52 protein-coding genes (1 of these 52 running past the window's edge) are annotated in these 57671 nt (G+C 38.2%); 28 read left to right on the top strand and 24 right to left on the bottom strand.

Features of this window, described 5'->3' with window-relative positions:
* On the bottom strand, window positions 1-479 hold the 5' portion of the coding sequence (locus tag MR054_RS16390) for a LacI family DNA-binding transcriptional regulator (RefSeq protein ID WP_242158897.1). It extends 652 nt beyond the left edge of the window; the window shows 479 of its 1131 coding nt (coding positions 1-479); it begins with the start codon at window positions 477-479; the stop codon falls past the left edge of the window.
* Between the two features lie 115 nt (window positions 480-594).
* Here MR054_RS16390 and MR054_RS16385 point away from each other — a divergent pair, with 115 nt between their 5' ends.
* Both MR054_RS16385 and uxuA read left to right on the top strand, forming a co-directional pair.
* Complete coding sequence (locus MR054_RS16385) at window positions 595-1422, top strand: SDR family oxidoreductase (RefSeq protein WP_242158896.1); 828 nt, start codon at window positions 595-597, stop codon at window positions 1420-1422.
* A 22-nt stretch (window positions 1423-1444) separates the two neighbouring features.
* Window positions 1445-2626: a mannonate dehydratase gene (gene uxuA / locus MR054_RS16380; RefSeq protein ID WP_242158895.1), complete on the top strand. Its 1182-nt coding sequence runs from the start codon at window positions 1445-1447 to the stop codon at window positions 2624-2626.
* A 60-nt stretch (window positions 2627-2686) separates the two neighbouring features.
* On the opposite strand, the gene MR054_RS16375 is transcribed toward uxuA, so the two are convergent.
* The 5 genes from MR054_RS16375 to MR054_RS16355 form a co-directional block, all read right to left on the bottom strand.
* On the bottom strand, window positions 2687-3877 hold the full coding sequence (locus MR054_RS16375) for a class I SAM-dependent methyltransferase (RefSeq protein ID WP_242084586.1): 1191 nt from the start codon (window positions 3875-3877) through the stop codon (window positions 2687-2689).
* Between the two features lie 7 nt (window positions 3878-3884).
* Window positions 3885-4973 (bottom strand): AI-2E family transporter, encoded by a 1089-nt coding sequence (locus MR054_RS16370; RefSeq protein WP_242158894.1) that lies wholly within the window; start codon window positions 4971-4973, stop codon window positions 3885-3887.
* Between the two features lie 73 nt (window positions 4974-5046).
* Window positions 5047-5475 (bottom strand): DUF4268 domain-containing protein, encoded by a 429-nt coding sequence (locus MR054_RS16365; RefSeq protein ID WP_242084583.1) that lies wholly within the window; start codon window positions 5473-5475, stop codon window positions 5047-5049.
* Window positions 5475-6149 carry a ZIP family metal transporter gene (locus MR054_RS16360; protein WP_242158893.1) on the bottom strand — a complete coding sequence of 225 codons (675 nt, stop codon included), beginning with the start codon at window positions 6147-6149 and terminating at the stop codon, window positions 5475-5477. The genes MR054_RS16365 and MR054_RS16360 overlap by 1 nt, the downstream gene beginning before the upstream one ends.
* A 10-nt stretch (window positions 6150-6159) precedes the next feature.
* Entirely contained in the window at window positions 6160-6891 is a 732-nt protein-coding gene (locus MR054_RS16355; protein ID WP_242158892.1) for a class I SAM-dependent methyltransferase, read from the bottom strand.
* A 158-nt stretch (window positions 6892-7049) separates the two neighbouring features.
* On the opposite strand from MR054_RS16355, the gene MR054_RS16350 reads away from it, so the two are divergent.
* From MR054_RS16350 to MR054_RS16335, 4 genes are all read left to right on the top strand, one after another.
* Window positions 7050-8207 carry a THUMP domain-containing class I SAM-dependent RNA methyltransferase gene (locus tag MR054_RS16350; RefSeq protein ID WP_242158891.1) on the top strand — a complete coding sequence of 386 codons (1158 nt, stop codon included), beginning with the start codon at window positions 7050-7052 and terminating at the stop codon, window positions 8205-8207.
* 215 nt (window positions 8208-8422) lie between these two features.
* Window positions 8423-10282 (top strand): DNA topoisomerase IV subunit B, encoded by a 1860-nt coding sequence (locus MR054_RS16345; protein WP_242084576.1) that lies wholly within the window; start codon window positions 8423-8425, stop codon window positions 10280-10282.
* Window positions 10283-10756: a hypothetical protein gene (locus MR054_RS16340; RefSeq protein ID WP_242084575.1), complete on the top strand. Its 474-nt coding sequence runs from the start codon at window positions 10283-10285 to the stop codon at window positions 10754-10756.
* Window positions 10757-10762: 6 nt separating this feature from the next.
* Entirely contained in the window at window positions 10763-13417 is a 2655-nt protein-coding gene (locus MR054_RS16335; RefSeq protein WP_242084574.1) for a DNA gyrase/topoisomerase IV subunit A, read from the top strand.
* Here the strand turns inward: MR054_RS16335 and MR054_RS16330 are convergent.
* From MR054_RS16330 to MR054_RS16290, 9 genes are all read right to left on the bottom strand, one after another.
* The gene (locus tag MR054_RS16330) at window positions 13414-14094 is read right to left on the bottom strand and encodes a GNAT family N-acetyltransferase (RefSeq protein ID WP_242158890.1); all 681 of its coding nucleotides are present in this window, start codon (window positions 14092-14094) and stop codon (window positions 13414-13416) included. The genes MR054_RS16335 and MR054_RS16330 overlap by 4 nt on opposite strands.
* The gene (gene miaA, locus MR054_RS16325; RefSeq protein ID WP_242158888.1) at window positions 14091-15056 is read right to left on the bottom strand and encodes a tRNA (adenosine(37)-N6)-dimethylallyltransferase MiaA; all 966 of its coding nucleotides are present in this window, start codon (window positions 15054-15056) and stop codon (window positions 14091-14093) included. Before miaA ends, MR054_RS16330 begins: the two co-directional genes overlap by 4 nt.
* Window positions 15007-15882 (bottom strand): ion transporter, encoded by an 876-nt coding sequence (locus tag MR054_RS16320; protein ID WP_242158886.1) that lies wholly within the window; start codon window positions 15880-15882, stop codon window positions 15007-15009. The genes miaA and MR054_RS16320 overlap by 50 nt, the downstream gene beginning before the upstream one ends.
* Before the next feature lie 25 nt (window positions 15883-15907).
* Entirely contained in the window at window positions 15908-16213 is a 306-nt protein-coding gene (locus MR054_RS16315) for a hypothetical protein (RefSeq protein WP_242158885.1), read from the bottom strand.
* Window positions 16214-16239: 26 nt separating this feature from the next.
* Window positions 16240-17601, bottom strand: a complete 1362-nt coding sequence (locus MR054_RS16310; protein ID WP_242158942.1) for an exonuclease domain-containing protein — start codon at window positions 17599-17601, stop codon at window positions 16240-16242.
* Between the two features lie 17 nt (window positions 17602-17618).
* Window positions 17619-18287 carry a YggS family pyridoxal phosphate-dependent enzyme gene (locus tag MR054_RS16305; protein ID WP_242158883.1) on the bottom strand — a complete coding sequence of 223 codons (669 nt, stop codon included), beginning with the start codon at window positions 18285-18287 and terminating at the stop codon, window positions 17619-17621.
* Window positions 18288-18317: 30 nt separating this feature from the next.
* The gene (locus MR054_RS16300; protein WP_242158882.1) at window positions 18318-19541 is read right to left on the bottom strand and encodes a DUF1015 domain-containing protein; all 1224 of its coding nucleotides are present in this window, start codon (window positions 19539-19541) and stop codon (window positions 18318-18320) included.
* Between the two features lie 62 nt (window positions 19542-19603).
* Window positions 19604-20494, bottom strand: a complete 891-nt coding sequence (locus MR054_RS16295; RefSeq protein WP_242158881.1) for a 3-hydroxyacyl-CoA dehydrogenase family protein — start codon at window positions 20492-20494, stop codon at window positions 19604-19606.
* Between the two features lie 96 nt (window positions 20495-20590).
* Entirely contained in the window at window positions 20591-21550 is a 960-nt protein-coding gene (locus MR054_RS16290; RefSeq protein ID WP_242158880.1) for a Gfo/Idh/MocA family protein, read from the bottom strand.
* 210 nt (window positions 21551-21760) lie between these two features.
* Between MR054_RS16290 and MR054_RS16285 the strand changes: the two genes are divergently transcribed.
* Entirely contained in the window at window positions 21761-22402 is a 642-nt protein-coding gene (locus tag MR054_RS16285; RefSeq protein ID WP_242084564.1) for a protein-L-isoaspartate(D-aspartate) O-methyltransferase, read from the top strand.
* A 4-nt stretch (window positions 22403-22406) separates the two neighbouring features.
* On the opposite strand, the gene MR054_RS16280 is transcribed toward MR054_RS16285, so the two are convergent.
* The 5 genes from MR054_RS16280 to MR054_RS16260 all read right to left on the bottom strand — a co-directional run bounded on the left by MR054_RS16280 (window position 22407) and on the right by MR054_RS16260 (window position 26080).
* A complete protein-coding gene (locus MR054_RS16280) occupies window positions 22407-22847 on the bottom strand; it encodes a YybH family protein (protein WP_242158879.1) in 441 nt (146 codons plus the stop codon).
* Between the two features lie 12 nt (window positions 22848-22859).
* A complete protein-coding gene (locus MR054_RS16275; RefSeq protein ID WP_242158941.1) occupies window positions 22860-24671 on the bottom strand; it encodes a Xaa-Pro dipeptidyl-peptidase in 1812 nt (603 codons plus the stop codon).
* A gap of 54 nt (window positions 24672-24725) precedes the next feature.
* Window positions 24726-25271 (bottom strand): hypothetical protein, encoded by a 546-nt coding sequence (locus tag MR054_RS16270; protein WP_242158878.1) that lies wholly within the window; start codon window positions 25269-25271, stop codon window positions 24726-24728.
* A 100-nt stretch (window positions 25272-25371) separates the two neighbouring features.
* On the bottom strand, window positions 25372-25830 hold the full coding sequence (smpB, locus tag MR054_RS16265; RefSeq protein WP_242084560.1) for an SsrA-binding protein SmpB: 459 nt from the start codon (window positions 25828-25830) through the stop codon (window positions 25372-25374).
* A 43-nt stretch (window positions 25831-25873) separates the two neighbouring features.
* The gene (locus MR054_RS16260) at window positions 25874-26080 is read right to left on the bottom strand and encodes a dodecin (protein WP_242158877.1); all 207 of its coding nucleotides are present in this window, start codon (window positions 26078-26080) and stop codon (window positions 25874-25876) included.
* Between the two features lie 204 nt (window positions 26081-26284).
* Here MR054_RS16260 and lpdA point away from each other — a divergent pair, with 204 nt between their 5' ends.
* From lpdA to MR054_RS16165, 19 genes are all read left to right on the top strand, one after another.
* Window positions 26285-27685, top strand: a complete 1401-nt coding sequence (lpdA, locus tag MR054_RS16255) for a dihydrolipoyl dehydrogenase (protein ID WP_242158875.1) — start codon at window positions 26285-26287, stop codon at window positions 27683-27685.
* A 278-nt stretch (window positions 27686-27963) separates the two neighbouring features.
* Window positions 27964-29931, top strand: a complete 1968-nt coding sequence (locus MR054_RS16250; protein ID WP_242158873.1) for a T9SS type A sorting domain-containing protein — start codon at window positions 27964-27966, stop codon at window positions 29929-29931.
* Between the two features lie 4 nt (window positions 29932-29935).
* Window positions 29936-31117: a T9SS type A sorting domain-containing protein gene (locus tag MR054_RS16245; protein WP_242158871.1), complete on the top strand. Its 1182-nt coding sequence runs from the start codon at window positions 29936-29938 to the stop codon at window positions 31115-31117.
* 622 nt (window positions 31118-31739) lie between these two features.
* The gene (locus MR054_RS16240; protein ID WP_242084554.1) at window positions 31740-32252 is read left to right on the top strand and encodes a porin family protein; all 513 of its coding nucleotides are present in this window, start codon (window positions 31740-31742) and stop codon (window positions 32250-32252) included.
* 13 nt (window positions 32253-32265) lie between these two features.
* On the top strand, window positions 32266-33753 hold the full coding sequence (locus tag MR054_RS16235; protein ID WP_242084553.1) for a TlpA family protein disulfide reductase: 1488 nt from the start codon (window positions 32266-32268) through the stop codon (window positions 33751-33753).
* A 190-nt stretch (window positions 33754-33943) separates the two neighbouring features.
* Window positions 33944-34582, top strand: a complete 639-nt coding sequence (locus MR054_RS16230; RefSeq protein WP_242158869.1) for a hypothetical protein — start codon at window positions 33944-33946, stop codon at window positions 34580-34582.
* Window positions 34583-35406: 824 nt separating this feature from the next.
* Window positions 35407-35883, top strand: coding sequence for a hypothetical protein (locus tag MR054_RS16225; RefSeq protein ID WP_242084550.1), 477 nt, complete (start codon window positions 35407-35409; stop codon window positions 35881-35883).
* A 197-nt stretch (window positions 35884-36080) separates the two neighbouring features.
* The gene (locus MR054_RS16220; protein WP_242084549.1) at window positions 36081-36506 is read left to right on the top strand and encodes a hypothetical protein; all 426 of its coding nucleotides are present in this window, start codon (window positions 36081-36083) and stop codon (window positions 36504-36506) included.
* Between the two features lie 211 nt (window positions 36507-36717).
* Entirely contained in the window at window positions 36718-37398 is a 681-nt protein-coding gene (locus MR054_RS16215) for a hypothetical protein (protein WP_242084548.1), read from the top strand.
* A gap of 160 nt (window positions 37399-37558) precedes the next feature.
* Entirely contained in the window at window positions 37559-38266 is a 708-nt protein-coding gene (locus MR054_RS16210; protein WP_242084547.1) for a hypothetical protein, read from the top strand.
* Window positions 38263-39024: a hypothetical protein gene (locus MR054_RS16205; RefSeq protein WP_242084546.1), complete on the top strand. Its 762-nt coding sequence runs from the start codon at window positions 38263-38265 to the stop codon at window positions 39022-39024. Before MR054_RS16210 ends, MR054_RS16205 begins: the two co-directional genes overlap by 4 nt.
* Window positions 39025-39090: 66 nt before the next feature.
* The gene (locus tag MR054_RS16200; protein WP_242084545.1) at window positions 39091-39450 is read left to right on the top strand and encodes a hypothetical protein; all 360 of its coding nucleotides are present in this window, start codon (window positions 39091-39093) and stop codon (window positions 39448-39450) included.
* The gene (locus tag MR054_RS16195; RefSeq protein WP_242084544.1) at window positions 39447-39827 is read left to right on the top strand and encodes a hypothetical protein; all 381 of its coding nucleotides are present in this window, start codon (window positions 39447-39449) and stop codon (window positions 39825-39827) included. The genes MR054_RS16200 and MR054_RS16195 overlap by 4 nt, the downstream gene beginning before the upstream one ends.
* Before the next feature lie 128 nt (window positions 39828-39955).
* Window positions 39956-40687: a hypothetical protein gene (locus MR054_RS16190; RefSeq protein ID WP_242084542.1), complete on the top strand. Its 732-nt coding sequence runs from the start codon at window positions 39956-39958 to the stop codon at window positions 40685-40687.
* An 8-nt stretch (window positions 40688-40695) separates the two neighbouring features.
* Window positions 40696-41748, top strand: a complete 1053-nt coding sequence (locus MR054_RS16185) for a sensor histidine kinase (protein WP_242084540.1) — start codon at window positions 40696-40698, stop codon at window positions 41746-41748.
* Window positions 41738-42439: a LytR/AlgR family response regulator transcription factor gene (locus tag MR054_RS16180; protein ID WP_242084538.1), complete on the top strand. Its 702-nt coding sequence runs from the start codon at window positions 41738-41740 to the stop codon at window positions 42437-42439. Before MR054_RS16185 ends, MR054_RS16180 begins: the two co-directional genes overlap by 11 nt.
* 4 nt (window positions 42440-42443) lie before the next feature.
* Entirely contained in the window at window positions 42444-43007 is a 564-nt protein-coding gene (locus MR054_RS16175; protein ID WP_242084536.1) for a hypothetical protein, read from the top strand.
* 110 nt (window positions 43008-43117) lie between these two features.
* Entirely contained in the window at window positions 43118-43615 is a 498-nt protein-coding gene (locus MR054_RS16170) for a hypothetical protein (RefSeq protein WP_242084534.1), read from the top strand.
* Between the two features lie 680 nt (window positions 43616-44295).
* Complete coding sequence (locus MR054_RS16165; protein WP_242158866.1) at window positions 44296-46656, top strand: glycoside hydrolase family 95 protein; 2361 nt, start codon at window positions 44296-44298, stop codon at window positions 46654-46656.
* Between the two features lie 329 nt (window positions 46657-46985).
* Here the strand turns inward: MR054_RS16165 and thrC are convergent, their stop codons facing one another.
* The 3 genes from thrC to thrA all read right to left on the bottom strand — a co-directional run bounded on the left by thrC (window position 46986) and on the right by thrA (window position 51859).
* A complete protein-coding gene (thrC, locus tag MR054_RS16160) occupies window positions 46986-48281 on the bottom strand; it encodes a threonine synthase (RefSeq protein WP_242158864.1) in 1296 nt (431 codons plus the stop codon).
* Between the two features lie 134 nt (window positions 48282-48415).
* Complete coding sequence (locus MR054_RS16155; protein ID WP_242085498.1) at window positions 48416-49342, bottom strand: homoserine kinase; 927 nt, start codon at window positions 49340-49342, stop codon at window positions 48416-48418.
* Between the two features lie 72 nt (window positions 49343-49414).
* Entirely contained in the window at window positions 49415-51859 is a 2445-nt protein-coding gene (gene thrA / locus MR054_RS16150) for a bifunctional aspartate kinase/homoserine dehydrogenase I (RefSeq protein WP_242158863.1), read from the bottom strand.
* A gap of 344 nt (window positions 51860-52203) precedes the next feature.
* Between thrA and MR054_RS16145 the strand changes: the two genes are divergently transcribed.
* Window positions 52204-53766, top strand: coding sequence for an NAD(P)H-hydrate dehydratase (locus MR054_RS16145; protein WP_242158862.1), 1563 nt, complete (start codon window positions 52204-52206; stop codon window positions 53764-53766).
* Between the two features lie 45 nt (window positions 53767-53811).
* On the opposite strand, the gene MR054_RS16140 is transcribed toward MR054_RS16145, so the two are convergent.
* Entirely contained in the window at window positions 53812-55185 is a 1374-nt protein-coding gene (locus tag MR054_RS16140; protein ID WP_242158861.1) for a redoxin family protein, read from the bottom strand.
* A gap of 595 nt (window positions 55186-55780) precedes the next feature.
* Between MR054_RS16140 and MR054_RS16135 the strand changes: the two genes are divergently transcribed.
* Window positions 55781-57671, top strand: a 1891-nt coding sequence (locus tag MR054_RS16135; protein WP_476774951.1) for an HYR-like domain-containing protein, incomplete at its 3' end; no start/stop codon positions are given.

Genomic DNA, 57671 nt, shown 5'->3' with positions numbered 1-57671 from the left:
AGTTCACCAACAAACCGTTTGGTTTCTTTCAGAAATAACGGCACAACAAGGACGATGGAAGGTGTTGTTCTAAGTAAGGCTTTAAAATGATTTTCATAGGAACGGGAATCATATTGGTCAAACCGATAAAAACGGACGTCAATGCCAAAGCTTCTATAGTCATGGGCTGCTTTTTGGATCCCCATGTAGGGAGATTTCCAGAATATATCGGTATCACTAAACTTCGGAATTAAAACCGCGATGTGGTATTTGTTTTTGGAGGCCAGTGCACTGGCTACAGGATTAATAGTAAAATTATGTTTTTTAAGGATAGCCTTAATTTTGGTCTCCGTTTGTTTCGAAACCCCTCCGCGATTGTGTAAGACGCGGTCCACAGTGCCCTCGGAAACCTGCGCTTCTCTTGCTATATCCTTGATTGTAACCATTTTAATAGACCATGCTGTAAGAATATGGATTCCAGTTATCCGTAAACCGACCATATTCTTGGCAAAATAATAAAATTAATTTAATAATGTGTGCGCACACGAAAATTTTATTATATTTGCGTGTGCGTACACGTTCATCAATAAATGCGTGTGGTTTAAACTTAAAAACATGGGTAAAGTAATAGTAATAACGGGAGGCGGAGGTATTTTGTGCAGTACGATGGCAAAAGCCCTGGCCAAAAAAGGTCACAAAATAGCCGTAATGGATTTGAATCTTGAATCGGCCAACTTGGTCGCAGAGGCCATTCTTAAGGACGGAGGTGAAGCCATAGGTTTAGCCGCCAATGTTTTGGATAAAAGTTCCCTGGAAGGGGCTAAAACGAAAGTGAACGATCAATGGGGGAGTTGTGATATTTTAATAAATGGTGCGGGAGGAAACCATCCCTTAGGAACAACCTCTAATCCTTTTTTATTAGAAAGCGATTTGAAGAACACTACTGAGGGCTTTAAAACTTTTTTTGATCTCGATCCCGAAGGGATAAAATTCGTTTTTAATTTAAACTTTATCGGCACCTTACTCCCTACACAAATATTTGCTCGTGATATGGTGGGTAAACCCGGTTGCAGTATTTTAAATATCTCGTCTATGAATGCGTTTACACCGTTAACAAAAATACCGGCCTATAGTGGTGCTAAGGCAGCAGTATCGAATTTCACGCAATGGCTGGCCGTACATTTTTCAAAAGTTGGTATCCGTGTCAATGCTTTGGCTCCCGGATTTTTCCTGACAGAACAAAATAGAACCTTATTGACAAATACCGATGGAAGCTTAACCCAACGCGGACAACAAATTATCGATCAAACTCCTATGGGACGTTATGGAGAACCCGAGGATTTAATAAGTTCAACCTTATTTTTATGCGATGACGCCTCTTCGTTTATAACCGGTGTGGTTATACCTATCGATGGTGGATTCGCAGCCTATAGTGGGGTATAATACCCAAAAGAATTAAATTACTATGGAACAAACATGGCGCTGGTACGGACCTAAAGACCCCGTATCGTTAGAAGACATCAAACAGGCCGGAGCTACCGGCATTGTTTCGGCATTGCATCATATTCCGAATGGCTCCGTTTGGACCATCGAGGAAATTAACAAACGAAAGCAAATCATTGAAGACGCCGGTCTGAAATGGAGCGTGGTAGAGAGTATTCCTGTACATGAGCATATTAAGACGCGGTCTGGCAACTATACGCAATACATTGAAAACTACAAGCAAAGTATACGACATTTAGCACATTGTGGTATAAAAATAATATGTTACAATTTCATGCCTGTATTGGATTGGACAAGAACCGATTTGGATTTTAAAGTGGAGGATGGTTCCAGGGCCCTTCGATTTGACATCATCGCCTTTGCTGCATTTGAATTGTATTTGTTAAAACGGCCGGGGGCAGAGCGTTCCTATACCATGGATCAAAAGGAAAGGGCTAAATCCTATTTGAAAAGTATGTCGGATGCGCAAAAGCAGAAGTTAATCAATAATATCATCGCCGGTTTACCGGGTGCTGAAGAGGGCTACTCCCTGGAACAATTTCAAGAGGTCCTGGATACGTATGCCAATATAGACGCTGATACATTAAAGAACCACCTAGTCTTATTTCTTAAGGAAATCATTCCTGTCGCGGCTGAACTTGGCGTGTTGATGTGTATTCATCCTGACGACCCACCGTATTCCATATTGGGATTACCCCGAGTAGTAAGCAGTGAGGCGGACTACGCCTATATATTTGAGCAGGTTCCGGAACCCTCTAACGGAATCACATTCTGTACAGGATCATTGGGTGTAAGACCCGATAATGACTTGATACAAATGTTCAAGCGATTTGCTAATCGGGTTCATTTTTTACACTTAAGAAGTACCAAGAGGGATGCCATGGGCAATTTTTATGAAGCCAACCATTTAGATGGCGATGTCGATATGTTTGCTATCGTTTACGAAGTCTTAAAAGAAGAACAAAGACGTAAAATTGAAGGAAGAACCGATCATGCCATTCCCATGAGACCGGATCATGGCCATCAGATGTTGGATGATCTTGGTAAGATGACCAATCCCGGGTATTCGGCCATAGGACGGTTAAGAGGTCTCGCTGAATTAAGAGGTCTGGAGTTGGGGATTTCAAGAAATTTAGTAGGGTAATCCCTTATGTTACCCATAATATAGGGCACGAACTTGCCTGTTTAGGTCCTTGAATTAAGGTTATGTTCCGTGTTCTGGTTTTTTGGTAATGATTACAATCAGGTTATTTTGGTAATCGGTGGTGAAAAATAAATAGTAGGCACCACCGTCTTGTATCTTCAATTTTTTTCGAATCTGTTCTACGGTCTCGGGAAAGTTTCTGGTGGTGACATTCGCCTTTTTAATCCCTAAACGCCTAAAGTCCTTTTTGTTATAGGGTAGGACGGTTTCGATATGAAATGTTCTTCCCGGAAATTCGAGAAGGGTATCACTCGTATACAAATGCGAATGGGGATGTAATTTGCAAATGGATAACCTCTGGGACAATGTTTTAAACCCACCGGATTTTAAGATGGCTGCATGGGGTTCATATAAATAAGTACCGGGTTGACCGTAACTTAACCGAGCCAGTTTTTCCTCATTTAAGTTAAAATCAAAACGCTCCGTTTCGGCTGCTTTCAGATTTACCGCATGCATAGCAATGTCTCCATGATAATCGCGGTCTAAAATCCACAATAATTCCTTGACTTCATTATTAACCGCGACAACATGTATGGCTTTAACATGGCTCAATTCGCTAATCCCGACCGATACATCCAAAAGGGGGGAGGTCTTAATCATAATATGTTTGGAATGCCTAAAAAGCAGGTTTAAATGTATGGGTACATTAGGTTGGCAATCCTTTAAAAAGAACACCTTTCCCTTTGTATCATGTCTTCGTGAAGGATCAATAAAAATCCAATCCCATGCCGCTTTACGCTTTCTTATATAGTCTAAACCATCAGTGGTTAATGGTTTTACATGACTACAGCCCAATTGTTTAAAGTTATGAGCAACGATCTCAGATAATTCCTCATTTATTTCACAGTGGATGACCTCCTCAAAACCTGTGGCAAAATAATAACAATCCACCCCAAAACCACCTGTAATGTCAATAAGGGATTGACCATCGATCAAACGGGATTTATACGCTGCTGTAATTTCAGAGGAGGTCTGCTCAATATGGAGCTTGTTTGGGTAATAAATCTGATCACAATTGTACCAGGTGGGTAACTTTTTTTCACACTTCCTTTTGGCTTCAATCTGCTCAATAAGAGCTTTAGTCTCTACCGATTCAAAAGAACTTCCTTTTAAGGCCAATGTAGTCATATCAGAATTTATATTTTTATTTATAAATTCTTGTATATCAATATTTAAAATAGATTTATTCAAATAAAAACTATAAGTTTTTAGTAAGCTTTTTTACAATTTTATTTTCAGATAAAAAGGCCTTTAAAATCACTTTAATGGCAGTATAAGCAGGTATGGCAATAATTAAGCCCAAAACACCAAATAGAATTCCTGCTATGAGAATGACCAAAAAAATCTCCAGAGGATGGGATTTTACACTTTTTGAGAAAATTACCGGTTGACTGAAAAAATTATCCACCAATTGGCCGATAGCAATAATGACCAGTACCCAGGAGGTTTTCGGCAAAATAACCCCGCTGAAGCTTTGTCCCAGACTACTGGTCATGGTAAGGGTAATCATTAAAAAGGCACCAATAAGCGGACCCACATAGGGAATCAAATTAAGTAATGCACATAAGAACGCAATGACTATGGCGTTTTCAACACCAATTATTAATAATCCTGTGGTATAAATGACGAAAAGAATAAAGATTTGAAATATGAGTCCCACGAAATACCGGGATAACAGGTTCTTGATTTTTTCGGAAGAATCCTTCCAACGGGATTCCTTACTGTCCGGAATTAAAGTTAATAAGGCATTTTCAAACAACCTGCTGTCTTTCAAAAAGAAAAATGAAATGAACAATACCGAAAATAGTCCAATGCTAAAACTGCCTAAACCGCTAACCACGGAATTTAAAAAATTGGGGATCACCGAGTAATCAATTTTGGAAAGTAAATTGGAATCTTTTAAAGACTGTTCAACATCTATCTCATGCAAATTAAAATAACGCACAATTTCAGCATATAGGTCCTCGATATTACCCCTCAGTTCTTCTATGTTTAAGAGTGATAAATTATGTCCCTGCTTTAAGATTAATGGAATAAACAGGCCTACCAATCCAATAAAAAGACCCAGCATTAATACCATAGTGACCACAACGGCCAGGGTATTCTTAAATTTTAAACGACTCGTTAAAAATAATACTATGGGCCTCCCTATAAGGGATACCACCGCTGCTATGGCTATATAAGCAATAACAGATTGTATTTCATAAAGAAACAATAAAATAACCGTAACCCCAACAATAATGGCTATGGCCCTTAAAATGCCCTTTGAAATTATATTAGAATCCATATGAAAACTTTAGAAAAGTAAAGCTAGGTATTTTGGTTAATAATAAAAAGGGAAATATGCATTAAGGTCGGATCTATCCTTCTATGACCTCTTTATACGCGACAAAAAAGGCTTCAAACAACCCCATCGTGTTATTAAAAAAAAGCATGACTTCCTGCCAGGAGTTTTTGTTGTGTATGGAGACTTTGTTTTCCAAAGGCACATAAATTCTGGATATTTCCTTGCCATTGTCCAAAAGGCAGATCTCATCATAAATGGCATTGGGTAAATAGTCTTCCTTGAGAATCGATTTGAGGCCGGTTAACTTATCCCAATAGGCTATACGCTTTTCCAAAGGGTCCTCCAGCTCCAGGGCCACCAATGCGTTTTTGGTATCAAAATGAAACTTAAAACTCAGCCCCTTTAGCTTGGTGTTGTATAAAATCCATTTTCTGGGAAAGGATTTTCCAAAACTGGTCCAAAACTCTTGTCTTATCCGCCTTGATTCTTCCTTACTGAACATTACATAAAGTAGGCTATTCCAACTCCGAGAATAATAGCAACGAATTTTGATAAGTTAAACTTGTGGCCCGCACTACTTTCAAAAAGAATGGTAGTGGAAATATGTAAAAAGATACCTATTACTACGGCATTAACAACAGGAATAAAGGGTGATAGAGGAGTGGTATGGTTTGAAATAAAGGTCCCTAAAGGGGTCATAATGGCAAAAATCACAAGGAATACGACAATTTGAAGCCTGCTAAATTTGGAGTGGAACAAAAACATTGAAATTAATATGGCTATCGGGATTTTATGGATTAATACCCCATAAACCATGTCATTATGTTCATGAATTGGAAAGCCTTCCAAAAAACTATGGATACAAAGGCTTAAAAACAGTAGCAGGGGAAATCCCGCTTTACCTTTGTGAATATGCACATGTCCATGTTCGGCACCTTTAGAGAACAGTTCTAAAATAATCTGTAACAATATACCACTCATAATATAAAGACCTGTACGTTTGGCCTCCAGCTTATGGTAAACTTCAGGAAGCAGTTCGAAAAGTGTGAGAGCCAATAAGAATGCACCACTAAATGATAAAAGCAATTTCAAGTTCCATGCTCGTTTATCCAAGGTGATGCTCGCAATAATGACGCCTAAAATAACTGCATAAATAGGTAAAAGATAATCATTCATAAGGGAACTACTATTTAAAGATCATAATTAAACGTTCTGAAGTGTTTGCATCAAATTTATGCAATTTATAATCACCAAAAATCTCCAATAAATTAACATCGGCTAGTTCAAAAAGCGTTTCAAAATCTGCTAAAGAGAATGCCTTAACCCGTTCTGTAAATGCAAAGTCTTCACCCTGGGCCATGAATTTAATATCTTTAAAAATATAACCATCCTTAACATAGCGTTTCAAATGAAATTCAATATCATTAACGATTTTAACTTCTTCAGGGACTAAACCATCAATTACAAAATTGCTGTTCATGAAGTCTATGACCCCAAATCCATGGGTATTTAATCCCGCCTTAATCGCTTTAATCGTATTGAGGTTATCATCATCATTTTCAAAATATCCAAAACTGGTAAACAAATTAAAAATGGCATCAAAGGATTTACGAAAAGGTTTGCTCATATCGTGTACCACAAAATGTAACCTGTGATTTTCATATTGTTTGGCGTAATTAATACTATTTTCACTTAAGTCCGCTCCTGTAACATCAAACCCTATTTTATTTAAATAGCGCGCATGTCGACCTTTACCACAGGCCAAATCCAAAATACTGCCCCCTTTTGGGATATTCAGATAGTGCGTTAGCCGATCCATAAATTTATGAGCTTCAATAGCATCACGGTCCTTGTACAAGATGTGGTAAAAGGGTGTGTCAAACCAGGAGGCATACCATGTTGATGTGTTGTTGACCATACAATTTGGAGGTTACCACACCATGAGTGTGGTCAGGATTCTCGAGTATTACGGATTCTTTATCCGGGGTATATCACTTCATCCTTAACCCATAATTTAAGTAATATTTATGTTTGCTGTAAAATTACATTATTTTTGCAACCTATTCGATTAAACCCATGGAAGAAAATTTTAAGATGGTCGCCAAAACCTTATTTGGCTTTGAGGATCTGTTAGCCGAGGAACTTTTGAAGCTGGGAGCACAGAAGGTAGAAAAGGGCGTGCGGCATGTCTCGTTTTATGGAGATAAAGGGTTCATGTATAAATCCAATTTAGGCCTGCGAACGGCCATTAAAATTCTAAAACCTATTACATCCTTTACGGTATCTAATGAAAATGATTTGTACGAGAACCTCTATAACATGTCCTGGGAGGATTATTTAAGTGCCAAAGGGACATTAGCCGTCGATGCCACCGTTCATTCCGAAAAGTTTAAGCATTCCTTATTTATAGCACAAAAGACAAAGGACGCTATTGTGGATAAGTTCCGCGATTCCACAGGTCAGAGGCCCAATGTTGACTTAAAATTCCCGGATGTTAAAATTAATGTCCACATAGACCGGCACCAATGTACAGTATCCCTGGACTCTTCAGGGGAGTCCCTGCATAAAAGAGGGTATAGATCTGCAACCAATATTGCTCCTATTAATGAAGTTCTTGCGGCTGGAATGCTTATGCTGTCGGGATGGGACGGGCAATCCGATTTTATGGATCCGATGTGTGGTAGTGGCACCCTGCTTATTGAAGCTGCTATGATAGCCTGCAATATTCCTCCAAACCTCATGCGTAAAGAATTTGCCTTTGAACGTTGGCAAGATTGGGATGTGGATCTGTTTGAAAAAATAGAGGAATCCCTGCTCAAGAAAACCCGGGATTTTCATCATAGGATTACAGGTTTCGATAAAGCACCGAGTGCCATAGCCAAGGCTAAAGAAAATATAAAGTCCGCCCGCCTGGAGGATTTCATTCATGTACAACACGAAGACTTCTTTAAAACCAAAAAAGGAGGTAGCGAAAAGCTGCATATGGTATTCAATCCACCTTATGGCGAACGCTTAAATATTGATATGGAAGCTTTCTATAAGCATATTGGCGATACCTTAAAACAAAACTATCCGGGTACAGAAGCCTGGTTTATCACCAGTAATCTGGATGCCTTAAAGCACGTAGGATTAAGGCCTTCGCGAAAAATATCATTATACAATGCCAAGTTGGAAGCGAAACTGGTTAAATACGTGATGTATGAGGGTAGTAAGAAGAAAAAGTATATGAATTAGTGCACCGGTACCATTACTTTTTATTGAGACAGCATTTCGATGCTCATTTTTTGTAAAAAAGTCTGATGACACAAGGTCCATTTTAATTTCTCTGTCGTACCTTAAGGTTCTCAACAAAATTGTATTTTTATTGTTAATTACTTTGTTTGGGCGCTGTTTCATTTTTTCTGTTGAAATGTTATATTAGCGATCTATCATTAATTCCAATAGTATTTATGACCGTACAATCCAATTATACCGAAGATAATATCCGTTCACTGGACTGGAAGGAGCATATTCGTATGCGTCCCGGTATGTATATTGGAAAGCTCGGTGATGGATCATCACCGGATGACGGTATTTACATCCTACTCAAGGAAGTTCTGGACAACTCCATAGACGAGTTTGTGATGGGGGCTGGAAAGACCATAGATATCTCCATTCAAGGCAATAAGGTGATCGTTCGGGACTATGGACGCGGTATCCCTCTTGGTAAAGTGGTGGATGTGGTGTCGAAAATGAATACCGGGGGGAAATATGATACCAAAGCATTTAAAAAAGCGGTTGGACTAAATGGTGTTGGTACTAAGGCCGTTAATGCCTTGTCCAATTACTTTAGGGTGGAGTCTACACGAGATGGAAAATCGGCTTCGGCAGAGTTCGAACAAGGTAATTTAACCCATAACGAACTGCTCGATGACACCACAAGACGTAAAGGCACCAAAGTGTCTTTTATACCGGACGATTCCATTTTTAAAAACTATAAGTTTCGCAGTGAGTATGTGGTGAAATTGCTTAAGAACTATGTTTACCTGAATCCGGGCCTAACCATAGTGTTCAATGGCGATAAGTATTTTAGTGAGAACGGGTTAAAGGATTTACTGGCCGATAACAGCAATGAGGCCGACCTGTTATATCCTATTATACACCTGCGCGGTGTCGATATTGAAGTTGCCATAACCCATAGCAAAAGTCAGTATAGTGAGGAGTACCACTCCTTCGTTAACGGGCAAAATACTACACAGGGGGGGACTCATCTCAATGCCTTTCGGGAAGCATTGGTAAAAACCATTCGCGAGTTCTACGGTAAAAATTTTGATGCTTCCGATATTAGAAAATCCATTATCAGTGCGGTGGCCATAAAAGTTATGGAGCCCGTTTTCGAAAGTCAGACAAAAACCAAGCTGGGATCTACAGATATGGGTGGGGACTTGCCCACCGTACGCACGTATATCAATGATTTTTTAAAAACCAACCTGGATAATTTTCTGCACAAGAATCCTGACACGGCCGAAAAGATACAACGTAAAATTTTACAGGCTGAACGCGAACGTAAGGAACTGTCGGGCATTCGGAAATTAGCAAGAGAACGTGCCAAGAAAGCCAGCCTTCATAATAAAAAATTGAGAGATTGCCGTATTCATTTTGGAGATACCAAAAATGAACGTAATTTGGAAACGACCTTGTTTATCACAGAGGGAGATTCGGCGTCGGGTAGTATCACCAAATCCCGTGATGTCAATACGCAAGCTGTATTTAGCTTAAAGGGTAAACCGCTAAATTGCTATGGTCTTAGCAAAAAAATAGTTTATGAGAATGAAGAGTTCAATCTGCTTCAGGCGGCTTTGAATATTGAGGAGTCCCTGGAGGATTTAAGATATAACAATGTGGTCATTGCAACCGATGCTGATGTTGATGGGATGCATATTCGATTATTATTAATCACCTTTTTCCTTCAATTTTTTCCTGAACTTATCAAGGAAGGGCATTTGTATATTTTGCAGACACCCTTATTCAGGGTAAGAAATAAAAAGGAAACCATTTATTGTTATTCGGAAGAAGAGCGCGTAAATGCCATTGAGAAATTAAAACCAAAACCAGAAATAACACGTTTTAAAGGACTTGGCGAGATTTCTCCGGATGAATTTAAACACTTTATCGGTGAAGATATTCGATTGGATCCCGTAATGTTAGATGATAATATGTCCATTGAAGAATTACTGGCCTTTTACATGGGAAAAAATACACCTACACGACAAGAGTTCATAATAGATAATTTAAAGGTGGAGTTGGATCTTATTGAGGAGGAAAAATAGATGCGAACCAATAACGGTAATATTAGAAACATAATCATATCGGTATATTTTATTCTAATCGTTGCCGCCATTATTTCATCTACGGTTTTTAATGCCTTTAAAAACTTAACCGGTAACCCGACACTTACGTTTTTATTGGTTTTGTTTGGATTTATAGGGCTCTTTTTATTGGTCCATTGGATTTCCAAATATTTTGAATACGATAGTGATGGCATGAAAGTGATTGTCATTAATAAAGGGCTGTTGTTATCTGACTATTTGAATTACAGGGAGCATAAGGTGGAGTTCGAAAAGAAAAACCTTATCTCCTATAAGTTTCATAACTATGTCGTTTATAAAACGTTGGTCCTTTACATTCGGAGTAGAAATGGCGGGAGTAAAAAGGTCCATTTTAATGTCACCTTGGTAGACCGAAGAAAATTAAGATATATTAGGCAATCCTTAAGAAAAATGATTAAGGCAAACCAAAAGTAGAAGTTGATGATAGAAGAAGAGCACGACGATTTGAAGAACGAGCAAGACGAGCCCAAAGAAACCATTACCCGTGTTACGGGCATGTATAAAGATTGGTTTCTTGATTATGCGTCTTATGTCATATTAGAACGGGCGGTACCGGCCATAGAGGATGGATTTAAACCCGTCCAAAGACGCATCATGCATTCCATGAAGGATCTGGACGATGGACGTTACAACAAGGTCGCTAACATTGTGGGACATACCATGCAATATCATCCCCACGGCGATGCCAGTATTGCCGATGCCATGGTGCAAATAGGACAAAAGGATTTACTGATTGACACCCAGGGGAATTGGGGAAATATTTTAACCGGTGACAGTGCTGCCGCCTCGCGATACATTGAAGCCCGATTGTCTAAATTTGCTTTGGATGTGGTTTACAGTCCGAAGATTACGGAATGGCAAGCCAGTTATGACGGTCGTAGAAAAGAACCCGTTAATTTACCGGTAAAATTTCCATTGCTTCTGGCACAAGGAGGGGAAGGCATTGCTGTTGGGCTATCCACAAAGATATTACCACATAATTTTATAGAACTTATTGAGGCCTCCATAAAGCATTTAAATGGCAAACGCTTTAAATTGGTACCTGACTTTCCAACAGCCGGAATTGCTGATTTTTCAAACTATAATGACGGATTGCGCGGCGGTAAGGTTCGTATTCGAGCGAGAATTTCCCAATTGGATAAAAATACCCTGGTCATTTCCGAAATTCCTTATGGAACAACCACCTCGTCCTTAATTGATTCTATTTTAAAGGCCAATGATAAAGGAAAAATCAAAATCAAACGCATCGAGGATAATACCGCAGCCGAAGTGGAGATTTTGGTACACTTGCCATCCGGATTGTCACCGGATAAAACCATCGATGCACTCTATGCCTTTACCAGTTGTGAGTCTTCAATTTCACCTTTAGGCTGTATCATTGAGGATAACAAGCCTTTATTTATTGGTGTTTCAGAAATGCTTCGACGCTCCACCGATAATACAGTTCAGCTCTTAAAACAAGAACTGGACATCAAACTGAACGAACTTGAAGAACAATGGCATTATGCTTCCTTAGAACGCATATTTATTGAAAACAGGATATATCGCGATATCGAAGAAGAGGAAACATGGGAAGGGGTCATTACGGCCATAGATAAAGGCTTAGTGCCTCATATAAAACATCTTAAGCGAGCCGTTACTGAAGAGGATATTGTACGATTAACAGAAATCAGGATCAAGCGTATTTCCAAATTTGATATTGATAAAGCCCAGCAACGTATAGAGGCTCTGGAAGATCAAATAGCTGAAGTGAAGCATCATCTGGCCCACCTCATTGATTATGCCATAGCCTATTTTACCAGATTGAAAAAAGAGTATGGAGATGGTCGGGAGCGTAAAACTGAAATACGAATTTTTGATGACGTCGATGCAACCAAAGTGGTCATTAGAAATACCAAGCTCTATGTAAATAGGGCGGAAGGATTTATTGGCACGTCCCTAAGACGTGACGAATATGTATGTGACTGCAGTGATATAGACGATATCATTGTGTTTACCAAACAAGGAACCATGATGGTCACCAAAGTGGATACCAAAACTTTTGTGGGCAAGGATATTATTCATGTAGCCGTTTTTAAGAAGAAAGACAAAAGAACCATCTACAATATGATTTATCGCGATGGCACACGAGGTCCTTCATACATCAAAAGATTTGCGGTCACTGGAGTTACGCGTGACAGGGAGTACCAAATGGCAAGCGATAGCAAAGGATCTTCTGTGTTGTATTTTTCAGCCAATCCAAATGGTGAAGCAGAAGTGGTTACGGTGTTGCTAAGACAATCCGGGAGTATTAAAAAGCTAAAATGGGATATTGATTTTGCCGATATCATCATTAAAGGACGATCCTCCAAAGGAAATCTGGTCACCAAATACGCTGTAAAGCGCATTGAACTTAAAGAAAAAGGGGTGTCCACCTTAAAACCCCGTAAAATCTGGTTCGATGATGCCGTTCAACGTCTCAATGTTGATGGCAGAGGGGAGTTGATTGGGGAATTCAGAGGGGAGGACAAACTATTGATCATCACGCAATCCGGCATAGCTAAAACGGTAACTCCGGAAGTTACGATGCACTTCGATGATGATATGATTGTACTGGAAAAATGGATACCTAAAAAACCCATATCAGCCATTTACTATAACGGGGAAAAAGAATTGTATTATGTTAAACGGTTTTTAATTGAAAATGAGGGAAAGGAAGAAGCTTTTATTTCAGAACACCCCGCCTCGCAATTGGAAATTATCTCTACAGATTGGAAACCCATGGCAGAAGTGGTATTTGCCAAGGAGCGCGGCAAGGACCGAAAAGATAACATGGAAGTAAATTTAGAAGAATTTATAGCCATAAAAGGCATTACGGCTTTAGGAAACCAGCTGACAAAAGATAAGGTCAATCAGATAAATCTACTGGATCCTTTGCCTTATGAAGCGCCGGAAGAGATTCATGCCGACGAGTTGGAAGTCGTTGATGAAGAGGTGATTAGTGACGCTAAACAAGAAACGGATACCTCCAGTAACGGTGAAGCCCAAAAGGATGATTTTGAAATAGATGGAGAAGGACAAATTACCTTGTTTTAAACGCTAATTTTCCAAAAACTAAATCGTCTTCTTATAGTAAAACCCATTTTCAAATAGAGTTGAATGGCATTCGTGTTGGTTTCATCCACATGGAGAAAAGGGACCTTCCCTTTGTTAAAAATGTGCTCAGCGGTATGTGCTATCAATTGTTTGGCAAACCCCTTTCCGGTATGATGGGGATGTGTGATTACAGCACTAATCTCAATAAAATTCCGGGTCTGCATACGTTCGCCAGCCGCTGCAACCAATTCACCATTTTTGTAAATCCCATAATACTGTCCAAGTTGCTGGGTTTTAGATTTAAAATATTCCGGATAGACCAATTTTATTAACCGAATTAAGTCGTCATAATGCGAATCTGTTAATTCAGTAATACCTTCTGTGATCGGATGATTGATTCTGTTATAATTGATCATTTGCAACCCTATATATTGCTTCGGTGACTTAAAATGCATGGGTAGCCGAGGTTTTTCGCCAACAATAAAAAAATCCCGGATGAGTCGCGCATGTTTTTCTATTGCCGCACTGGTATCTTGGTGATTTATAAAGGCCCCAAACGGCGCATAATCAGGATGATAGAACTTGACATTTCCATAATCAATGGCTTCATTAAACTGATGTTCTGTCAAGGCATACCATACCGGATTGTCGAGTGGTCTTTCATCGGGGCTATTCATGAGGCTCCATTTTTAAACGGTATTGCAGCTTGTAGGGACTGTATGATGTGTTCTGTTGACGTGCTGTGCTCAAACCATAAAATATCGGGGTCTTTTCTAAACCAGGTGAGTTGACGTTTCGCGAAACGTCGTGAATTTTTCTTAATTTCCGAAATGGCAAATTCCAAGGGCCATTGCCCCTCAAAATAGCGGAACAGTTCCTTGTAACCCACGGTATTCAATGCATTTAAATGCCGATGGGGCAGAAGGGTCTTCACTTCATCAAGCAATCCCGCTTCAATCATCGTGTCCACCCGCCGGTTTATGCGGTCATAAATGATTTCACGATCTGCAGTGAGACCTATGGTTATCGTTTTAAAAGGACGGTTGTCCTTTAATTTATTTAAGTAGGAGGAATAGGGCCTATTGGTGCCTATACAAACCTCAAGAGCCCGAATCACACGGTGTGGATTAGCGATGGCAATCGTATGATAGGCGTTTAGGTCCAGTGCCTTGAGTTGATCCTGTAATGGTTCCAGGCCTTTGGTTTCAAGTTCACGGTTTAATCTTGTCCTAATTTTAGGATCTACGTTTGGAAAATCATCCAGTCCTTTTGTAATGGCATCAACGTAGAGTCCGGATCCACCAACCATCACAACAATATTCTGTGTTTTAAACAGGTCTTCCAAACGGTTTATGGCGTCCTTTTCAAATGCTCCGACATTATAAGAGTCATGTATGGATTTGTGATGGATGAAATGATGTTTTACTTTCGATAATTCCTCCGGACTCGGGACCGCAGTACCTATTGCCATTTCTTTAAAAAACTGCCTGGAATCGGCAGAAAGGATCTCCGTTTTAAAATGTTGGGCCACTTTTATACTTAACGCCGTTTTACCAATGGCGGTTGGACCAATAATGGAAAGTACATATTTAGTCATGATGTAACCTGGCACCACATTTAAAGCAAAACTCGGCATCATCGCGATGGGATTCGCTTAAACAATTAGAACAACATTGAGAGTTTAACGGGATCGATTCCTGAGCCTTATTCAATTCATTTTCTGGCTCTGTTTCCTTTCTTGTCCTACTTTGACTCGTGTATTCCGCAGAAACAATTCCGGTAGGGACTGCAATTATGCCATACCCCAAAATCATAACCAAAGACGCAATAAACTGGCCTAAAGGCGTTTGAGGCGCTATATCACCAAAGCCAACTGTGGTTAGGGTTACAATGCACCAGTAAACGCCTTTAGGAATATTGGTAAATCCATTGGCTTCCCCTTCAATGAGGTACATGATAGTTCCTAAAATAATGGCTACTATAAGTACGGCAAATAAAAACACCGATATTTTGGCCCGACTGGCCTTTATGGCATTCATGAGCGTATGGGATGCCCCGAGGTAACGTGCCAGTTTTAAGATCCTAAAAACACGTAGTAAACGAAGCGCTCTTAGGGCTGCCAGGGCATGTACGCCACCTACAATTAAGGAGATGTACTTGGGTATCGTGGACAGAAAATCGACAAGGCCATAAAAACTAAATATATATTTAAACGGTTTTTTAACAGTGATGATGCGGGCGATGTATTCCAAACTGAACAAAATGGTAATTACCCATTCCGAAATGTTTAAAAAGGAATGGTACTCTGCATCAATGGTCCTAACACTTTCCAGCATGACCAAAACGATGCTGGCCAAAATGGTAATGAGCAGAACGACATCAAACAACTTTCCGGCAGGCGTGTCGGCTTCATAAATAATTTCTTGAAGTTTCAATCGCCATCGGTTCCTTGTGAATTTGCTCATATGTCCAAAAATAATAAATAAAGAACTATATTTTCCTGTTTAGTACTATTATACTGTTTTTTTGAACATCCACCATCGTATTCATAAACGCTTTAAGGTATGGGTCATAGTCGGCAGGCAATAGGGGAGTCTTTAGTTTGCGTTTAACTTCGGTCTGTAACCCGTAATTGTTCTTATCGACGAAACTGTTGCCGTTTTCATATATTACCTGGGCCGTGGCTAAGGCATCCTTATCCTTGGTCGTTGCCTCAAGATCTCCTGAGGTCACTTTAAAGGACTCGGCATTATAATTGGACGGACTGAACAGGATACTACTAAAAAGGACAATCATTAATCGGGTCGATTTTTTACACATCTTTATAAAATGAGTTGTTTGACTTTTTTGTTTTTCCTCAAATAACTTTGAATAATGTGTTGGGTATCCCTATTGTTTTGCATGGGCGTAATTATGGATTCCAACACCTCAATATTCCGAATTTGATAATTCAAGTTATAAAAACCGACGCCTTTAAAAACACCATTTTTGATCAATATGGCACTCCGTTCATCAATATCTCGTCCGGAATCTATAATGACCATATTTTTATTGGCATAACTGTTTTTATCAATTAAGGCTTCTACACGTTTATTGTACTGTTCCGGTGCTTCTTCCTGAACGCAGGCCCCATGACAAGCTTTGATATCATAATTAAAACAACTGGTCTTTGTTTTATACAGCCCGACTAATTTCTGGCAAAGCTTATAATCCTCAACAGCTTTCACCATGAAGCTTTTACCGCTTTGGCGATTACTAAAAGTGGTAATGGGATGTTTTCGGCCATCGGCAACATCAATTTTTAAATTCATGTAGTCCTGATCGTCTTTAAAACTGAAAAGTGCATGTGTAAAGATGGTTCGTCTTAAAGCTCTATTGAAAATGGGCCTGACCCGTTTAATTTCTTCACTTTCCTTTAACAGTGCCACCAGTTCGCTACCCGTGGCCTCATAGGTTACCGTACTCACTAATTGTTGGATTTTTTTTGACTTGTGATTGGTACTGGTAAAATGTTGATTGATACGTCTTTTTATATTTTTACTTTTACCAATATAGATGATTTCGCCATCGGATTTGTGGATATAATACACCCCGGTTAAGGAAGGCAGATCTGCAATAATATCGATATGTTTAGGCTCTAACTGATATTTGGGATCCAGCCTGATATTGTTTTGGATAATTGTTTTGGATACGTCCTTATCCATGAGCATTTTAAACAGTTTTACCGTCGCTTGGGCATCTCCCGCTGCGCGATGTCTATCGGAAACGGGAATCCCTAATGCTCTAACCAATTTTCCAAGACTATAGGTGGGTTGCCCGGGAATGAGATGTTTGGCTAATTCTACAGTGCAAAGCGTTCTTCGCTCAAACTCATAGCCCAGTCTGCGAAACTCCATGCATAATATGCGATAATCGAATTGGGCATTATGGGCCACTACCACACAGTCGGATGTTATTTCTACAATACGTTTCGCCACTTCATAAAACTTCGGGGCATGACGTAGCATTTGACTGTTAATGCCGGTAAGGTTTATTACAAAAGGTTGGATCTCACGCTCCGGATTGATCAGACTGATAAACTGATCGACAATGGAATGACCGTCATATTTGTAGATAGCAATTTCGGTAATGCCCTCTTCATTGTACTTCCCCCCAGTGGTTTCTATGTCTAGTATGGCGTAGATATAATTATGGTTTAAGATTAATGGTAATTACGCTCCCCAAATATACTACTTCCTACTCGAATCATGGTGCTGCCGCAGGCTAAAGCCAATTTATAATCACCACTCATCCCCATGCTTAAGATGGAAAGATCAACATTCGAGGCCGAATGTTGTTTCAGGTTTTCAAAAGTACTTCTTAATCGGGAGAACTCTTGTTCGACCTGATCCATATCATCAGTAAAAGTAGCCATTCCCATAAGCCCGACAATTTTAATGTTTTTTAATTCCGAAACTTCACTGCCGGTAATAAGAGATCGGGCATTGTCGAAGGTCATTCCAAATTTCGAGTCCTCTTCAGCGATTTTTATTTGTAATAAACACTGTATAATGCGATTGTGCTTTTGAGCTTGCTTGTTGATTTCCTTTAATAACTTTATTTGATCCACACCATGAATGACATGGACAAATGGTGCCATATATTTTACTTTATTGCGCTGAACATGACCAATCATATGCCATTCAATATCCCTGGGCAGTTGCTCATACTTTTCCACCATTTCCTGAATTTTGTTTTCTCCAAAAACGCGATGACCGGCCTGATACGCTTCCATAATATCACTTATGGGCTTCGTTTTAGAAACGGCGACAAGGGTAACATGATCCGGTAAAGTGGCCTTTATTTTTTTTAAATTTTCTGATATAGACATCGTTCTGCTTTAGTCACTAAGGGTGGTTAATTAAAATTCATAGATGGTTAGCCCACTGCGTAATTTTGGAGTGATGCAGGTGCTTTTTGGAGGCATCGTTTGTCCGGCATCAGCAATAGCTTTCAATTCGTAGACCGTAATGGGAACCAGACCAAATCCAACAGCATAAGCTCCTGAATCTACCTTGGTCTTAATCGTCACCACATCATTATTACCGGATGAATACGCAATACGGGTGTCATTGCGCAGATCGGAGAGCCCTAAAATAGGTTCTAAAATGGTTTTATATAATATTTGAGTGTCCAGGGCATCCAAAGCCGTATGCATAGCATAGGTGCTTCTTAAATACAAGGAATAGAAATGCCCATCCAAATACATGCTAAAATGATGTTTCTTGGTAGGTTGATATACCTTTTCACCTCTGTTTTCTATTCTAAACCAGGTATCCAATTGCATTAAAAAATCATTTTTACTCCATCCATTTAAGTCTTGAATCAGTCTGTTGAATTCGTAAATCCTTAAATGGGATTCCGGTATCAAATAACTCATAAAATAGTTGTACGAATCCTTTTCCATACCGGATTGCATGTCTTTGGAAAGTAAATGTGAAGACGCTAAACGATGATGTCCGTCCGCAATATAAACCCTTGGAATGGACTCAAATTCCTTTTCAATGGTTTCCATTAGCCTTTCATCATTCAATAGCCATAAGTAGTGGGTATCCCTGTTGGTGGTTGTAAACTCAAATTCGGCACGTCCCGTTTGTGCCTTTTCAATTATTTCTGAAATAACCGTGTTATCCGGATAGGTAAGAAGTACAGGTTCTGCATTAAAACCTGTTATTTTCAAATAGTCCTTAAATATATGCTCACGATACTCAATCGTGTCTTCATGTCTTTTGATAATACCCTGTTCGTAGTCCAGGGTACTGGCAGCAGCAATGATACCTGAACATTCATGGCCTTCTCTGTTAACGATTTTGTACACATAAAAACAAGGCATTTCATCCTGAATAAAAATATGGTTTTCCTTAAATTCCAAATAGCGGTTCCTGACCAATGTATAACGTTCCCTACCCGTAATTTTTTGATCGTATCTATAACCCGGATTTATGATATGCAAGAATGAGAACGGATTGTAATTTAATCGTGCCCTGATCTCATCTTTGGTATAGGTTTGATAAGAACGAGAGGCGACTAAACTGACTTTGTCTCTTGTTGGTCTTACTGCTTTAAATGGCTTTATTTTTGTCATAAAATGAACCGATGGGTAATTGTAACAGTACCTTTATCATGTGATACTTCGCTTAATCCCATTTATGGGGTAAACTGTGCCGCAATAGTTTCTGCTTTTTTGCTTACGGAATAATCGTAAAACCCTTCACCGGATTTAACGCCCAGTTTGCCCGCCCTAACCATATTTACCAATAAAGGACATGGGGCATATTTAGGGTTCTTAAAGCCTTCATACATGACCTCTAAAATGGAAAGACAAATGTCCAATCCTATAAAATCTGCTAATTGAAGCGGTCCCATGGGATGGGCCATCCCTAATTTCATAACCGTATCGATTTCGGCAACACCGGCTACACCATGATATAGCGTTTCGATAGACTCATTAATCATTGGCATTAAAATTCGGTTGGCAACAAAACCGGGATAGTCCTGTACAACGACCGGAACCTTACCCAAGGTCTCAGACAATTCCAGAATGGTACGTGTAACCGCATCACTGGTATTATAGCCACGAATAACCTCGACGAGTTTCATGACGGGCACCGGATTCATAAAATGCATCCCTATAACCATTTCAGGTCTTGTGGTTACTGCTGCAATTTGAGTGATGGAAATAGAGGAGGTATTGGTCGCTAAAATCGTATCTTCCGGACAGGCCTCCGCTAATTGTTGAAATATATTAAGCTTTAAATCGACACGTTCTGTGGCTGCTTCAATGACTAAACTGGCATATTCAACCCCTTCGATGAGATTGGTAAAAGTGGAAATGTTGCCTAAGGTTTCTGCTTTATCCTTTTCCGTTATCGTTTCTTTAGAGACCATTCTCTCTAAATTATGCGATATGGTCTCCATTCCATTTTTCAAGGCAGTCTCATTCACATCAATAAGCTGCACTTTGAATCCACTTTGGGCAAAGGTATGCGCAATACCATTTCCCATGGTTCCTGCGCCGATAACTGCTACGTTTTTCATATTTGAAAAAAATTATTGAAAGCCAATACGTTACAAATGCTATACATATTCCTAATTTATGAATACCATCTTTGGTTGTAGTATGGATGCTCGATTTTAAAAACAATTAATGATTTGAGTGGCCACACGAAGGGCTTCGGTACCATCATGAAGGGTTACAACAGGTGTTGTATCATTAGTAATGGCATCGGCAAAAGTCTCTAATTCATCTAAAATCGAATTGGTTTCGGTTATTTTGGGATTGTCAAAATAAATTTGCTTTTTTACACCTTCAGCATTTTGTAAAATCATATCAAAATCATCCGGTCTTTCAGGAGCATCCTTCATTTTCACCACTTCACATGTTTTGGACAAAAAATCCACGGAGATATAGGCATCCTTCTGAAAAAAGCGTGCCTTTCGCATTTTTTTAAGCGAAATTCTACTGGCTGTTAAATTCGCCACACAGCCATTTTCAAATTCAATACGCGCATTGGCAATATCGGGGGTATCACTAATTACGGCAACTCCACTGGCTGAAATATGCCGAATCTCAGATTTTACAATACTTAAAATAATATCGATATCATGAATCATTAAATCCAAAACCACGGGGACGTCCGTCCCGCGAGGATTGAACTCGGCCAAGCGGTGTGTTTCTATAAACATCGGTGATTTGATGTCGTTTTTAACAGCGACAAAAGCAGGGTTAAAACGCTCTACATGTCCTACTTGTCCGCGAAGATTATGTTTCGCCAGTAACGCTCTAATGTGTTCAGCCTCTTCAACCGTATTGGTAATCGGCTTTTCAATAAAAATATGTTTTCCCTTGGCTATAGCCATTTTAGCACATTCATAATGGGATAGAGTCGGTGTGACAATATCTACCATGTCCACCGCATCAATAAGGGATTCTATGGAATCGAAAAACGTATACCCTAATTCCTGGGCTACTCTTCGACCATTGTCCGCATCGGCATCATAAAAGCCAACGAGATTGTATTTTTCAGATTGCTTTAAAAGTCTCAAATGAATTTTTCCAAGGTGACCAGCACCAAGAACACCTGCTTTTAGCATAATTGTTTCGTTTTCAACAAAAATAAGATATTTAAAGTGTGTATTAAATCAATTGAAGTGAAAATTTATAAAAAGTATCGGAAGACGATTACTAAAAGCCTTCCATACTGGTGGCAGAAATTAAAAAATTCGAAACCCTATATTTTTATAAATTGTTACCGCTTGTTTTAAATGTTTATTTAATTTTAGCCAACTAAACGATACCATAAATTGAAAGATACTTTTAAGCACCAGGGACTGCGACAAAAACTAGTGGACACCATAAAACGCAAAGGGATAACCGATGAAAAGGTATTAAAGGCCATTGGAAACATCCCCAGACATTTGTTCATGGATTCCGGGTTTTTAGATCACGCCTACAGGGATGCCGCCTTTCCCATTGCTGCAGATCAAACGATTTCACAGCCTTATACGGTAGCCTTTCAAACGGAATTACTTCAGATTAAACCCGGAGACAAAATACTGGAGATCGGTACGGGAAGCGGTTACCAAACCGCAGTATTGTGTGAATTGGGGGCACGGGTATACAGCATAGAACGACAAAATGAATTGTTTAAAAAAACCAGCAAGTTTTTACCTAAATTAGGGTACCGTCCCAAAAAGCTCGTTTTTGGCGATGGTTACCTGGGGTTGAAGGATGAAGCTCCTTTTGATGGCATTATTGTAACGGCCGGGGCACCACATGTCCCGAAAACGCTGTTATCGCAATTAAAAATAGGAGGGCGAATGGTTATCCCCGTAGGGCATGATGTTCAAATTATGACCCTTTTTATCAGAAAGGGACCGAAAGAATTTGAACAACAGGAATATGGTGAATTTCGTTTTGTGCCATTATTGGAAGACAAAAATTAGGCACTTAGTCCCAAACAAACTTCCAGCTGTTATCGGGCTGCCTTTTCCACACCGTGTGGAATATGCCTTTAGACTGTTTTGTTTGACCGGTTGAATCTTGATACCGGTAAACGTATTCTCCATACGTATAACCTAAATCCCCAGAAGCCGATACGTCCACAAAATCGGGCTGCCATTGTAAGCCTTTTGAGGTGGCATTTTCCATGTAGTGCTCAATGGATTGTTTGCCTTTAATAAGGCTGTCATTTCTTAAAAGCACCCCGTCATCCGCCACATATTTCAGAAAGGCCTTATTCATGCCTTCCTCTTGAGCCATTTTAGAAAATTGGTGTTCGGTTTCCAGAATTTCATTTTTCCAGACCTCCATTAGCGCTGGGTTATCCTTTGGATCAGTTTTACAGGATATGTGTAAAAACAACAGCGCAGCGATATAAACTAATTTCATTTGGATTACAGTTTAGTCATTCATGGCCGTTTTAAAAGCGTCCAATCCTCCAACCACAGGCAGCGTTACATACGTCCTGTCCAGGTCAACAGCCAATTTCGTACCTGGTTTTGGATGCAGCGTAAAGTCCTTATCACTCGAAAAAATCATGAGCCCTATTTGCTGACCCGCCTTAATAACCTGATCGTCGGGTTGGAGCTCAAAGCTAACCTCATAATATTCACCCACTTTTAAGGGTTCTCCCCTGGTCAATGAGTTATGGTTTTGTGGATCTGCCCAACCTCGTGTTATAATATTGTCGGTGGTCTTTGCCATTCTACTGTCATCCCAGGGTAAGGACAATATCCAAACCGACAGGTTGACAGCAGGTTTACTGCTGGCCAATGTAATCGTTATTTTTGGGACCCCGGAAATATGTAAGTCTCTGGAAAGCTTAGGGGTAACATATAATAAACGATGGCTGGTAATTTCAGCCCTTGCCAGAGCTTCACCGTTAAAGGAGTAATTGTCGATTAGGGTTTCCGGTTCTTGGTTGGGCACTCTTAAAGGGGATAAGCCGCCTATCTCGGGCGCCCCTGAAACCGGGTATAACGTGAGGTCCTCGGCATCAGGGTTGGGATAATCCTTATATGGTGTCGGGTTAGTGATGTTATCGTCTTCACGGACAATCCATGCTCTATTTGGTTCCTTTTCAATCCCGTTATCCACCCCATGTAAATAATGCGTAAACCATCTATTCATCATGTCCAAGGGTGGGGGACCACCATGTCCGAACTGATGGTAATAAATTCCTGCTTCCAATCCCATTTCCCTGGCTTTTTTATAGATGCGGTAACTGTGCTCCGGCATGACATTCCAATCATTAAAACCATGGGACATTAACAGTGCTGCCTTCATGGGTGCCATATCGTTTAAATAATCACGTCCGGCCCAAAAGGCATTATAATCTCCGGTAATGCGGTCCATACCATTCTTCATAACATCGTCCCTTATCGTGGCATTGTTATGGGCTCTTTTGGACGCATCTCCACTATGTATAAAATCAAATAAGACATCAATATCTTCACCCAAATACCCTCCCGGAGATCGTATTAAACCATGGGAACGATAGTAATGATAATACGAGGTATTGGGCGCTACAGGGATAATGACCTCCAACCCGTCTACGCCAGTGGTGGCAGCAGCCAATGGTATGGTCCCGTTATAGGATGTCCCCGTCATACCAACTTTACCGGTACTCCAATAGGCCTTAACTTCTTCACCTCCATAGGGCTCTGAATACCCTTTGGCACGACCATTCAACCAATCGATGACGGCTTTTGGGGCAAGAGATTCATTGTCGCCACCAACGGTGGGAGCGCCTTGAGATCGTCCTGTCCCGGGGGATGAGGAGTGTACAACAATATACCCACGTGGCACCCAGGTTTCAATTTGTGAGTTGGATATAATGGGGCGTTTACCCGTACGTACGACTTCGGGATGAACACGCGGTTTTCCTTTTTCGCCGAGTTCATGATGCACGTCCCAAAAGAAGCCGTCTACCTCCGGGGCAACGCCGGCATAGTAGGGGCTGGATTCATAGATAACAGGGAGTTTAAGCCCTTCGGTTTCGGTTTGGTAAGGCCTGGTTACATCAACATGCATGCGATCCAATAGTCCATCGCCATCCGTGTCGAATGTGGTTTCCACAAATAAATCATGACGAATCCATTTTTTCGGGGTATTAAAGGCTGCAACAACCTGTGCTTCACCGTCCTGAAATCGCGGTACTGCCTTTTCTTGAGCTGCTATGGACCATATGGTTCCCAGTTGAAGGAACACCATAGCCCATATCACATGGTATTTAATTTTTACAAAGGAAATCATCTCGAATCTGTTTTATGGTAAATAGGATTTCGGGATAGGATTGATTTGGGTCTCCTGAGACCAGAAAATGTTTATAATCCACCACCGTTTACTATCGTTAAAAAGCTGAATGCTGTTAATTCCCCTCATAAATGATTCTTCATCTGCTTCACTGTGAAAGGACTCGTAGGTACTGAATACATGGGCCATATTCCCAAACATCTCCGTTTTCCTATGGATTTCCTTTTCAAAAAAACCGTGTTCCTCAAGCCATGGCCCGGATTGTTTTATATAGGCTTTCGGATCCATGTACAGCACTTTGTAGTCCCCAAAATCATCTCGTCCTCCCGGAATTAATTTGGCATTGGGATGAAAAAGAAATTTAAATTGCTTCCAGTTACGTTTCTCACCCGATTCACCGGAAATCACGTCATAAAGCGATTTAATGGTATGATCTAAAGTTAATACTACGGTAGTATCCAACACCTGTTCTTCAGGAGTGTCTTTTTTTGCCACTTCCTGGGCATTTACTCCAAAGGCCATCCCGCAAAGGAGCAGCATCGTAAAAAGTTGTTTCATGCGTTTATTTTTAATTAATCTCGCCCGTTTTAATTGAATATACACGCCGGAAATAGCCATCGGGCTGATCAAATTAATGACTGTACCGGCCAACTTCAAATCATTTATAAATTTTCTTAATCCGGTCAAGGTGACGTTTATTATCTCTGTCCTTAATGGTTTCGCGTTTATCATATAACTTTTTGCCCTTTGCCAGGGCAATGTCCAGTTTGGCCAACCCCTTTTCATTAATAAACAAGCGTAAAGGAATAATGGTAAGCCCGGAATTTTGAACCTCTTTATGCAATTTTTTAAGCTCTTTCTTATTGAGTAATAACTTTCTTGTTGCTTTAGGCTTATGATTGTAGTGAGTCCCGTACAGATATTCCTCGATCGTCATGTTAACCACAAACAATTCCCCATTGTCATTAAACTCACAAAAACTCTCTGCGATAGAAGCCTTACTGCTTCTAATCGATTTTATTTCGGTACCGGTTAAAACAAGGCCCGCAGTATACTTGTCCAATATCTCGTATTGAAATCTGGCCTTTTTGTTCTGTATGTTAATCCGGTTTTGCATGGGACACAAAACTAAGGAAATTTTATGTTTTTAACCCGAATTATTATTTCATTGTAAAACCCAGTTTTATAGTGACTTGCCAATGTTGTAGTCCCCCATCTTGAATACTTCCACGCGTTTCAGTTACATTAAACCACCGCATATTGTGAATGGACTTTGAAGCTTTCGCCAAGGCGTTTTTAACGGCATCATCACTGGATGTTTCTGAAGTTCCTACAATTTCAACAATCTTATAAACATGTTCTTCCATGGTATTAGGTATTTAAGTTAATGTACCCTTTAAAATACAAAAAATGAAGGATATAGCGGATATCCTTTTAAATTAGCGGGTATGGCCTTTCAATTTGATGATCCCAATAATTTTAAAAAGTGCATTATAAACGCATGTTTTACTTGTCTTCCCATAAAACATTTGTATTTTTGAATCGCAATTTTTAACATTCAAATTTTTACTATGAGTTCATACGATGTAGCCATTATAGGGTCAGGTCCCGGAGGATATGTTGCCGCCATTCGCTGTGCGCAATTGGGCATGAAAACGGCAATAATTGAAAAATATGCCACTTTAGGCGGTACCTGCCTTAATGTAGGTTGTATACCCAGTAAAGCCCTTTTGGATTCATCACACCACTATGAAGATGCCGTGAAGCATTTTGAAGAACACGGTATTGATATTCCAGGAGAGATCAAGGTAAATCTCGAAAAAATGATAGCCCGTAAACAGGCGGTGGTAGATCAAACTACCGGGGGTATTGATTTCTTAATGAAGAAAAATAAGATTGATGTGTACCAGGGGGTGGGCCGCTTTACGGATGCCACCCACATTAGTATTTCCGGTGACAAAAATAGCGCCATCGAAGCCAAACACACCATCATAGCTACGGGTAGCAAGCCCTCAACATTGCCGTTTATCAAGATTGATAAAGAGCGTATCATTACCTCTACTGAAGCCTTGAAGCTTAAGGAAATCCCTAAACATTTAATTGTTATAGGCGGGGGTGTGATTGGTTTGGAACTGGGTCAGGTCTACAAGCGCTTAGGTGCCGAGGTTACTGTAGTGGAATATATGGATCGCCTGATCCCAACAATGGATTCAGGGTTATCCAAAGAACTGAATAAAGTCTTTAAAAAAGCAAAATTTGGAATCCATGTGTCACACAAGGTGAAATCTGTGGAGCGCAATGGGGATGCGGTTATTGTGAAAGCGGATAATAAGAAAGGGGAGGAAGTGGAATTTAAAGGCGATTATTGTCTGGTTTCGGTTGGACGCCGTCCTTATACCGATGGTTTAAATGCTGAAGCTGCAGGTGTAAAAATTAATGACCGTGGTCAGGTGGAAGTCAATGCGCATTTGCAGACCACTGCCAAAAACATTTATGCCATTGGCGATGTGGTGAAGGGGGCGATGCTGGCGCATAAAGCAGAAGAAGAAGGGGTATTTGTTGCAGAGACCCTGGCCGGTCAAAAACCACATATCGACTACAATTTAATTCCGGGGGTCGTCTATACCTGGCCGGAAGTCGCGGCAGTTGGTAAAACCGAAGAAGCATTGAAAGCGGCCGGCATTGCCTATAAGGTTGGCCAATTTCCCATGCGTGCTCTGGGGCGAAGTCGTGCCAGTATGGACATTGATGGCTTTGTTAAAATTTTAGCAGATCAATCGACAGATGAAATTTTAGGCGTGCATATGATTGGTGCACGGGCGGCAGATATGATTGCTGAAGCCGTTGTCGCCATGGAATACCGGGCCTCTGCAGAAGATATCTCCAGAATGTCGCATGCCCATCCCACATTTACTGAAGCGATTAAGGAGGCGGCTTTGGCAGCTACCGAAGACAGGGCTTTGCATATTTAGGCATGGTGATGTATGGAGTTCCCGGACCGATGAATGCCGTTATCACAGATGAAGTAAAGGCACGGTGCCTCGTGACCAGGTTTGCCCGGCGCAGTCACTTTTTTTTGATGTAATTTTTAGAATCTATTGTATAAGTCCTTAATTTTATTTAGATTAGAACTTCGCTTTTTAAAACTATTTTTCTGATTAATAGCTGTCTCAAAAATAGTCCAGGAGCTTCGCATCTTTGATGCGTCTTCGTGTTATGGTAGGTAATTGTACTATTAAACCACCATATTATGAAAACAAGACTACTACTGCTTGCCCTGATTATTTCGATATCTCAACTGTATGCCCAATGTCCGGGTGGTACGCCCGATCCCGGGTATACCTGCATTCCTGACATGAACTTTGAACAGGCTTTGATAAGCCAGGGGATTGATACTGTAGGTGCCTTGGATGGACAGGTATTGACCAATGATATTAATGATGAAACGGAATTAATACTTTTTAACCTGGGCATCAGTGATCTCACCGGGATTGAAGGCTTTACAGCACTAACCAGACTGGAATGCAGATATAATAGTTTATCTGCTGTTGATCTTTCAGCAAACACGGCATTGACCTATGTGGATCTTTTCCAGAATAATTTAACCGAGTTGGATGTTACCAATCTTACGGGATTAATCACTTTGGCGTTTGCCAATAATAACGTCTCAATGATTGATCTGCAATATAACGTGGATCTCGAAGTCTTAGGAGCCGGATCAAATAATTTGGGGGCCCTGGATGTTTCCAATAATTTGATGTTAAAAAGTATTACGGTAACTTCCAATAGTATTGGTACGTTGAATTTATCAAGTAATCAAAATCTTCAAACTATTTTTTGTGCTAACAATGGATTGACGAATCTTACATTGCCTGTAACCAATACCGTAACGCGGTTGGATTGCTATAATAACAGTTTGTCTGGATCTCTGGATGTCTCTGGTTATCCGGATCTTGACATTTTATGGTGCTATAACAATAATTTTTTGGGATCACTGGACCTGTCGAATAATATCGTTTTAAGAAATGCAGATATTGGAGATAATAATTTTTCGGGAGTGACTATGCCGGATGATTTGGATACCTTGTTTCGTTTTGTGTGCGATAACAACAGCATTCCAACATTGGATCTTACTAACAATAATGCCCTTACCACGTTGCGGTGTAATGATGCAAACATAGATAATTTGCTTTTGCCAGCTACAGTTACAGGTGCTCAATTAGATATTTGGTGTAATGGAAATAATTTGACGGCATTGGATGTTAGTGGTTTATCGAATTTAAGGAAACTGTGGTGCTATGATAATGATTTACAGGAAATTGATGTATCCGGCAATGGCGCCTTGATACTTCTTGATTGTGGCATAAACCCTTTTACAGCGGGGCTAAATGTCGCTTCCAATGCGAATCTTCAAGAATTGTATTGTAACAACAACAATTTAACCTCCATTAATCTGGCATCCAACGGTCAGTTACAATATGTAGGTGTTTATAATCTTAATAACGGTCCTTTTGTCGGCCTTTATGAAAACGATCTTACTGAACTTAATGTGGGCAGTAACACCTCTCTACAATGGATAAGTTGTGGGGGGAACATGAATTTATCCAACATCACTATACCCAATACGCCTCTGCTGACTGCGTTTTATGCCTTTGGCAATGGTTTGACCAATTTAGATTTCTTAAATTCCAATAACTATGATTACATTCAATATTTTGATGTTGGGAATGGGAATTTAACTAGCATCAATGTAAGCGATATGCCTAGCTTAAAGGCGTTTTATTGTAATGGAAATGCTTCGTTATCCTACCTGAATATACAAAATGGCTTCAATGGAAATTTAGTGACTATGTGGGCACATGATACCAATCTTGATTGTATCCAGGTTGATAATGTTTCGGATGCCAATTCCAGGGATATTGATGATTGGAAAAGCGGAGGCGCCAGTTATTCCACAAGTTGTCCTGCCTTAAGTCTTACAGAACAAACCAGGGAAAGCATCTCCATTTATCCCAATCCCACAAGACATACGATGTCTGTCGATCTGCAATCGGATGCCGATTACCGTCTCATTAATGTGCAGGGGCAAAACATGCTTAATGGCCGTTTTAGTTCGGGTATGAATCAATTGGACCTGTCTGTCCTTTCAAAAGGGATTTACTTTTTACAGCTGAACGCCTTCCAGGGTAACCTGACTCAAAAAATTATTAAACAGTAAAATTATGAAAACAACATTACTCTCAGTTTGTCTGATTCTTTCTTGTTATTTCATTGCGGTTTCGCAATGTCCAAATGGTACTCCGGATCCGGGATACACCTGTATAAAAGATACCGAATTTGAACAATACTTAGTGAATAAAGGCTGGGATACCGATGCCACGGTCAATGGACAGGTCCTGACAAGTGATATTAGCACCCGTACATCTGTGGATACCTATGGTTATAATGTTACGGATTTGTCCGGTATTGAGGATTTTTCCAGTTTGCAAACCTTGTTATGTGCCAATAGTTCCTTAACAAGTCTGGATCTAAGTTCAAATACAAACTTGTTAACCTTAAATTGTAACAATAATGCGCTTACATCATTAAATGTTTCAGGGTGTGCCTCATTATACCAAATCTATTGCACGGATAATGAACTCACATCATTAGATCTCTCCAATAAATTAAACCTTCAGATTGTTTATTTGTCAAACAATCCCTTTCTATCCACTTTAGATATTAGTGGCAGTACAAACATCGTCACGTTTTTGGCAAATGCAACTGCTTTAACAACTCTGGATTTTTCGGGCAATACCTATTACCTGGGTACGGTACAATGCACGGGGAGTCAATTAACAAGCATAACCATTGGAGCCAGTTCAAGGCTGTCTAACATCGATTTAAGTGATAACCAACTTTCTTCTCTGGATTTATCCAATTTTGGAGGACATGGGGCGATTACCAATGTTAGCATTAATTGCGATAATAATTTACTCACCTATCTCAATGTTAATAATGGATTTAATTCAGTGATTACATCCTTTAGCGCTTTAAATAACAACTTAAGCTGTATTCAAGTGGATGATGCTACAGCTGCCGAAGCCGGGAGTGGTTCCTACAGTGCATGGCAGAAAGATGTAACCGCTTCTTATTCTGAAAGTTGCCAAAATCTTGGAATTCCTGATGATAGCTTGATATCAATGATTAATATTTTTCCTAATCCTAGTCATGGCGTGGTAAATATTAGTGCCCAGGAGCCCATTAATTATTGGTTGCTGAGCCTTCAAGGGCAGGAACTATCAAAAGGTAATTTTAATTCGGGAATGCATACTATCGATTTGTCCTTGATGTCTAAAGGTATCTATTTCATTAATATCGTATCACCCCATGGCCAAACAACGAAAAAATGGATTAAACTTTAGGTATGTCATAATCTAAAACCATTACGTTTAGATAGAGTGTCTTCCATGGCTATGGATTGTTGGTGTGATTCAGGTTCAAGTCACACGGGAATTGGACCCGTCTTCCTCCGCATTAAAACATCACAACTTCATTGATAATCAATTTATTGCGATATTTTTTAAATTTATTTTCCCATTATCCACGCAATAATAGAAATTTATCATTTTAAGCCAAAACATTATCTTTCCTCATGTTAAACCATAATTAGTATAGATTGCATGAACAATTTCTTATATAGGTGCTGAACTTTGATTTTAATAAATTGTATGATTTATGTACGATTATTTGTTTTTCGTTCCTTCGTATACAATAACAAAACCGCAATAATCATTAATCAGTCAAGGTTTTGTTATTGCCTTTATCATGGACTTAAACTAGAAAAATCTCCAGTAACACTTTATTTTATTTCCAGAAAACAGAAAAGAATTTGTGTTTTAAATAGTTTTCTTTCCTTGACTTAATAAAAAGTACATCTATTTTAAATTTTTGACCTTCTATTTAATGTGTTCAACGAAAAATATTGAATTCTCCTTCTTTTAGATTTTTATTTACTTACATAAAAACTTTTAAAACTACCCCATTATGAAAAAAATTATTTTAACACTAATGCTTTTTGGATTCATAATAAATATAAATGCTCAAAATTTCGGTGTAAAAGCAGGAGTTGATTTCGCAACGGCTAAAGCTGATTATTATGGCATTTCGGAAAGCGAAAGCGAAACCGGATTTTATATAGGTGCGTTTACTCAACTCAAAGTTTTAGAAAATCTAAAAATTAGAACGGAGGTTAATTACATTCACGTTGAGGATTTAGACCAAATTCAATTGCCTCTAATGGTAGAACTAGAAATAGTGGACAAGTTTAATCTTCTAGCTGGACCAAGCTTTGGATTTATATTAGATCCAGAAGTAGATGGAAAAGCATTCAATTTTGGACTTGACTTTGGCCTTTCATATAATGTAACGGAAAATTTTTTGATAGAAGCACAATACAATTTGGGATTGTCTAATTTAATTGATGACAAATTTTATGATGGCACCGTGAAATTACATGGTTTGTTGGTTGGTATAGGATATAATATGTTAGACTCATAAAAAATAAATACCTATGAAATCAAAACTAATTATTGTATTTGTAATATTGAATTTTTTAGGAGCTTGTACATCAGAAAAAAAAAGAGCTGAAATTATTGTTTCTGGAATGTTACCTGACTTAAAAAATGAATCAATTACTCTAGTGCCAGTTCAAGATTATTTCCCAGGATTAACGCTAGATGATTCTTATCCAACTGTTGAGACAGATAGCCTTGGAGAATATAAATTTAAATTAATCGAATCGAATTCAAATTTTTATCAAATTGTACATAATAATTACCATCAGTTAAAAGCTGATATATACCTTGAACCGGGTGATTCATTATTTATAAATCAATCCTCATGGCGTGATAGCCCAAAGTTTCAAATAAATGGAAAAGGCTGTGAAAAGTTTAAATATCTAGAAAAAGACTATTCTATTTTTCCAAAAGATAAGGCCTTCTACAACAAAATCAGGAGTAATTTCTTTGCGTCCGAGATTGATTTCAAAAGATTTATAGATGGTCTATATTTTGAGAGGGTTAATGGATTGGCATCAGTCAATGTCGTACCAGAATTATTAAGAGTTTATCATCAAAATACTTTAGAAGCTGAAAGAGCACAAATTTTATTGGAGTACTTGGAAAGTAGAAATTATTACATGAATGAAAAGGATAGCTATTTTTATCCTGATACGAGTTACATTATTTTTCTTGATAGTATTAGATTTGATAATAAATTTTCCCAGACCACTGCTTCAAGACTATTGGCTAAAAATTACTTAAATTATTTTGCCAGAATAGCATATCAAACAAATACTGACGAAGAATGGTGGAAAGAAAATTTAGGTTATAAATTAAAGTTGGTATTGGATAACCCAAAATCCTTATGGACTGATTTACTTGCATTGAGTACGGTTAACGAATATTCAGATGGACTCATGACAGATGATTTTTTTGTAGATCTGGAGAAATTTACTATAGATATGAGTGATCGATTTTTCAATAGTAAAAACCAAAGGCTTTATGAAATAAATAGCGAAACATATAAGAATTTAGCGCCAGGAAATCCTGCACCTGACTTTGAATTACCTGATTCAGTAGGCAAATTAAGAAGATTGAGCGACTTTAAAGGGAGTGTGGTGTACATTGATTTCTGGGGAACCTGGTGCTACCCTTGCATACAAGAAATACCAGATGCTTTAAAATTACAAGAAAAATATAAAAACCAACCCGTGATTTTTCTATATGTGGCAATGGAGTATGACAGTATCAATATTGCGGATTGGAAAGAATTTATTGTCGGGAAAAATACCAGATTTAGCGAATTGCTAAATAATAAGCCTTTTCCAGGTATTCATTTAGTTGCAGAAAGGCAATTTCTGAATGAATCTATTAGTGCCTACAAAATCAATTTTGCACCAACCCATGTCCTTATCGATCAAAAAGGAAATATTGTAAATGCACGAGCGAAACGGTCTAATCTAATACATGAAGAAATAGATGAATTACTAAGACAATAAGAAGAATGAAAAAGAGTCATAACAACACCTATTGCCAATGTCCTTCTGGACACTATGAGTAGCCGATATCGTTGTAAAATCACTACAAATTTATTTAGATAGAAACATGAGATTAATAATGTTGTAAACATTTATATTTAGGAAAAGTGCTATAATATCATTGATCTTCTAAATTTAAATAATCCGTGCAATGAAAAAATTAAGTTTAAATAAAATATTCGCTTATTTATTGCTTTCAGTAATTATTTTCGGATGTGCATCATTTCCTAAAAAGAAATCTCCGTCAATTTCATATATCAATAGCAACAATATATATTTATTAGAAGGAACTTATTCCATTAAACATAGTTCTTCAGTCTACTCAAAAGATAGTGTTCTTGATATGAGCTTTGTCAATGAGGATAACAATCAATATCTTACCCTATTTGATGAAATCAATAATGGTGTATTCGTAAAACGTTTAGAGGTAAACTCCTTAAAAAGCTATAAATTTTCTTTAAAAATTTTAAGCACAAAACGAATCCAAATCAATTATTTAGAAGATGACAGCCTTATTAGAAGAAATAAAATAAGATATAAATTGAAGGAAGAGGGTTATGTTAATCTAAAACATAGGAATTTTAAAATCATTGGCATTCCTTATGTGATGGGTGGATTTAAGACGAAAAGAAACCGATTGGCGTTAACTAAGGATAACGACTTACTTTTCGAGACCTCAGAATTTACAACGGGTGGTGTGTTTTATCCAGCTTTTATTGTACCCGCAATTAATTTTGGTTCAAAAACAAAATACAAAAAGATATACCAAAGAATAAATCAAGATATGTAATTATATTGTTTTGGTTTCCTATACCTAATTTAAAAACTCATGAAATGCTTTAAGCCTTTATGCTGTTTTTGGTTTTAGCTTTAATGTTGAACTCCTGCAATATTTTTTTAACCCTATACTCCTTTTTTACTCGAGACCTTCTTTATTTTGAATCAAATCTTATTGGCCTTTGGGAGGATGATGACAAAGGGCTTTGGGAAGTTGAAACATTTTGAAATGAGAATGATATAAATTTCTCAGAATTTAAAAATATAGATTGGAAAATTTATGACGAATATAATAGAGCTTATAAGGTACAATATTTAATAGTCATCTCCAAAACTTCATTTGTGGCATGGCCCTTTAAAATAGACAATCAGTTATTTCTTGATGTTACACCCTATTATGGAAGTAGCAGTAAAAAAACTATTTGCATGAAATGCATATTGTACAAGCTCATTCGCTAGCAAAGTTGGATATCTACTCCAATGACAGTATCGGCATTAAATGGTTTGTCTCGAATAAACTTAAATATCTTTTAAAAAAATTAAGCGCGAGGTTGTGGGTGTTATGGGTGTCCAAACAGCCATACAGACATCATCATCACAGGAAATGGTAAAATTTATTAAAAAATATATGAACTCCAAAAACGAAAACAAGTGGGATACTAGTACTGAATTTAGTCTTAAGAGAGGTATTTGAAAAATAAAATCTATAAATGAGTAATAAAATTTAAAAGTAGATTTTTATTGTTGGCCTGCTCACAATCCTTGTTTGTCGAAATTTGTGGTGTAACAATCATTTTTTAAGTTAATTTAATCTTTTCAAAATTTCAATCAATAAATATGAGAATATTATACACTATTATTTTACTCATTTTGTTAACTGGTTGCAAAACTCAAAGACCAGAGTTGTCAATTGTCATTAAAGAAGTTGAAGACATCGAAAACATCAATTTCGAAGGACATCAGAATCATGATGTGGAAGTTTATAGGATCAAAACTGTTCAACCTGAATATATATTACCCAAGCTTGATCCAGAACCTAAAAAAAGAGCAACTGATGCAATTATAAATAAGTTAAACAAGGACAGTCATTTTGTTTATGCGTTAATCATCTACCGAAATCAAAATGGTAAAGTAAGGAACTATAGAGCGCATATAATTTCTGAATTTACTTTTGATGTGGCAGATTACGAATGGATCAATGATTCCACAGTAACTTTCAATATAAAAAACAAATTCCGGAGCCTTGGAACATATACATTCAGTGGTTACATGACTGCTAATGGAAGAGTAACTTCTATGAAAAAACTGGAGTAGATGACGACATTGTATTAACCGCTACTTCAGAAGAATTGGTAAAACTTATTGAAAAATATATGGAATCTGAAGAGGAAAAGAAATGGGAAACCCGAACAGAATTTAATTTGAGTAGAAGATAATCATCACTAATTTAAAACAAAATGTGCTTAAATCGTTTAATCCCAATATATTTCAAACATTAGCACCCATAAATTATGAAATACAAATTATCTCTATTACTTCTATTTATATTACTATTTCAAGGTTGTAAAATTTATGACTCAAAATCTACAACAAAAGAAGACGCTCTGTTGTTTTCGGGAAAAGTCAAAGTAAAATCTGTTTCAAATACAAGTTATAAATTTGAAAAATTAATAATGGAGGGCGATAGCTTATATGGAATTGGAAAAAAAGTTAAGGCTGAGTCAAAAAACGAATTTAACAATAATATAGTCAACCAAAACCCTAACGATAAATATGTAAAAATTCTCCTCACAGACAGTTTGGTAAATGAAATTCATCTCTACAACAAAGGTAAAACCAATGCTCTAAAAGTTGTTGGCTTTGGAACTGTTGCGCTATACCTTTTAGCTGTTTTAACTAGTCTGATTGTCCTTACCTTACTTGTCGCTGGTGGCTAAAACAAGAAGTTAAGGTGCAGCATTTTTTAATCTAAACGATAAAAAAAGTTTTCGTTGTCCTTTTTTCCAATATCCGGCAAAAAAGAAACCATTGAATATTATAATCTAAGAGACCTAAAAAAGGTTTGTCTGCCAAACCACTTTGTTTGACGAAAATGCTTGAAATAGATTAGATATTCTCACTACATTGTAACTAATAAGCTTAAGCCTAATGAAAAACATTAAATCCTGGTCACTAATGACATTTGTCGCTCTCTTGCTTACTTCCTGCATCGTAAAATCATTGCACGCCTTTTATACAAAAGACCTCATCTATTATGAACCAAAACTCACCGGTAATTGGACCAATACAGATGGGATATCGTTTAAACTTGAGCCCTTTAAAGATTTATATTTAAGAAATATAGAAGATTTGCCTAATGTTAGTAAAGTAAGCATGAAGGAAATAGATTCCGTTTTTAATATACACCATTACCATAAGAGCTATGGTGTAACTCATATAAAGAATCGGGACAGTTCATGGTTTCAGGCCATGCCTTTTAAAATTGACAATCAGTTATTCCTTGATTTTATTTTATTTGATGGTGGATTGGGCATTTATGAGAATGAAAAAGATTTGGAAGGGATGCACTTAACCAAAGTCCATTCGCTGGCTAAAGTAGATTTAACTTCTAACAATAGCCTAAGTATTAAATGGTTGGATGAGGATAAACTCGACGCACTTATAAAAGAGAATAGGATAAAAATAAGACATGAAAGAGACGAATTTAATGATAAATTCCTTCTAACGGCATCATCAGAGGAATTGGTTAAATTTATTACAAAATACATGAAATCTGAAGATATCGACAAATGGCAAACGAATGTTGAATTTAGCCTTAAAAGAAAATAAATTATACAAAGCGGTATATTATACCTTATAATTCTATCTTATCGCATCAAGCTCCCAAATCAAACCGAAAGGGTTTGACTTCCAATTTACATTGTTTGACGAAAAACGTTAAATTGTGATGATATTCTCATTAACTTGTTGTCAAACTAGTTAGAGTTCCATGAAAACCATTAAATCCTTTTCCTTATTAATTGCTTTGGCTTTAATGTTAAGCTCCTGCCTTCTGTTATCCTTGCATCCCTATTACACCAATGATTTAATACATTTTGAGGAACAACTAATAGGAAAATGGGCTGATACGGCTAATGGGAGTTGGAAGATTTTAGGCTATAAAGACTTTATGCTGAGTGAATCCAAAAAATCAGGGAAAGAAATAAATACTCTAAATTTTAATAAAAATGAATTAGAAGTATGGCATAATGCCCACTTGTTTTATGCGGTACAATATAAAGCAGATGCTAAAAGCAGAGATACGCTATTTCATTTGGCAGTCCCCTTTAAAATTGATGACCAGTTATTTCTAGACTATACGCCGCTCCAACAAATTTCAAATAGTAAAGTCCCTGCAATCAATCTTTATAATAATCATAAAATTGATGTCCATGCATTAGCCAAGGTGGATATACATTCCAATAACAATATCAGCATTACATGGCTTGGGGATGAAAAGTTCAGCAAACTTTTAGCTTCCAATAAAATAAAAATAAAACACGAAACTCCAAGAGGTTTTATTTCAAAAATTGTTTTAACGGCCTCTTCAGAGGAATTGGTAAAATTTCTTGAAAAATACATGAATTCCAAAGATGGAGACCAACGGAATTTTAATGAACAAGGAAAAAAATTAATATTTAATTTAAAAAGAAGATGAACAGGTCTTTAAATAATTTCAGAAGATTTAAACTATTTGCATTCCTTTTATTAATAGGATTGCTATTGCACTCCTGTTTTATAACTTCTTTATACCCATTTTACACCAAAGATTTAATTCATTTTGAGAAACAATTGATTGGCCAGTGGTCCGATTCAGAGGGTGGACTTTGGAAAGTTATGCGATATATAGACTTTAATAATGGTTACTTTGATCTAAAGAAAAAGGATACTGTAGATATGAATGAAAAAAAAACAGAATTCTATCACTTATTAAAACAATTTTACATGGTAGAATTTGAATCAAATAACTCTACCTTTAGCCATCAGGGCATCCCTTTGAAAGATGCTGTATATTTTCTAGCAGTACCTTTTAAAATAAATCATCATTTGTTTCTCGATCTTACGCCACACCATAAAGGTACAGCTACAAATTCTTCAAATTCACCAATAGTAATGACAATGCCCTCAAATAGTTCAAGTCATAAAATAGACACCCACTCTTTGGCCAAAGTGGATATGGATTCTAAAAACCAAATAACCATTACATGGCTCACTGAGGAAAAAATAAATGCGCTTTTAGATGCACATAAAATTAAAATAAAATACGAAAAAACTGGTGTTAAGGGAAAAACCCTTTTAACCACTTCGTCTGAAGAATTGGTAGAGTTTATTAAAAAGTATATGAATTCCAAAAATGGAGACAGATGGGATTCTGATGAGAATCAGAAACTAAAATTTCAATTGAAAAGAAGATGAATATGTAATTATTACATTTAGAATAAAATAAACAAAAATTTATAAAAAGAATTAAAACTTACAACTATGGAAAACTCAACATTTTTTATGACTTATCTATTAACCTTTATTGCATGTGCAATATTGTCAGTAGGGCTTATTATGATTATGAACAAGGGCCTAAAAAAATTCTTTGAAAACCTTACCCAAGATCATGACATTTCAGCATTTTTTACCAAATTGACCAATAGTGTCATTTTGCTTGGTGGGCTCGGTGCCGCCTTGGCGACGGGTTACAACACTTCCAAAGATCCAAATTGGTTGACTTTAACATGGGATATAGCAGAGCAATTAGAAGAGTCGTTATTTAGACTATTCATTACCCTCATGATTTTTACGATAGCCTTTTTTATTATTCAACTGATTTTAAGAAAAAAAGCTAAATGAAAAATTGGACGGAGTTTCATATAGCCATTGTTTATTATTCAGGTTTAATTATTTCAGTAATTGTGGATGTATTGATATTATGGTATTTACGGCCTAACAAAACTTTAATAAAAAAAATAACCGAAAGGTTTGGCGAAATCTGGAACGATAGCTTTAAAACCTCAGTCGTCATGAGTGGATTATTGGGAGCCATGACTGTGACTTTTAAAGACTGCGATGGAAACTACGACTATTTACTAAAATCTCCATATAATACCGCATTGAAAGGGGTTGGGCAAGTTTCAACCTCGTTTGACTATTTGGCAATTGTTTTGGGTATTTGGCTTGCTGTTTTTGTAATCTTTCAAATAACTTTAAATAGAAAGAATATGGAGTAGTTCTGGTAGATAGCAAAACATTAAAATCATTAAGTGTTTGTCCCTCAAACTACCATATTTGTCGAAACAATTATAAAAGATGAAACCATTAGTTTACTTTCAATTCAGAATATTAAAATCTTAATATTATGAAAACACGTCACCTCTTCATTTTTGCAATCGCGATACTCATCCTACATTCCTGTATCATAAAGTCTTTACACCCATTTTACACCAAAAATACCCTATCATTTGAAAAAAGATTTTTAGGCATATGGAAGGATAACGAAGACCCCAATAATCAATGGATTATTACTTCGGTAAAAGATTATTATAAAGAAGAATGGAAAAGAGATACCATGCCTCCTTCTCCCGAAGATTTAGAAAGGTATAACAAAGAAAAAGAAGGGTATTTAGTTCTCAAAAAACAAAAAAATGATGTGGGCATTTTTTTGGCGATGCCTTTTAAAATAAACAATCAATTGTTTTTAGACTTTAAACCTATAACTTCTAGTTGCGAATGTAGTATTGACCTTATGGGTTATCATGAAGTTATAACGCATTCTCTCGTAAAGTTTGATGTTTTTAATGATAACAGTATCTCCATCACCTGGTTATCATCTAAGAAAATTGAGGATTTATTTAAAAACCACAAAATAAATATCAAGCACGAAAAGCTAAAGCCAGGATATCTGCTAACAGCGTCGCCTGAAGAATTGCAGAAATTCATCGCCAAATATATAGTTTCCAACGAAAAAGAAAAATGGAAAACCGATGTTGCCTATGATTTAGAAAGGACTGAAAGTAGTGAAAAATCATTTGAATTCATCAAAAAATTGATCAGTGGTGAAGAGAAATTAAATGGTATTGATTTAAACTAAAAACAGCCATGACAACCATCAAATTATCAAAAAGAAATAACTATAGGCCTTTAATATTTAATATGGTTTTATGGGCTATTTCATTTGCTATTCTTCTATTTGCATTTTCTGGAGAAGATATCCCCCAAAAAATTGACTATATCTATACAGGCTGTTTTTTAGCTACCATCATTTTCCCTGTACTTATAAATCTTTACATTTTAATTCCCAAGTTTTTAAAGCAGGAAAAATACATGTTGTACTGCTTGTTATTTATTATGAATCTCTTTGTATTTGCTCAAATAAATATTTGGTTTTTCACGTATATTATTGATTACCTCTTTCCTGATTATTATTTTATTTCTTACCATTCCGGAACCAAACTCATCACACTTTTTGTTATATTTTTAGTGGGTACTACATTAATCAGGTTTTCCGTAGATTGGATATATTATAACAGAAGCGAAAATCTAAGACTTAAACTAAGGAACCAACAGATTGAAACCCAATTGGCATTACTACGCTCACAAATTAACCCCCATTTTTTATTTAATTCCTTGAATGTCATCTATTCTTTAGCAATTGAAAATAAAGCCGAGACCAAACATGCCATTGTACAACTGTCGGATATTTTGCGTTATGTGATTTACGATTCAGGTATTGAACGTGTTGCCATAAAAGAAGAAGTAACACTATTAAAAAACTATATCGAATTTCATCAGTTTCGTCATCGGCAAGCTGACAACATTAAATTCCATTGCTCCATAGACGACGAAAACTACCAAATTCACCCCATGCTTATGCTGCCCTTATTGGAAAACAGTTTTAAATACGGATTAAAGAGCGATATTGAAAATCCCTATATCCATATCAATTTAACCCTAAAGAATAAAAACTTTATCTTTAGTATTGAGAATAACTATTCTGAAATCCATATGGAAAACAACAACCATTCTGGAGTAGGTATAGAGAATATTAGAAAAAACCTTGGCATTGTGTATCCAAAAGAACATCAATTTGAAATTGATAAAACCGAAGATGTCTTCAGAGTTACTTTAAAATTATTCACAAATGAAAATTAAATGCCTGATTATAGATGACGAACCTTCTTCACAAGCAGTCCTTAAAAAATTTGTAGGCGATGTGGAATTTTTGGAACTCGTAAAGGTTTGCAATAATGCCGTCGATGCACTTCATGTTTTAAAACAAAACCAAGACATTGACTTGCTGTTTTTGGATGTGAACATGCCTAAAATTTCGGGTCTCACTTTTTACAAATCATTGCAAAATCCACCCGAGGTTATCTTTACAACAGCTTATCCCCAATACGCCGTAGATGGGTTTGAGGTGAATGCCATTGATTATTTATTAAAACCCTTTTCATTTGAGCGTTTTTTTACAGCAGTGAATAAAGTAGTAGAAAAAAGATTCAATAACGGCAACCAAATTGACGATGATTGGTATATCTTCATTAAATCCAATAAGACCCTTCATAAAATAAATTTCGAGAATATTTTATTTATCGAGGCGTATGGCGATTATGTTAAAGTACATTTAATAAATGAGTTTATATTGACTAATGCCACCTTTACTTCTATCCTCGAATCCTTACCTGAACATATATTTGTAAGGACCCACAAATCGTTTGCCATCAATTTTAAACATTTAAATAGCATAAGCGGCAATCTTATTACTATTAAGAATTATAAAATTCCCATTGGTCAAAAATATAAATCTGAGTTTCTAACCTTTATAAACAATACTAAAACCTAACACCATGAAAACTATTTTAAGTCTTTTATTTGTATTACAAACTGCCTTTATGTTCTCACAGAATAATAAGGGGGTCCCAAGTGACAAAGCCATAGTATATTTTACCAGAGCCTCTATGATAGGGGGCGTTATTAACTTCACCTATTTTGATGGCGAAAAAGTAATTGGAAGATTTAATGGGCCGAAATATATGATTTATGAGTGCAACCCAGGCGAACATTTATTTTGGGTAAGGTCTGAAAACAAGTCTTTTGTAGAAGCCAATTTAAAAGCTGGAAAAATGTATGTCATTGATGTTATTCCAAAAATGGGGGCCATTAAAACAAGTGTAAAGTTAGTTCCTGTAGATAAGAATAATTATAAAATGAAAAAGATACAAAAACTTTTAACCAAACGTGGACCTGAACCATTTAGTGAGTCTGAATTAAATATGCTACAAGAAGAGATGAAGGACGTAATTGATCGTGGAATGGAAAACTATAAAAAATTACAAAGTAAAGGAAAAAATATATTTCAACTCAACCCAGATATGACTATTGATAAGGAAGACTTGCTTTTTGTAAAGTAAAGCAGGCCCTTATAATGGTTAATAACAAAACTCAATTAAAAATATATGTTGGAGGCTAGCCAAAAAGCCAACGAAATCTTGAAGTAGACATCTAATTTAAATCAACCAAAATGAAAAAAATTACAAGTTTAATTTTAGGAGGAATAATACTTCTCCTATCAAGTTGTGCCAGTATTGTTAGTACTAGCAAATATCCAATATCAATAAACAGCAATCCTTCTGAGGCAAATATTGTTGTTACAGATAAGAAAGGGGATCAAATATATTCAGGAAACACTCCTGCAAATTTAATTTTAAAAGCTAGTGCTGGATTTTTTGTTAAAGCAGAGTACCGAATTACATTCACGAAAGATGGTTACAATACTAAAACGGTTCCTGTAAAATTTAAATTAGATGGTTGGTATTTTGGAAACATATTAATCGGTGGCTTAATTGGTATGCTTATAGTTGATCCTGCCACTGGAGCAATGTATAAATTGGAAGTTGAAGTGTTTAATGAAACCTTATATCAATCAACGGCTAACTTAAACGAACCAGAATTGAAAGTATATGACATAAATGAAATTCCTAGTGAATGGCATCAACATTTAGCTAAAGTGAGTAAATAATTCCTTATTAAAATAAAGGGGATTTCCCCACTGTCCTTTAACTTTTCAATCTCAATACTAATCCTATTTTGAACAAATTTGGCATAACTATCCCATGTAATCTTTAAACTAAAATTCCTCTACAATTCACTTGACATGTAAAACCTTACCTTAAATGATATAGTAATTAACTTTATATGTCAAGTAAAATAATAATATTAAAAATAGGGTTATGTTTTAATATGCCAGTGGTCCCGGAATCTGATTGATAAATTGGGTTCTAGTTCCTACAAAACTTGATTACCTCATGGGGTTCCCTTTTCAGGTTTCGATGTATAGCATTGGTGTCGTTTTCTTAAAATAATCACTACATTACTTCTGAAACACAATTATCATCCATTACCCAGGATAACACGTATATATAACATCGGCAAAGGACCATATCGGGTAATGGAAGTAACTTTAGTTAGGTTAAAATTTGGTTGGTTACCGCCTGTATTCCCGGGATATCCAATGTCAACCCCTTTCATCCTGTTGAAAGGGGTTTTTTGTTACCGGTTACCATCACCAAACCTACCATTTAATTAGTAAAAACCAGGTTTTCGTCATATCTTAGAAGGCTAAAATTTAAGTTGCATTTGTCGTAATGCTTTGCCTTGTTTGATATGTCGTAACAAAACACATGAAATATTGTCCTTCCTATGCAAAAATTTAATATCCGGTTAGTACTGTTTTCATTCTTTATGATGGCTGTGCTATGCGCCTGCATGAAATCTGAAGATCGTATACATAAACTGGCCTTGTGGTATACGCAACCGGCGAATGATTGGAATGAGGCCTTGCCCCTGGGAAATGGTAAACTGGGGGTCATGGTCTTTGGGAATCCCATTAACGAACGTATTCAACTCAATGATGATTCCATGTGGCCTGCCGATAGTGACGACTGGAATAACCCAGAGGGGAATAAGGATGACCTCGAAGCCATTCGGAATCTACTCTTTGAAGGCAAAAATGAAAAGGCAGATAGTTTATTCGTCAATAAATTTTCACGAAAAAAAGTGGTGAGATCCCATCAAACCTTGGGGGATTTATTCATTGATTTCAAGCATCAAAACATTACGGAATACAAAAGAGAATTAGATATAAGTAAAGCTATAGCTAAAGTAACCTATAAAACATATAATCAATTATTTACAGAGAAAATATTTGTTTCAAATCCCAAATCCGTCATTGCTGTTGAATTGACCACGCAAAGCCAGGAGGGTTTAAGGGCCAGATTAAGGCTCAGTCGGCCGGATGATGATGGATTTCCCACGGCAAAGACCTTTACCAGGGGCCAAACCCAACTGGTCATGCAAGGTGAAGTGACCCAGCGGAAAGGATTTTTCAATTCCGAGCCTTATCCCATTTTAAATGGCGTTCAATTTGAAACCTGTCTTCATGTCACGCATGAGGGCGGCGATCTGGTTAAGGGGTCTGATTTCATTGATTTAAGCGGGGTCCGTAAAGCCACTTTGTATTTGGTTTCCAATTCATCCTATTATTTTGAAGATTATCAGGCACAAAACCAAAAGGATTTAGAGGCCGTGGCGTCTAAATCATTTGAAACCCTTGAAAAGGAACATATTAAGGATTATCAAAATTTGTATTCCAGATTAGACTTCCGGCTTAAGGACAACCATTTGGATTCTATCCCCATTGATGAACGCTTAAAGCGGATTAAAGACGGGCATGTCGATACCAATCTCGAAACACTGTTGTTTCAGTATGGCCGTTATTTATTGATTTCTTCATCCAGACCGGGCACCAATCCGGCAAATTTGCAAGGCTTGTGGAATGAACACATTAATGCCCCTTGGAATGCCGATTATCATCTCAACATCAATTTACAAATGAACTATTGGCTGGCGGATGTTACAAATCTGGGAGAACTTAATCGTCCCTTATTTGATTACATTGACCGATTGGTAGCCTCAGGACAAAAAACGGCCAGGACGAATTTTGGCTGTAGGGGTTCCTTTATACCCCATGCCACCGATTTATGGGCACCGACCTGGTTACGGGCGCCAACCGCCTATTGGGGATGTTCGGTAGGTGCAGGGGGCTGGCTCATGCAACATTATTGGCAACATTATGAATATACGCTCGATCACACCTTCCTGAGGGAACGGGTTTGGCCGGCCTTGAATGAAGTGGCCTTGTTTTATAGTGACTGGCTTATTGAAGACCCCAGGGATGGGTTTTTAGTTTCAGCGCCTTCCACATCGCCTGAAAATCGATTTTATAACCCCCAGGGCTTATCCGTTGCCACTTGTTTGGGCAGTGCCATGGATCAGCAAATCATTTATGAGGTCTTCGATCATTATTTAAAGGCATGTGACCTGTTGCAGATAGACGATCCGTTAGTTGAAAAAATAAAATCCCAAAAAGCCCGATTACGCCCCGGATTTGTTATAGGCACAGACGGTAGACTATTGGAATGGGATCGGGAATATGAGGAAACCGAACCGGGTCACCGGCATATGTCCCATTTGTATGGATTCCATCCGGGAGATTACGTAACCAAAAACCGGACCCCGGAACTTTTTGAAGCCGTCCGTAAAACATTGGATTATCGTTTAGATCATGGTGGGGCAGGTACCGGTTGGAGCAGGGCCTGGTTAATTAATTGCAGTGCACGATTACTGGACGGAGCCATGGCCCATAAGCATATTCAGCTGCTATTACAAAAATCGATGAGTGCGAACCTGTTCGATTTGCATCCACCATTCCAAATAGACGGTAATTTTGGGTATACTGCCGGAGTTGCGGAAATGTTGTTACAATCCCATGAAACCAATGGTATTCGTTTATTGCCGGCCTTACCACCCCAATGGACAGAGGGATCGATTACGGGAATAAGGGCAAGAGGCGGACTGTGTTTCGATATGTATTGGAAGGATCACAAACTTGAAAAAGCGGTGATTCACGCGTCAATAGATCAAAATTTTAATCTGAATTACGAAGGAAAAACCAAACCTGTTGGCCTTAAAAAGGGGCAAACCTACACCTTTATTCCCTAAACGCTCAGGGATTACCAGGAATGATTCGCCTTCTTTGAAATGGATCAATACTTGTGCCGGGTGCTATCTTGAAAGCATTAGGCATAAAATCACAAAGCGATGCTTACCCCTTTATCATCTTTTAGGCAGGGATGACTAAAAAACACAGGAGTTTTTTCAAAAAACACAGGAGTTTTTTCAAAATTCACAGGAGTTTTTTAAACACGGCTGCTTATGCATTGCCATCTTTCACACTGAAGGAAACCATTTTATTGCCTCGATATCCCAAAAAGTGAAGATAGTCCTTATTCGGTTTAACACCAATGCCTTAGATGGAATATCAAAACCGCTTATGGGTTAAGCAAAACACCTTTTAAATCATCATAGGTGTTGATGCTTATGGAAACCTTTTTCTTATCCATAACGGCCCGAATCTGTTCCGGCAATGGCTGCTTTTTTTCAATCACGGCTTCAACAACATCCAGGAATTTTGTAGAGTGAGCGGTCTCTAAAAATACGCAATGGGCATTAGGGTTTTCTTTTAAATAGGCCTTGCACCCCAAATACCCAACTGCACCATGCGGATCGGCCACGTACTGGTATGTATTATACAGGTCTAACATGGCCGCCCTGGTTTCGTCATCGGTAAAACTATAAGAGGACAGGTTTTCTTTAAGGGTATCAAACTTGTTTTTATAAATTTCCTCGATACGGATAAAGTTACTGGGTGCACCAACATCCATGGCATTACTAATCGTCTGGACCGAGGGTCTGGGCGCATATAACTGCGATAGTAAATAACGGGTAACCACATTATTGGCATTGTTTGCCGCGATAAAATGCCTTATGGGTAAACCTAATTGTTGGGCCATCATCCCGGCACAAATATTACCAAAATTACCACTGGGCACTGAAAAGACGATATTGCTGTGTTTCTTATGTAATTGCTTATATGCAAACATAAAATAGAACATTTGGGGGAGCCATCGTGCGACATTAATGGAGTTGGCCGATGTTAATTGCATAGTTTGGGTTAATGATGCATCCAAAAAGGCCCGTTTTACCATGGCCTGGCAATCATCGAAAGTGCCATTAACTTCCAATGCCGTTATATTTTGTCCCAAAGTGGTTAATTGTTTTTCTTGAATGGCACTCACTTTTCCACTTGGATAAAGAATAACGACATTAACGCCTTTTACCCCTAAAAACCCATGAGCCACAGCACCACCGGTATCGCCCGATGTCGCTACCAAAACAGTGACCTCCCTGTCATTATCCTTATTGAAATACCCCAAACAGCGGGCCATAAAACGGGCCCCGACATCCTTGAATGCCATCGTTGGTCCATGAAACAGTTCCAAGGTGGACATCGTGTCGTTTAAGCTTAGCACGGGAAACTCGAACGACAGGGTTTCTTCAATAATGTGCTGCAACTCTTTTTCCGGAATTTCAGGGACAATAAATTGTTTTATGGCCCTAAAGGCAATATCCGTGTTAGACAAGCGATCTATCTCATCAAAAAAATTCCCGGGTAGGGGAGTGATGTTTTCGGGAAAATACAGTCCTTTGTCCGGTGCCAACCCTTTTATGACGGCATTTTTAAAGGTTGAAATGGGTGCTTTTTTATGTAAAGAATAATAATTCATGTTTTTATTATGGATCGTGGACCGTTACCCCCAGGGGGTCATGTCTATGTACATGGGGAATGTAAAGGGTCCGGATTATCAAATAAAATATAAATATCGAGATGTTTCACGCCGTTCAATGGTTAAGGTTTGCATTATGAGTTAATTATTCTAATGCCCTCGGTATTAATTTTTGAGACATGTATGTCGAATGCAATTCCTGTTTCGGCATAGGTTGCTTTTAGTTCATCTGCAACGCGTTGGGCCGTTTGCATTCCTTCACAAAGGGTGAAAATCGAGGGCCCGGACCCGGAAATACCGGAACCTAAGGCTCCTGCATGCAAAGCAGCTTCTTTTACCCGGTCGTAATACGGAATAAGCTTGCTTCTGTGCGGTTCAACCACCACATCTTGCAATGATGCTTTAATCAAATCGTAATTTGAAGTATGCAAGGCATGGATTAAACTTCCAAAATTGGCCCACTGTGTTATGGCTTTATCCAGGGAAATTTGCCCGGGAAGAATGGCTCTTGCCTCGGAGGTCTTAATTTCAATTTGCGGATGGATAATGACCGCATACAGGTTATCCGGTGATGGAATTTCCAATACCTGCAAGGGCGCTAGGCTTTTAACTAAGGTAAATCCACCAAATATGGCAGGGGCCAGGTTATCGGCATGTTCACATTTACTGGCCAGGGCTTCACCCTTGATGGCAAAGGCTGTTAATTCAGTTTTGTTAAAGGGCCGGTTTAAAAGCTCATTCATACCAAAAACACTTCCCACAGCACTTGCTGCACTACTACCAATACCACTTCCCGGTTTAATGTTTTTATAGATTTCTATGTCGAAACCAAAATCTAAATCCAAGGTATCATACATGGCCAGAGCAGAAACGCCGGCAACATTTAATTTTGCGTCATAGGGCAAATCAAAACCTTCGATATGGACAATGTGTATTCCTTTTTGTTCTACTTTTCTTATCACCATTTCATCACCCACATGGTCTAAGCAAAAGCCCATGACATCAAATCCACAGGATACATTGGCAACAGTTGCAGGAGAAAATATTCTTATTTCATTCATGTTATCTATTAAATAGTTCTCGGCTGCACTGGAGCAGTAACTTGAACTGGTCTTATGTAATGTCATTTCAATCTAATTATTTCCTAACCTAATAATATCGGCGAACAATCCCGACGCGGTCACATCTGCACCTGCTCCGGCCCCTTTGATAATCATGGGTTGCTCCGGATAGCGATGGGTATAGAACATGACGATATTATCCTTTCCTTCTAAATTATAGAACGGGTGGCCTTCCGGAATTTCCTGAAGGCCTACACTGGCTTTGGCATTGTGGAATTGGGCCACATACTTAAGTCGACAATGTTTTGCTTTGGCCGCTGCATATAAGCGTTGATAGTGGTCTTCATCTTCAATCAGGGTTTGAAAGAAATCCGCTACGGTATCACTGTGCAACCCCGATTCAGACAGGAATGAATTGTTTTCAATATCTTCCAAATTCATGTCCATCCCACTTTCCCTTGCCAAAATAAGTATTTTTCTGGCTACATCAACGCCACTTAAATCAATTCTTGGATCCGGTTCTGTATAGCCTTCTGCTTGAGCTTGTTTTACAACGTCATAAAATCGGGTAGTGTCATTAAAGTGATTAAACACAAAATTTAAACTCCCGGAAAGTACGGCTTGTATGGAGGTTATTTTATCCCCTGATGCCACTAAATTATTCAGGGTGTCGATGACAGGCAGTCCGGCCCCGACATTGGTTTCAAATAAGAACGGTGCATTATACTTTAACGATAATCGCTTCAGTAAGGCATAGGTATCCATAGCACTGGAGCAGGCAATTTTGTTACAGGCTACCACGCCAATGCTTTCTCTCAGGTAATTGGGATACAACCGGGCCACCTCTTCATTTGCGGTAACATCAACGAAAATACTGTTTCGCAGATTGAGATCAATAACCTGTTGTAAAAAGCCATCAAGCGAGGCCTTCGGACCATTGGCCAAAATCGTTTTCCAATCTTTTAAATCAATGCCCTCCTCATCGAAGCACATGGTTCTTGAATTGGACAGGCCAATAATACGAAGATTTATTTTTAGGTTTTCCTTTAAATAGGTCCTTTGTTGTTTAATTTGTTCCACTAAGCGTTCACCGACATTTCCAACACCGGTAATGAATACATTAAGCTGTTTGGTTTTCGCTTCAAAAAACTGCTCATGAAGGGTGTTAAGGGCTTTTTTGACATCTTTATCTGCAATTACAGCCGAAATATTTTTCTCTGATGCGCCTTGCGCTATGGCCCTGATATTGATGTTGTTTTTACCTAAGGTGCTAAACATCTTACCACTAATCCCTTGATGGTTTTTCATATTATCCCCGACAAGAGCAATAATAGACAGGCCGGTCTCTACGATAATAGGATCAATTTTATGTAAGGCGATTTCATTTTCAAATATGAGGTCTACCGCCATCTTGGCCCTTTCGGCATCTCCGGCATCAATACCTAAACAAATCGAATGTTCTGAAGAGGCCTGAGTGATTAAAATAACATTGATTTTCTCCTGGGCCAGGGTTTCAAACAGGCGTTTAGAAAATCCGGGGATACCGACCATCCCACTGCCTTGAAGGGTGAGTAAGGCAATATTCCCAATATTACTGATGCCCGTTACAGGGTTACTTGTTCGTGTTTCTTCATTAGAAATAATGGTCCCCGTATCTTCCGGTGCATTGGTATTTTTTATGTGGATTGGAATATTTAAATCCAACACAGGCTGCACGGTTGGGGGATACAAGACCTTTGCCCCAAAATGGGATAACTCCATGGCTTCCTGATAGGAAATGGTTTTAATGGGATAGGCTTGTTTAACCAATTTTGGATTGGTGGTAAACATGCCACTCACATCGGTCCATATGTCCAGTTGATCCACTTGTAAGGCCGCAGCAATAATGGCAGCCGTAAAATCGGACCCCCCACGCCCCAGTGTGGTCTCCTCTCCTTGAACGGATTTGGATATAAAACCGGGTAAAACCGTTATTTGTTCCTCAGTCGATTTAAAATACGCTTGTATGTTGGCATTTGTCCTTTGGTAATCCACCTCGGCTTTTGTATAATTGGAGTTTGTAATGATTAATTCCTGAGTGTTTTTTCTGGCGACAGAAAGCCCCCTGTTTTTCATGGTTTCAGAAATGATGAAAGAGGATATTTTTTCACCGAAACTCACCAATTTGTCCGATGTTTTTGGAGATAATTCATTAATCAAATAAATCCCTTCTAAAAGCTGTTTTAAGGCCGTTGATTTGTCATCCAAATAGTCTAATAGAACCTGGCTGTTCTTTGGATTTAAATCGTTTATGATATCTAAGTGAATGTTCAGTATCGTATTAAAGGTATCTTTAAAAGTTTGGTCTTTTTGTTTAGCTTGCTCACCGGCCAAAAGCAGTTTGTCGGTAATCCCTCCCACGGCAGATACCACACAGGCAACCCTATCCTTTTTAGAATAGGATTCTAAAATACTAATGACCTTATTTATATTTTTTGATGAACCTACAGAAGTTCCTCCGAATTTTAATACTTGCATGTTTCAATAAATTGATTGTTGAAAAAAATAATTAAAAAGAAGTGATTCAAGAAATCACAACAATAGTCCGAAGTATATGTAATTAGCAACCCCAAGGGGTTGTGATAATTGTAGTAGTTACAAAAATAGCCGTGTTACCCGGTAAAACAGAAGGTAAGGTTAAACGTGTGTTTTTGACTAAAAGATTCATGGTCTGGCTATAAAATACAAGTCAAAAGTATTACTTTTAAGTCAATAAAAAAATAAAAGACCGTTTTTTATAAAATTCTTATTTAGCATTCGTTATATTAAAATTTAAAGCACTAAAATCCTAAAGAATTGAAAAATTAATAATCGTTCCATAAATGAAAATATTTTCCAAAGAACAGATTTATAAAGGCGACGCATTAACCATAGCACGCCAAAAGATTACGTCTGCTGATTTAATGGAGCGGGCAGGAACCCAAATTTTTAATTGGATGCATTTACGCATGCAGGGCGCTCAAGTCCCGATCCATATATTCTGTGGCATAGGAAATAATGGAGGGGATGGGCTGGTACTGGGCAGACATCTCATAACCCATGGCTATCATGTGAAAACCTATGTGGTTAATTGTAGCAATAAACGTTCTAAGGATTTTTTAGTTAACTATGATCGTATAAAGCAGGTCACTAAAGATTGGCCGGTTCTTTTAAGCTGTAAAGAAGATTTTCCAAAAATAGAGCCGGAGGACATTATCGTGGATGCCATTTTTGGTATAGGTTTGAATAGACCGGTGGATCAGTGGGTCAAGGCCCTGTTTCTGTATTTCAGAAACAGCAAGGCCTTTACCTTATCGGTCGACATCCCTTCCGGGTTATACATGGATAAAGCTGTGGAGGACCCTGAAGGGGTTGTTCATGCCGGATATACCTTAAGTTTTGGCTCGCCTAAACTGGTTTTCTTCTTGCCGGAAACGGCCAAATACACCATGCAATGGGAAGTATTGGACATTGGACTGGATCAGGAGTTTTTGCAAGACACCGATACCGCAGTGGCGTTAATAGGCAAACATGAGGCCATTACCATGTATATCCCCAGAGACAAGTTTGCGCATAAGGGAACCTTTGGACATACTATGATTGTGGGCGGTAGCTATGGAAAAATCGGAGCAGTTATATTAGCCGGTAAGGCCGCCTTGTGTTCAGGGGCTGGTTTGGTGACGGCATTTGTACCCCAATGCGGTTATGATGCTCTTCAGTCCTCCGTTCCGGAAATCATGGTCATTACCGATACCGATCAAGAACACATCACTTCTGTGGTTTATAATATCACACCAACAGTAATTGGTATTGGAATAGGCATTGGCACCCATACAAAAACTGCTGCTGCCTTGATTACCTTTTTAAAAGGAAATAAAACCCCTCTGGTTATAGATGCCGATGGGCTTAATATTCTTTCCGATAACAAAAAAGCATTACAATGGTTACCCCAACAATCCGTTTTAACACCACATCCTAAGGAATTGGAACGTTTGATAGGTTCATGGTCCGACGATTTTGAAAAATTGAATAAGGTTAAGGCTTTTTCAAAAAAATACGACAGTATCATCGTCCTTAAAGGGGCGCATACCATTACGGTCTATAAGGATAAGTTATATGTGAATACCTCCGGTAATCCGGGTCTGGCAACTGCGGGGAGTGGGGATGTCCTGACCGGTATTATTTCGGGTTTAATCTCCCAGGGGTATGAACCCTTATCAGCAAGTCTCTTTGGGGTGTACCTGCATGGTAAATCAGCCGATATAGCCGTTGAAGACTTTGGCTATCAAAGTGTAATCGCCAGTCATGTGATTGACTATTTAGGCCAAGCCTATTTGAGTTTATTTGAACCGGAGGAACAGCCCTCTCAGGAAGACGATGAGGCCTCCAATGGAAACGGGACGTAAAAAAAGTCACATTATGCGGCTTTTAAAGTTTGGTTTAGGTAATCTCTAAATATCGTATTCTCTCAATAAATCAATTAATTTAGGGTCGGATGGACGCGGTGCATTGGCACTTATGATTTGACCCTCAGGGTTAATCAAAATAAAGCGAGGGATACCACTTATTTGATAGTTCTTGACAAAATCTGAATTCCAATCCTTATCGGCAAATAATTGAATGCCTCCAAGTTCTTTTTCGGCAACCATTGTTTTCCATTTATCATGATCACTGGCTTTATCAATTGAGATGCTCACAAATGCTATATTTTTGTCATGGTATTTTTCTTCAACTTCTTTTAAGAAGGGGATTTCTTTTTTACAGGGGCCACACCAGGTTGCCCAAACATCGATGTAAACGTATTTTCCTTTCAGGTCGGTTAAAGACATGGTGCCTCCTTGATAGTTTTCATAATCGATAAATTCGGGAGAGGGTTCGCCTTTATCCAGGACCTTAAGCCTATCGTAGGTTTCAGTTATTTCGGTTTTATGAGCGTTATCGGTAGAATGTTCCATAAAGGATTTATAGTATCCCGTTAGGTCATCGGTATAGGTGATTCCTGCCTTGGCATTTTTGTATAACAAGGTATTTTTGATGAGGTCACTCTTCGCATTGGATACGAGCTTGTTAAAGGCTATATATTCAGCTATAGAATCCGATTTAGCCAATGCCGTGGCCATTTTATTGTAATGGGCACCTAATAAATTAACATAGGACATCGAAAATTTAAAATCCTCTTCATTGTTCACGTCCAACCCGTCCAGTTCATTCATAAAATCATCAGACACCTCGAAATCCGGATTGCCGGTATAATAAGAATGATAGGGTTTGTACATATGCAGCTGGGCCAGATAGTTGTATTTAATATTTCGCTCTTCCTTTTCCCGGTAATCATTCGGAAGGCTTGATATAGAAGCGACGTTGGCCATTAATGAATCTCTAATATGGCCATAGACCGTTTTGAATTCATTTTCATCCAATGTGTAGACATTACCGTTACTACGCAACAATTCCCTTTCCAATTTCGATTTGTCCTGCAAATATGCGCTTATTTGAGAGCCCTCACCGGAGAATGCCAGGGTGTTTTTAAAATCGTTGGCATCATAGGAAATGTAAATACTATCGCCTTTACCCACGTAAATGGGCGTAAAATTTCTTCCGTCATAAAACATATAATGCCCAAAACCTGTTCTAAGGGTATCGAGGAACAGACCCTCATTATCGGTAGGAATTGGAATAGAAAAACTTCTATCCATGGCTCCAAGAACAACCTGACCGGGACTATTGGTCACTTTACCGGTTACCAGGGCATACTCCCTGGGCACTTCGGTTTTACAACTCATGTAGAACAGCACAAAGGCTAATAGAAAGATGGGGTATTTCATATCAATTGTTATTTTTAAGGTTCAAAGATAATTAAATGAAAGCGTCCACTGGAAAACAGGGTCTACTTTTAAAGTTTAATTAACATTTTCAAGGCAAACTTTTTTTAGTGGCCTCGCATCGTATTTTATGCCATGCCATTTCACCTAAAGGGGTTTTGTTCAGATCCTTAGATAATTCAAAGTTACAGGATGGCACTATTACAAAACTCTCAACATTCCATGTTTTTTATTGAAATATTGTTAAAACTCGGATCGTTTTGCTGATAATCGATTAAAAAATACCAATGGTCTAAAAATCGAAAATAAAGATGTCGATGGTCCAAATATTACTGCCGATGGTCTAAAAGCACCTGTTTCGCCTTGTAAGTATTCCAGCTTTGCGCTAATTTTGATTGTCCCTCATATCTACATTTTTCACTTCGCACTACTTATTTTTTTGGAGAGCATACTTGATTAATAGCAATTTTAAGTAGCCCTCGAATTACCTTAAATTTGGCAATTGGCTAAAGCTTTTTTGTGACCCAAAAATGCTTTGGTGATTGTCTTGTCTTATTTATGTTAACATCATTTATTAATTAAACAAAATGTTATGTTAATGTACAATTTTACCCAATTTTATTCACGAATGATACGCTGTTGCTTTAAGTTAGGTGGTATCTTTTCAAAAAGTATAATGGGCTTTGGCCTGGTTATGCTTTTTTTGTTATCTGCGAGCACATTGCAGGCTCAAGTAGTACCATGTATTGATGGAAATTCCTTTGAATGGGGTTCAGGTCAACTAGGTTCCGAACCTTTATTTCAGTATGTCCAGGATATATATGGAAATTCCAATCAAGATACGAAATTCCATACGGGTTCTAAAGATTTTATGGAAGCGGGTACTGCTGATTCGGATAATTTAGAATGGACCTACAGTTCAGTCTTAGCGAAAAATGATATTATGAACGCGGCGGCTGTCATATTGACGGGTTTAGAAAATGACCCGGGAAGTGGCTGTTCAAATGATTATGTTTACGATCCAGATCATACCTATCTGTTTTTTGCAGGGGATCGGGAAAGTAACAATGGGTCGGCTGAGATAGGTTTCTGGTTTTACCTGGATGGCACTGCACCAGCAATTGTAGATGGAGACTATATATTTACTCCTCCGCATGCCATTGGTGATTTACTAGTGCTAAGTGATTTTAGTGGTGGTGGTCGTTTAGCAGAAGTGACCGTCTACCAATGGGTTGGAGTAGGTAATGGTAGTTATGGAAATAACTTATCCCTCGATTTGGTGCCTGAATTAAGTGGTATCGATTCTCAAATTGCCAGCAACAATGATACAACAACTGGTATTCCCGATGGCTGGAGCGTTAAACCAGGACAAATTGTATATGATTATAACGAATTTTATGAAGGTGTCATTGATTTGACTCCTGTTTTTGATTTAATGAATAACCCATCTGCCATTTGTAATGCAGGATGGCTTTTTGAAACAAGAGCCTCTTTCGAACTTACTGCCAGATTGCATGACTTTGCCGGTGGTAGTTTTAATTTAATCCCTGAAGTAAGTATTTCAGGTGAGGATATTGCTTGTGGGGCAGAATCATCTTTATTGACCGCTACTGCAACACCTCCAACGGTGACCTATCAGTGGTATGATGGCAATGGTATGATCGATGGGGCTACATCAAGTACCTATGAAGCCACAATGGCTGGAACTTATTATGTTGTCGTTGATAATATGGGATGTGCAACGGAATCAGCTAGTATAACTATTGATAAAATTATGCCTGAGACCTTAGTTCCCAATTGTCCAACCAACGTTAATGTCTCTTGTACAGATGATATTGCCACTGCATTTAGCAATTGGATTAATGGATTTAGTGTTACTGGTGGTTATGGTACGGTAACAACTACCTACACTGTTGAAGGTGAAGAAGTTAATTTGGAAGATTTAAATGCTCCAAGTGATTTCTGTGCGGGCGACAGTATTACTATAATGCTTCATGCAACAGATGAGTGTAATCAAGATGTAAATTGCAGTTCTACATTCACTTTGGCTCAGGATACGACACCTCCAACGGCAAGTAATCCTAACCCTATAACGGTAAACTGTATAGATGAAATTCCAGTACCAGATATCTCTGTTGTGAATGATGAGGCTGATAATTGTGGTACACCCACAGTGACCCATGTGGGAGATCAATCCGATAATGATGCTTGTGAACCTACAATTACAAGAACATATAGAATTACTGATGAATGTGGATTGTACATTGATGTCACTCAAACAATTTCAGTAGACATCCTTCCTTTCACCTTGCCTGGAGATGGCGCTGAAACGGTTAACTGTCCTGACGATGCGGTAGCTCCCGGAGCACCAACACTACAGGATACCTGTGGTAATGACCTGATGAGCGAGCTTACAGGAGACACAGGAGCCGTAGAGTGTGAGGGTACAAGAACATTTACCTATACCTTTACCGACTGTGCCGGTAACA

The organism is Aestuariivivens sediminis, from assembly GCF_022662105.1.
Lineage (GTDB): Bacteria > Bacteroidota > Bacteroidia > Flavobacteriales > Flavobacteriaceae > Aestuariivivens > Aestuariivivens sediminis.
This window is presented reverse-complemented; position numbering and strand designations above follow the sequence as displayed.

What these genes read in the sequence shown, in the direction of transcription:
- MR054_RS16190 (WP_242084542.1), top strand. Translation starts at nt 39,956, where the DNA reads ATGAAAACACGTCACCTCTTCATTTTTGCAATCGCGATACTCATCCTA.
- MR054_RS16240 (WP_242084554.1), top strand. Translation starts at nt 31,740, where the DNA reads ATGAAAAAAATTATTTTAACACTAATGCTTTTTGGATTCATAATAAAT.
- MR054_RS16335 (WP_242084574.1), top strand. Translation starts at nt 10,763, where the DNA reads ATGATAGAAGAAGAGCACGACGATTTGAAGAACGAGCAAGACGAGCCC.
- MR054_RS16365 (WP_242084583.1), bottom strand. Translation starts at nt 5,475, where the DNA reads ATGTTCAGTAAGGAAGAATCAAGGCGGATAAGACAAGAGTTTTGGACC.
- MR054_RS16185 (WP_242084540.1), top strand. Translation starts at nt 40,696, where the DNA reads ATGACAACCATCAAATTATCAAAAAGAAATAACTATAGGCCTTTAATA.
- MR054_RS16165 (WP_242158866.1), top strand. Translation starts at nt 44,296, where the DNA reads ATGCAAAAATTTAATATCCGGTTAGTACTGTTTTCATTCTTTATGATG.
- lpdA (WP_242158875.1), top strand. Translation starts at nt 26,285, where the DNA reads ATGAGTTCATACGATGTAGCCATTATAGGGTCAGGTCCCGGAGGATAT.
- MR054_RS16220 (WP_242084549.1), top strand. Translation starts at nt 36,081, where the DNA reads ATGAAATACAAATTATCTCTATTACTTCTATTTATATTACTATTTCAA.
- MR054_RS16200 (WP_242084545.1), top strand. Translation starts at nt 39,091, where the DNA reads ATGGAAAACTCAACATTTTTTATGACTTATCTATTAACCTTTATTGCA.
- MR054_RS16295 (WP_242158881.1), bottom strand. Translation starts at nt 20,494, where the DNA reads ATGAAAAACGTAGCAGTTATCGGCGCAGGAACCATGGGAAATGGTATT.
- uxuA (WP_242158895.1), top strand. Translation starts at nt 1,445, where the DNA reads ATGGAACAAACATGGCGCTGGTACGGACCTAAAGACCCCGTATCGTTA.
- MR054_RS16140 (WP_242158861.1), bottom strand. Translation starts at nt 55,185, where the DNA reads ATGAAATACCCCATCTTTCTATTAGCCTTTGTGCTGTTCTACATGAGT.
- MR054_RS16355 (WP_242158892.1), bottom strand. Translation starts at nt 6,891, where the DNA reads ATGGTCAACAACACATCAACATGGTATGCCTCCTGGTTTGACACACCC.
- MR054_RS16320 (WP_242158886.1), bottom strand. Translation starts at nt 15,882, where the DNA reads ATGAGCAAATTCACAAGGAACCGATGGCGATTGAAACTTCAAGAAATT.
- MR054_RS16305 (WP_242158883.1), bottom strand. Translation starts at nt 18,287, where the DNA reads ATGTCTATATCAGAAAATTTAAAAAAAATAAAGGCCACTTTACCGGAT.
- MR054_RS16210 (WP_242084547.1), top strand. Translation starts at nt 37,559, where the DNA reads ATGAAAACCATTAAATCCTTTTCCTTATTAATTGCTTTGGCTTTAATG.
- MR054_RS16275 (WP_242158941.1), bottom strand. Translation starts at nt 24,671, where the DNA reads ATGGTGTTCCTTCAACTGGGAACCATATGGTCCATAGCAGCTCAAGAA.
- MR054_RS16180 (WP_242084538.1), top strand. Translation starts at nt 41,738, where the DNA reads ATGAAAATTAAATGCCTGATTATAGATGACGAACCTTCTTCACAAGCA.
- MR054_RS16270 (WP_242158878.1), bottom strand. Translation starts at nt 25,271, where the DNA reads ATGAAACAACTTTTTACGATGCTGCTCCTTTGCGGGATGGCCTTTGGA.
- MR054_RS16145 (WP_242158862.1), top strand. Translation starts at nt 52,204, where the DNA reads ATGAAAATATTTTCCAAAGAACAGATTTATAAAGGCGACGCATTAACC.
- MR054_RS16250 (WP_242158873.1), top strand. Translation starts at nt 27,964, where the DNA reads ATGAAAACAAGACTACTACTGCTTGCCCTGATTATTTCGATATCTCAA.
- MR054_RS16155 (WP_242085498.1), bottom strand. Translation starts at nt 49,342, where the DNA reads ATGAATGAAATAAGAATATTTTCTCCTGCAACTGTTGCCAATGTATCC.
- MR054_RS16300 (WP_242158882.1), bottom strand. Translation starts at nt 19,541, where the DNA reads ATGACAAAAATAAAGCCATTTAAAGCAGTAAGACCAACAAGAGACAAA.
- MR054_RS16315 (WP_242158885.1), bottom strand. Translation starts at nt 16,213, where the DNA reads ATGATTGTCCTTTTTAGTAGTATCCTGTTCAGTCCGTCCAATTATAAT.
- MR054_RS16385 (WP_242158896.1), top strand. Translation starts at nt 595, where the DNA reads ATGGGTAAAGTAATAGTAATAACGGGAGGCGGAGGTATTTTGTGCAGT.
- MR054_RS16215 (WP_242084548.1), top strand. Translation starts at nt 36,718, where the DNA reads ATGAAAAACATTAAATCCTGGTCACTAATGACATTTGTCGCTCTCTTG.
- thrC (WP_242158864.1), bottom strand. Translation starts at nt 48,281, where the DNA reads ATGAATTATTATTCTTTACATAAAAAAGCACCCATTTCAACCTTTAAA.
- thrA (WP_242158863.1), bottom strand. Translation starts at nt 51,859, where the DNA reads ATGCAAGTATTAAAATTCGGAGGAACTTCTGTAGGTTCATCAAAAAAT.
- MR054_RS16205 (WP_242084546.1), top strand. Translation starts at nt 38,263, where the DNA reads ATGAACAGGTCTTTAAATAATTTCAGAAGATTTAAACTATTTGCATTC.
- MR054_RS16230 (WP_242158869.1), top strand. Translation starts at nt 33,944, where the DNA reads ATGAAAAAATTAAGTTTAAATAAAATATTCGCTTATTTATTGCTTTCA.
- MR054_RS16290 (WP_242158880.1), bottom strand. Translation starts at nt 21,550, where the DNA reads ATGCTAAAAGCAGGTGTTCTTGGTGCTGGTCACCTTGGAAAAATTCAT.
- miaA (WP_242158888.1), bottom strand. Translation starts at nt 15,056, where the DNA reads ATGATGCCGAGTTTTGCTTTAAATGTGGTGCCAGGTTACATCATGACT.
- MR054_RS16360 (WP_242158893.1), bottom strand. Translation starts at nt 6,149, where the DNA reads ATGAATGATTATCTTTTACCTATTTATGCAGTTATTTTAGGCGTCATT.
- smpB (WP_242084560.1), bottom strand. Translation starts at nt 25,830, where the DNA reads ATGCAAAACCGGATTAACATACAGAACAAAAAGGCCAGATTTCAATAC.
- MR054_RS16350 (WP_242158891.1), top strand. Translation starts at nt 7,050, where the DNA reads ATGGAAGAAAATTTTAAGATGGTCGCCAAAACCTTATTTGGCTTTGAG.
- MR054_RS16235 (WP_242084553.1), top strand. Translation starts at nt 32,266, where the DNA reads ATGAAATCAAAACTAATTATTGTATTTGTAATATTGAATTTTTTAGGA.
- MR054_RS16370 (WP_242158894.1), bottom strand. Translation starts at nt 4,973, where the DNA reads ATGGATTCTAATATAATTTCAAAGGGCATTTTAAGGGCCATAGCCATT.
- MR054_RS16245 (WP_242158871.1), top strand. Translation starts at nt 29,936, where the DNA reads ATGAAAACAACATTACTCTCAGTTTGTCTGATTCTTTCTTGTTATTTC.
- MR054_RS16195 (WP_242084544.1), top strand. Translation starts at nt 39,447, where the DNA reads ATGAAAAATTGGACGGAGTTTCATATAGCCATTGTTTATTATTCAGGT.
- MR054_RS16175 (WP_242084536.1), top strand. Translation starts at nt 42,444, where the DNA reads ATGAAAACTATTTTAAGTCTTTTATTTGTATTACAAACTGCCTTTATG.
- MR054_RS16170 (WP_242084534.1), top strand. Translation starts at nt 43,118, where the DNA reads ATGAAAAAAATTACAAGTTTAATTTTAGGAGGAATAATACTTCTCCTA.
- MR054_RS16280 (WP_242158879.1), bottom strand. Translation starts at nt 22,847, where the DNA reads ATGAAATTAGTTTATATCGCTGCGCTGTTGTTTTTACACATATCCTGT.
- MR054_RS16345 (WP_242084576.1), top strand. Translation starts at nt 8,423, where the DNA reads ATGACCGTACAATCCAATTATACCGAAGATAATATCCGTTCACTGGAC.
- MR054_RS16340 (WP_242084575.1), top strand. Translation starts at nt 10,283, where the DNA reads ATGCGAACCAATAACGGTAATATTAGAAACATAATCATATCGGTATAT.
- MR054_RS16260 (WP_242158877.1), bottom strand. Translation starts at nt 26,080, where the DNA reads ATGGAAGAACATGTTTATAAGATTGTTGAAATTGTAGGAACTTCAGAA.
- MR054_RS16330 (WP_242158890.1), bottom strand. Translation starts at nt 14,094, where the DNA reads ATGAATAGCCCCGATGAAAGACCACTCGACAATCCGGTATGGTATGCC.
- MR054_RS16225 (WP_242084550.1), top strand. Translation starts at nt 35,407, where the DNA reads ATGAGAATATTATACACTATTATTTTACTCATTTTGTTAACTGGTTGC.